The organism is Petrotoga sp. 9PWA.NaAc.5.4, from assembly GCF_002895485.1.
Classification (GTDB): Bacteria; Thermotogota; Thermotogae; order Petrotogales; family Petrotogaceae; genus AZRK01.
This window is the reverse complement of the sequence record NZ_AZRK01000002.1, coordinates 1-57,671: the sequence shown is the minus strand read 5'-3', so window position 1 is coordinate 57,671 and position 57,671 is coordinate 1. Positions and strand designations below refer to the sequence as shown.

Below are 57,671 nucleotides of genomic sequence, written 5' to 3'. Positions count from 1 at the left end.
CATTTCTAACTCTTTTGTTTCCATCTTTTTTAGTCTCAAAAATATCACCAGCTGAAAGCATGAAGGAGATTGAATAATGAACAACAGCAATTCTGTTTTGATAAGAACTTTTGAATTATGTAAAACGTACAATGATAAAAGAGTAAAGGTAGAGGCATTAAAAAATATAAACTTAACTATAGATAAAGGTGAATTCATAGCAATTTTAGGTCCATCAGGTTCAGGAAAAACGACTCTTCTAAATTGTTTATCAGCTATAGATAACCCAACAAAAGGGGAAATTTACTTTAATAGCATTCCTTTTCACAATCTAACAGAAGAAGATAGGGCGTCTTTTAGAGCTACCAATATGGGGTTTGTTTTTCAATTTTTTAATCTTGTACCTGTTTTTACCGTTTTAGAAAATGTTGAAATACCTCTAATGATCTTGGGATATAAAAGTAAAGAGTCAAAAATTAAAGCTTATGAAGCTTTAAAAGAAGTTCGACTTGAAAATAAAGCTGACCGTTTTCCCTACGAACTTTCTGGGGGAGAACAACAAAGAGTTGCTATAGCAAGAGCTATAATACACTCTCCACAAGTTATTTGGGCAGATGAACCAACTGGGAATCTTGATTCAGAAAATGGTGAAATAATTATAAACTTATTGGAAAGTATTAGAAAAGAAAAAGGTACAACACTTGTAGTCGTTACTCATGATATAAATATTGCTAAGAGAGCTGATAGAATTATCAATATAAAAGATGGTACTATTATATAATATTCGTGTAATTAGTAAAAATTAGAATGGGGTTGTAGCGCAGCGGGAGCGCGTTGCCTTCGCAAGGCAAAGGCCGTGGGTTCAAATCCCATCAACTCCACCATAATAAAAAACACCCCAACTTTTACAATTGAGCTGGGGTGTTTTTAAATCATTTATTACTTATTGCTAATTTTAATTTTTTGTTATTCAGCTAATTCTCCACTTTCTCTTAAAAGACTTTCTAAAGCTTTTATAATAGCGTTATAAGTTTCATCAACATCGGCAAAATCATTTAAGAAATTAGCGAATACTGTACTGATCTGATTCCTTATTTCTTCCCATGCAGATGGTTTTGGATCAGCTATAGCTGTTTCTAATTCATTTAAAGCTATTACAGGTTTTACATCGTTAGCAGTGTATGCTTGCCATTGAGGAACATTGATTACATCTCTTCTTACTGGAATATACCCAGTATTTATAGACCAATACGCAACATTAACAGGATCTAATAAAAATTTTAAAAATCTCCATGAAGCTTCTTTCTGCTCTTGACTTATCCAGCTAAACATAATTAAATCTGTACCTGCTATTGGAGAATGAGGAACACCATCTACTGATGGAAGAGGTGCCCAAGCGACACTATGCTTACCTCGTGAAGACTGTTCGGCATAAGTTAAGCCAGCCACTGTTCCCATGTATGCTGCTATTTCACCAGAACCAAACGGTTGATCTAAATATGCATTTTGAAAAATAGCGTATCCTGAGTCTTTTAATGTTTTTATATACCTTAATACATCTTTTGTACCATTTTCATTCAAAACTATTTTATATTTTCCGTTTCCCACATATTCTAAGAAAGTAATATTATGGGCATATAAAAATATTTGTAAATCATCTATGAAAGTTCTTACTCCCAAACCATATTGATCTGTTTTACCATCTAAATCTAAATCCATAGTTAATATTTCACTAACTTCTAATAATTCTTCCATAGTTTTAGGTGGTTCTACTCCAAATAAATCGAATAACTCAGGATTATAATAATATGTATAGACAGATTTGTTAAACGGAATAGCATAAACAGTGTCTCCCCAGGAGGCTAATTCTTTTAAAACCGGATATATTTGGTTTTCCCAAGCATCTTTTATTTCTGGATCATTTTCAATATATTCGTTCAAAGGTTCGACTACACCAGAAAACAAATATTTTGCGGTCCAGTTTGCGTAAGCTTGAGAAATAGCCGGAAGATCTGTCATACTTCCTTGGCTATAAGCAGTTATGGTAGAAAGTAGCTTTTGATTCAAAGCGCTATAGTTACCAACATACACAGCAGTTACCTGTACATCAGGATTTTCTCTATTAAAAGTTTCTACCAAAGAATTCAGAGTTTGCCCGAGTTGACCGCCCATAGCATGCCAAAATTCTATCTTTACTTGAGAAAAACTGAAAGCAATTGTAAGAATCAAAGCAGATACAATTAAAAATTTCTTCACAAAAAACACCTCCTAAGATTTTTAATGCTTACTGTCTTGGAAAATTTAAAAAATTACATTTTATATATGTTTTAGATTTGAAATTTTTGTAAAATATTTGCCAACTTCTAATTCTTACTAATTCTTAATTTATTCACCATTTTCGGTACTTTTACCGAAGGAAGGGAGAGAGGGCTCCGCCCTGGACCTATTTTAAATTCAAAATTCTATTTTTAGAAACGTTTCGTTTATAAAGTTCTTATTTATATTCTTATCGGTACTTGTACCAAGAAAGGAAAGGGGCTGTGACCTGAACCCATTTTAAATTCAAATGCTTATTTTATGAAATATCTACACTCATACTTTTTAACATTTTAATCTTCTTTTAAATATCCTAATTTCTTTAGTATTTCTCTTATTTGTTTTTCTAATTTTTCAAAACCATTGTCGTGATAAATTATAAAATCATAAGGACCAAAATATTCGCCTTCTTGAGAATCGACTATACTTTTTGCTTTTTGATAAGGTATTTTTCTTGATCCAGTAAGTCTTTTTATTCGAATCTCCTTTGGAGCATCTACAAATATAACTTTATCACATAATATGTGCAATCCTATTTTGTATAACAAAGCTGCATCCAAAATTATTATATCACTTTTTTTTAAAGATTTATTTAGTATTTCTTTAGTCTTTTTAAATATTTCTGGATGAACTATTTTATTCAAGATTTCTAACTTTTCTTTGTCTTTAAAAACAATTTCTCCCAATTTTTTTCTCGATAAAATATTATTTTCATCGAATATTTCTTCTCCAAAAACTTCCCTTAATTCTTCTTGAACAAAAAAAAGGGTTAGGACTTGATGTCCAACCCTATCAACTTCGACTATTTGAACGTTTTTTAATAATAATTTTTTTATAAAATGAGCTACCGTACTTTTTCCAGAACCTGCTGGTCCAGTTATTCCTATAACCATATAATTATAACTGTACTTTCTTTTTGTTTTGTAATTTATCCTCTACCTCTTGTTTTAAATCTTCATACCCTTTTCTATTCATTAAAGCATATGTGACTTTTTTCCCCAATTCTACACCAGGTTGATCATACGGATTTATTTCTAATAACATTCCCATAACAGCTGTTTGAAATTCATATGCAAAAAGAAATTGTCCAATATTATATGGATTTATTTGAGGAAAAATTATCTTTAAATTAGGTCTGTTATTCTGAGTAAGAGCGTATTCTGTACCAGCTAATTCTGTATTCAAAAGAGTAGAAAGATTTTTTCCTCCTAAATAAGATAATTCAGGAAGATCTGAATGTATCTTTGGAATTACTATGTTCCTTTGAAAATTCTCTAATTGTAAAAAAGTTATAACTTTATCATAAGGCCCTTCATTATATAGTTGAACTTGAGAATGTTGATCTGTAGTACCTAACGCTTTTATAGGGGTTTGCCCAACATTCACTACTTCCCCTTTTAAATTATACTTTTTTCCTATACTTTCTGCCCACAGTTGTCTATACCAATCGGCTAATAAAAACAATTTATTTGAATAAGCCAACATGACAGACATATTATAGCCTTTCTGGTAATAAATATAGTGAACCAATGCATTTAATGCTGCTGGATTTTCCCATACATTAGGATTTACAACTCGTTGATGCATGTCTTTTGCGCCATTGTATAAATCTATAATATCAATACCACTTGCTAAAGCGGATAACAGACCTACCGGAGTGAGTACACTAAACCTTCCACCTATTTGCGGAGGAATGTCTAAGCTTCTTATACCTTCTTCATCTGCTATTTTTCTTAGTATTCCTTTTTCTGGATCAGTTGTAAACAAGAAATGATCTTTTGGATCTAAACCATAACTTTCTATTATTCCCCTTGCGACTAAATAGTTAGCCATAGCTTCGGCAGTAGTTCCAGACTTTGAAATAACGTTGAATAATGTTGTTCGTGGGTCAATCTGATCTAAATTTGCAGCGATAAAATCTGGATCAACATTATCTAATATAAAAATTTTTGGTGTTTTTCGTATTTCTTTTGGAAGTACATTGTAATTTAAAGGGTTGAGTGATGTTTGCAAAGCTTGATTTCCTAAAGCAGAGCCACCTATACCTAAAACTACCACGCTCTCAAAACTTTGTACCCATGTTTTTAAATCTAAAACTCTATCAATATAAACTCTTGTAAAAGGTAAACTTAAAAATCCCGGTTTGCTTTCAACAATGTGTTCCACAATTTCTTTTATTTTATCAACATTTTCATTGATTTCTTCTTCTGTTAAACCTGTTTCCAAATTTGGTTGAAAAACATTGGAAAAATCAAATTTTAATCCTTTCATGATCTGCCTCCTTTATCTTTATATTATATAATATGCTGTCTTTAGAAATTCCAAAATCCTTATTATATGTATATTTTAGCGTTGATTTTTTTATAAAATACCTTCCCACTTCTAGTCCTTACTAATTCCTATTTTTCTTTACCTTTTTCGGTACTTGTAACCAAGGAAGGGGGGAGGGCTCTGCCCTGAACCCATTTTAAATTCAAATGCTCATTTTCTGAAAATTATCATTTCTAAAGTTCCTGTCTAACTAAGAATTTTTTTAACTTCTTCGCTACATGTAGCTAAAGAAGGGAGAGGGCTCTGCCCTGAACCCATTTTAAATTCAAATGCTCATTTTCTGAAAATTATCATTTCTAAAGTACCTACTTTATAATATTACTCTCTTTACGAATTCTAAAATTACTATTTTATCAATATTCTAATGTTTAATTTTTTATAAAATAGCTTCTAAATCGTTTCATCTTTTATTTTAAAAAATTAGCTAATAAGTTTTTAATGTTTATTATTGAAATTAATATACAATTACACTTGCGACTTTTAAATCATCAAGATTTTCACGAGGATTTAGATAACCTAATTCAGCAAGACATGCAACACCAACAACAATTCCTCCCGCATCTTCAACTAATTTTTTTATAGCTTTAGTAGTACCTCCCGTCGCTAAAACATCATCAACTATTACCACTTTTTCGCCTTTTTCTATAGCATCGATGTGCATTTCTAAAATTGAACTACCATATTCTAATTCATAGGAAATAGAATAAGTTTTATATGGAAGTTTTCCGGGTTTTCTTATAGGTACAAGTTCTTTTTCTAATTTATATGCCAAAGGAGAAGCAAATATAAACCCTCTGGACTCAGGAGAAACTATACATGAAAAATCCCAGTTATTTATCAATTCTGCGATACTATCTAAAGCATATTTGAAGACACGAGGTTTTTTCAAAAGAGGGGTAATATCCTTAAATATAACTCCTTTTTCAGGAAAATCTGGTATATCTCTTATTATTTTTTTTATTTCGTTTACATTCATTTTTATCCTCCTAATTTTATATATATTAGTCACTTTAGAAATTCTAAAACGAACAATTTAACGTATGTTTAATCCTTTATATTGTTGACATTTACCTCCTTACGATATAATCTCTTTGACAACATTAATTCACTAAATCGTAAGGAGGTTTTACAAATGTCTTACTACTCTAATGCTTCTCAACTTTATTTCGATTTCGTTTATGATCATTATCTTAATGAACATTCTGATTTTAAATATCTTCTTGATTTAATCAATGTTATCGAGTGGTCTGTTGTTCCTAATTTTATCCATAAGCGCGGTAGACTAGGTTATTCTAATCAGTCTATTCTTAAAGCTTTGTTCGTACAAAAGGTTAAAGGGTTTAACACTCGAGAATTGATTTATTTCCTTAGAACTAATCCTCAATTCGCCCAAGCTATTGGATTTGATCCTATCAATAACTTTGTCCCTTCTGAGGCTACTTTCTCTGTCTTTAAAAAGAAATTTAATTCTTTTTATTTGTTTGAGATTATTGCTCGGTCTATTCAAATGGGTATTGATGAGGGCATTTTCGATCCTAATAATCTGTGTATCGATTCTTATCCTATTTCTTTTCATTCTTTCTTTAACAACAAAAAGAGTCACGGTAAATTCAAGAATCAAAAAGAGTATTATTCTCATCCTATCCAAGCTAACTTTGGCGTTAAACCTGTTTCTAACTCTAAACCTGTTTACGATAAACACGGTAATCAAAAGCAATCTATTTCTTATTTCGGTTTTAAAGCTCATACACTTTCTTTTTTTAATGTCCCTATTTTTACCTTTGTTTCTCCTGCTAGTCATCACGATAAGAATTATGCTTTCCCTTTGTTGCATAAGACCATCGATCTTTTGAATCTTCATGGTTTTAATTTGTTGGCTGATGCTGCTTATGATTCTCATGATGTTTACGATTTTGTACATTTAGAGACTGATTCTACCGCTTTTATTCCTCTTAGAATTTCTTCTAAGAAACCTTTAGTAGGTGATTGCGGTAATTCTCTTTCTCTTCATTCTCATTACTTTGAATCTAAAAGGAATATCTTTAGAGATAAGTATGTTTGTGATGATCCTTCCAATTGCCCTTTAAACAAACATAATTGTTATGCTTACAAAAACTTTTCTAAAGATGATTTTCGTAGTTCTTTGAACAGAGATTCTTCTTCTTTTAAAAAGGTTTACAACAAACGTACCCTCATTGAATCTATATTTTCTAAGTTGGCTGATATGACTAATTCTACTTCTTTGAGATTTATCAATGCTGTTGAAGTTGAGTGTAATCTTTCTAATCTTTATCTTATTGCTTCAGCTTTCTTAGCTCATAATATGGGTAGAGATGATTTGCTTGGTTCACCTAAAACATTAATGTATGAAACTGCTTGCTTGTAATTGATACTCTCACTTAATTTAATTCTTTCAAATATACAGTTATTCATTAACTGTATCGTTTTTATTCCTGTTTTTCTGTCAAAATTCTCTACTTCTTTTAATTTTTACTTTTTCTTCATCTTTTTTGTAATTTTCAAAGAACTTTTTTGATTCTAACCATTTATTTTAATACTTTTTTCTTTTTATTTACTTCTTTTACACTTTTTTATCCTAAATTTTTTGTCATTTCTAAAGTGGGTATTATATATATACCTATTTTAGAAATTCCAAAATCCTTATTATATATATGTTTTAGCGTTAATTTTTTTACAAAATACCTACCTACTTCTAACCCTTACTAATTCCTAATTTCTTTACCTTATTATATAAATGTTTTAATATTTAGTTTTTTCAAAAATACCTTCGTAACTCTAATTCTCACAAAATACGAATTTTTTTACTTCTTCGATATTTTTACCTAAAGAGAGGTAGAAGGCTTCGCCACAAACCCTTTTAAAATTCAAAACTGCGTTTTTAGAAAATTCTAATTTCTAAAGTCGCTATTTATAACTTATATGCCAATTCCATGCATCTGATATAATTTTTTCCAAATCCTGATATTTAGGTAACCAATTTAATGTTTTTTTAGCTTTTTCCGATGAAGCTACCAGCACTGCTGGATCTCCAGGCCTCCTAAAAGTTATTTCATAATTTATCTTTTTAGACGTAACTCTTTCCACAGCTTTTATAACCTCTAAAACAGTAAACCCACTTCCATTGCCAAGGTTAAAAACATTTGATTTATCGTTCTCTTTCATCCATTGCATAGCTTTAATATGTGCATCTATTAAATCCATAACATGGATATAGTCTCTTACCGGAGTCCCATCCTTTGTTGGATAATCATTTCCATAAACAAACAATTTTTCTCTTTTACCCAAAGCTGTCTCAAGTATAATTGGAATTAGATGAGTTTCTGGATCATGCGCTTCACCAATACTTCCATCATAATAAGCTCCAGCTGCATTAAAATATCTTAAGGCAACATATCTAATTTTATTTAATCTTGAAAACCACTCTAACGTTTCTTCTATCATAAGCTTTGTCTGTCCATAAACATTTGTAGGTTCCTTTGGTTGATCTTCTGTAATAGGTATTGTTTTAGGATCCCCATAAACTGCTGCCGTAGAAGAAAATACTATATATTTTACCTGATTATTCAGCATACTATTTATTAAATTTAAAGTACCACATACATTATTTTTAAAATATTTTGTCGGTTCTTGCATCGACTCACCAACTAATGAATACGCAGCAAAATGATATACTTCTTCGATATTATATCTCTCAAAAACTTGATCAATATCTTCTTGATTTCTTAAATCTCCATTCACAATATGTGCACCTTTTACTGCCCATTGATGACCTTTTTCAAAATTATCGAACACAACTACTTCTTTGTTTTGTTCCTGCAATACTTTTACTAAATGGGACCCTATATATCCTGCTCCTCCCGTAACAAGTATCACTTTATCACCTCGATTTAAGCATTGGCTCTAATGTTTAATATTTCTCCATCTTCAACTATTTCATCTTTTCCAGCTAATTTCCATAATCCATGTTCTTTTACTTTTTCCTCACTTCCATAATTGATTAAATCTTCATATTTCATAACTTCCGCTCTTATAAAATTTTTTTCAAAATCTGAATGTATTTTTCCCGCCGCTTCTTTCATAGTAGTACCTTTTTTTATTGTCCAAGCACGAACTTCATCTTTTCCAACAGTAAAAAAAGATATTAATCCTACATGATTATATACAATTTTTGCCAATCTTTCAATACCAGGTTCATCTATTGATAATTCTTCCATAAACATTTTTTTCTCTTGCGGATCTTCAAATTCATTTATCTCAACTTCGATCTTTCCGTCAATTTCTATATAAGCAAAATTCTGATTTTGACATTCCTCCAAAACTTTTTCTTTGAATGGATATCTTTTGTTACCAAATTGCTCATCATCAACATTAACGCAAACAATTATTGGTTTTAATGTAAATAATGCCATCGAGCCAATCAATTTTTTGTCTTCTTCATTTAATTCTATCTTTGAAACAAATATCTCATTTTCAAGGTTTTCCCTTATTTTTTTAAGTATTTCTTCTTCTTTTTCTTCCAAAGAAGAAATTTTTGTTTTCTTTTTTTGATTTTCTAATCTCTCTAATCTATTTTCAATTACTTGTAAATCTCTAATCATAAGCTCCGTTTCTAAGATTTTTAGTTGTTTTATAGCATCTTCTGCACCTTGTGGCCAAGGCACAGAATCATTATTAAAAGCCCTTATAACTAAAAGAAGTGCATCAACATTTTGTATCATTTGAAGTATACGGGTTTTTTCTTTAGAATCTCCCGTGTGATCATAACTCGGAATATCTATAAATTCTAATGTAGCATATATTGTTCTCTCAGGATTATACATCTTAGAAAGCGTTTCTAACCTTTTATCTTTTATTTGGGCCGTCCTTTTTATTGCTTCTCTTTTAAAACCATCTTCTATTTTAGTATTTGTTAGAAGTGAAAATATGGTTGTTTTTCCAGTTAAAGGAAGACCAAACAAACCTATTTCCATATAATTTCACCTCTCTTTTTCTTGCTTGATATATGTTTATCCATAGAAAATTATAAAACTTAGATTTAAATATTTTAAATTTTTTTGAATATTTACATTTCAAAAAGATTCGTCAATTAGCAAAATAATCAAATAAAATGCGGCAGAAGCTTAATTAATACTTCTGCCGAAAATTTTACATTTCTTCAGATATTATAACACAAAGAAAATAAAAGACAAAAAAATTCCTTAAATAACTTTAACTCCTATTTTTCTTCCTTTTTAACTATGTTCCAATAAGTATCTAATTCTTTTAAATCCATTCTTTCAAACTCTTTTCCTTCTTTTTTTATCTTTTTTTCCATTTGATTAAATCTTCTTATAAACTTTTCTGTGGCTTTTCTTAAAGAAACTTCAGGATCTATATTTAAAAACCTGCCTAAATTAACCAAAGCAAATAACAAATCTCCAAATTCTTCTTCCACTTCTGATTGATTTTTTGCTTCTTTTAACTCCCCAATTTCTTCTCTTACTTTATCTATCACATCAATAATTTCAACCCAGTCAAATCCAACGGCAGCTGCATTTTCTTGTACTCTCCTTGCTAAGGATAATGCTGGTAAGGCTTTATTTAATTTACCAATTCTGCTATAAGTTTCCTCACCTTTTTCCTCGGCTTTAATCTTTTCCCATTGGGCATAAGAATATCCTTCACTGTTCCCAAAAACATGTGGATGCCTTCTTATAAGCTTTTTTATTAAATAATCTATTACTTCTTCCGTTGTAAATTCTTTGTTTTCTTCAGCTATTATAGTATGAAAAATAACTTGAAGTAAAATATCTCCTAATTCTTCCTTTATCTTAATATTATCCTTTTCATCTATCGCTTCTACTAATTCGTAAGCCTCCTCAATCACGTAAGGTTTTAAACTCTCGTGCGTTTGTGCTTTATCCCAATCACAGCCATTTTCTCCTCTTAAAGTTCTCATTACATTTAATAATTCTTCGAATTTTTCATTTGATTTCATTATATTCCTCCTAAACTCACTTTAGAACGCTGTCTTCAAAAATTCTAAAACACAGATTCTATAAATGCTTTGAATTTTAGTTTTTAAAAAATACTTTTTTAACCCTAAATCCACTTTAAATTCAAAAAACTTATTTTCAGAAATCTCCTTTTCTAAAGTCCCTATCTCTTTAAAATATTCCCTTTAGAAATTCTAAAACTTAGCTTTTATTAATATTATTTTAGAAACAAGTTTTATGCACGTTCTATGATTTTATTTTTAATTTTGTCTCTTAAACGAAACTCCAATTTATTAATTCTTTTAATCTTTGTTCAATAAGTCGTTTTCTTTTCTATTTTTCCTTTTATCTAAATAATTTAATAACCATAAACCAAAAATAACCAGAATTATTATGGGTAATAAAAACTTGAAAAAATTTTCCAAGATTACCTTACTTCTTAAAGACTTTAACATACTTTCTATCTCGTCATTAATATAGTTTCTACTTTCTGCGGCATTAAGAAAGTATCTTGCCAAATCAGCATTTTCTTTTTTATCTAATTCGTAATAAGCTGTTCCTATTTTTGCCATTAATCTTCCGTTTTCTCTGTCATTATTTAAAGCTTTTCTATAATATTCGATTTTTTCCGAATAATCTTCTTCTATGTCTCCTAAAAACTCGTATATTTGAGTTAAAATTGAAGTGTTTTTTGTTAATGAAATGGCATATTTAGCAATTTCCTTAGACTTTTGGTTCTGACCAAGATTATAGAAAATTTTCGAAAAATAGAGATAAGTTTCTGGATTATTACCTTTTATTTCTATATAATCGTTGTATATTTTTTCTATTTCAGAAGTTTCCCCAATGTGATAAATTATTTCAACTAAGGCTTCTATAATATTTTTATCTTTTGGGTGCACATAATGCATTTTTAATAATTCTTCATATGCAGTTTGAAAATCTATATATATGTTAGATTTTGTTAAAACCTGTGCCTTATAATAAACAGTTAAAGGTGTTTTTTCTCCTATTAAACGTTCTATTTTATCAACATATTCAAAAATAATATTAGCTGCTTTTGGATCTTTCGTATTTATCCAATATTGAAAATTGTAAAATAGATACATGGAATTTATTATTATGGAATCTTGATAATTTATAAGCGCTTGCTCAAATAATTGAATCGGTTTCAAATAAACATAAGGTTCTATTTGATATAAAATTTCAACAGTAATTTTATCGTCAGGAGCTAATTCTATTTGTGATATATCAAAATTATTAATAGAAGCTGAAGATCCTGTCTCCCATCTTTTTAATAATTTACCAAGTAATTGTAAATGTTGATCATCCGATTCTTGTAATTGCTGAAAATCCGTATAATAAACAAAATTGTCAAAATATGTTGAAACACCTATAAAAACAATAAGAAAAAACAATGATAATAAAAACATTTTTTTCATATTTTATTTTCTCCTTCCTATTAACTTTTTATTCACCTTAGAAATTAACGTATTTAAAATTGATCGTTCTCTTAACTTAATAATTAGTAATTATCGCAAGAAAAATTTGTATACTGCATATAATTTTAATTAACTCACTCAAAATGAATACTTTTCTCTTTAATTATAGCACAATAACGTCTATTAAAGAATTTAATTAAGATGAACATTAGATTTTATAACTATATTTTTGATACATCATTTGAAACTTGCTATATTATTTTTTTTATGATATAATTTTCACAGAAGAATGACCTTTGGTCATTTTTTATTTTACTGGGAGGCGCTATGTCACACAAAAATCAAGCGAAAATAAATAAAAAGACATTAATAATGGATGTAGCTGAAAAACTATTTGTAGAAAAAGGCTATGCAAACACTACTATGACTGAAATAGCCAAAAAAGTTCAAATAGCTAAAGGCACATTATATTTATATTTTTCAAGTAAAAAGGATTTATACTTTACATCAGTTGAAAGAGCCTTGAAAACTTTACAGGATATTATTATTAAAAATTTCGATAATTGTAAAAACGGTTTTGAAAAAGTTGTATCCATGGGAAAAACATATGTATATTTCAGCTTAGAATATCTAAACTATTATAAGCTTATCTTAAATTATGAAACATTGGAATTTAATTTTGACGAATCGGATTCTCACGTGAAAAAAGCCTATGAAAAAAGTGAAGATATTTTTAAATTGTTAGTATCTTCAATAGAAGAAGGGATAAAAGATGGATCCATAGATAAATATTTAGATCCTGTTAAAATTTCAATGGTTCTATGGGGAGAAATTACAGGATTAGTTCAACAAATTAACTTAAGAGGAAGTTTATATAAAAAATGGACAAATTTAACGCCAAAAGAAATTTATGATTATTATATCGAAGTTACTCAAAAAATGTTGTCATCATAATCAGCATAACAAAGGAACGTCATGAGTTAGAATAATTTTCTAAAAAAAGAGTTTGAAATAGTTAATCAAAATTAGATAGTTACTTTATAAAAAATTTAGAATCTAAAGATTGATAAAACTTAGGTTGTAGAATTTTAAAGGAATTGAATACAACAAATTATAGGAGGTAAAATAATGCCAAGAGTCGCTGTAACTGGGATAGGAACTGTAAATTCTATAGCAAAAGACATCGAAGAATTTTCAACAGGGCTAAAAGAAATGAAAAACGGTATAGATTTTATTACCCAATTTGACACCACAGATCATAAAGTGAAAATTGCTGCAGAAATTAAAGATTTTGATCCTGAAAAGTATTTAGACAAAAGAACAGCTAAAAGATACGACAGATTTTTACAACTTGCGATAGCCGCTTCCGATGAAGCTATAAAAGATGCGAAATTAAAGGATGAAGATGATTGGAAAGAAAATACTGCTGTAATAATAGGATCAGGTATAGGTGGATTCAAAACTTTGTACCATGAATTTCACGTTATGAATGAGAAAGGTCCTAAATACGTCAGTCCTTTTTTAATTCCCATGATGATAGCAGATATGGCCAGCGGAGTTGTAGCCATACATTATGGGTTAAAGGGACCCAACTTTTCAACTGTGAGTGCGTGTGCATCTGCTGTTCATTCTATAATTTCTTCTGCTATGATGATTAAAAACGGCGAAATAGAAGTTGCTGTAACTGGTGGATCAGAGGCTGTAATAGATCCAATGCCTATAGCTGCTTTTGCTAATATGATGGCATTATCTCAAAGGAATGATGATCCCAAAAAGGCTTCTAGACCTTTCGATAAAGAAAGAGACGGTTTTGTTATGGGCGAAGGGGCAGGCATTTTAATTTTAGAATCAGAAGAGCATGCAAAGACTCGAGGCGCAAGAATATATGGTTATTTAGACGGATATGGAATGACTGGAGATGCTTATCACATAAGTCAATCGGAACCAAATGGCGAAGGTGCTGCAAGGGCTATGAAGAGAGCGCTGGAAATGGCTAATTTGGATCCTTCTCAAATAGATTTAGTTAATTGCCATGCAACAAGTACCCCAGTAGGAGATAATTCAGAAATAAGAGCTCTTCGAAGTATCTTTGGCAAAGAAGTTGTTCGTCCATATATTCAATCAACGAAGGCACTAATAGGTCACACCTTAGGGGCTGCCGGGGCTATTGAGTTAATAGCTGCTATTTTAGAAAGTCGCGATAATTTTGTTCACGGTATGCCAAACCTTGAGGAACCTGACGAAGAAATGAAAGATTTGAATATATCCAAAAAAACGACAACAGCAGAAATAAAAACTGTGCTTAAAAATTCTTTTGGATTTGGTGGACATAATGCATCTATAATTTTCGTTAAAGCTTAAAGGAGGCTAAAATATGCCTAAAATTGGTATAGTTACTGATAATACAAGTGATATAGATCCTAAAAAATTAGAAGAAATGGGTATAGGGTGTGTTTCTTTGTATGTCAGATTAAATGAAAAATTTGTAAAAGCTGTGGACTTAGATGTTGATGAATTCTATGAAAATCTCAGCAAGATTGATTATATTCCATCAACTTCTCAGCCATCTGTTGAGGATTTTGAAGTAGTCTATAAAAATATGCTTGAAAAATATGATGAATTAATTTCTGTTCATATATCATCTAAATTGAGTGGAACGTACAACTCCGCATTGACTGCAGCTAAAAATATAGATGAGAAAAGAATTCACATTGTAGAAAGTTTTGAAGCAACTTGGGGATTAGGTTTCTTAGTGTTAGAATTGAAAAAATTGATAGATTCAGGAAATTATACAGTAGATGAATTAAAAAGTTTTGTTGAGCATTTTCATGAAAAAATAAATGTTTTTTTTACCGTAGGAGACTTAAACTATTTATACAAAGGTGGACGAATAGGAAGAGCTTCTGCATTTTTAGGTAGCATGCTTAATATAAAGCCACTTTTACAACTCAGTGAAGGTGAAATTATTCCAATAAAGAGAGTACGAGGATACACTAAAATCATAAAAGAAATTGCCACTTCTGCCATGGAAGATAAAGGTAACGGCGAACTGAAAAATATCGCTGTTTTGCATACAGGAAACCTTAAGGTTGGAGGAGATTTGTTAGAAGAAGTTGTTAAATTAGGTGTACCTCGTGAAAAGATCATTTTTGAACCTATGGACATAATTATAGGCATGCATTTAGGACCTTCTTCAGGTGGGATTATTACAACATGGGAGTGACTTATATATGAATATAGACGAAATAATGAGCATACTACCTCATAGATATCCGTTTTTACTTGTAGATGGTGTAATTGAAGTAACTGAAAATACTATAAAGGCATACAAAAATGTTAGTATAAATGAACCTTTTTTTCAAGGGCATTTCCCAAATTATCCTATTATGCCGGGTGTTTTAATTGTTGAGGGAATGGCACAAACTGCTGGAATATTACTTTTGAAAGATTTGAAAGATAATGTTATCCCTCTTTTTACAGGAATAGATAAGGCAAGATTTAAAAAAGAAGTTCGGCCAGGAGATAAAATTATATACGTTTTGAATGTTTTGCAAAAGAAAGCCGGAATGTTTAAGTTACAAGGTCAAGCTTTGGTAGAAGATAAAATATGTGTCTTAGCCGAAATAATGGTTGGAATCAAAAAAAGTTAGCCTATGGACTTTAGAAATGATAATTTTCAGAAAATGAGATTTTGAATTTAAAATGGGTCCGGGGCGGAGCCCTTCCCCTCTTTTTCGCTACACGTAGCGAAGAAGTTAAAGAAATTCATAGTTAGTAAGTATTAGAGTTATGGAAGTATTTTTGAAGAACTTTAAAACTAAAAGATTGGCAAAACTTAAGTTTTGAGATTTCTAAAGTAAGTAAAGTTAGCCTTATAGGAGGTATTTTGGTGAAATTAACAAACAATAAAATTGTTCAATTATTAAATATAAAATATCCTATTTTAGAAGGTGGCATGGCATGGGTTGGTACCGCAAAGTTAGCGGCAGCTGTTTCTAATGCAGGAGGATTGGGTACTATAGGTTCTGGAAATATGGATGCTTCTTTATTAAAAAAACAGATTGATACAATAAAACAATTAACGGATAAACCGTATGCCGTTAATGTGATCATGCTTAATCCTCATATTGATGAAGTAATAGATTTAATAATAAATGAAAAGGTACCTGTAGCAATCTTAGGAGCTGGAAATTCAAGTAAGTATATACCTAAATTGAAAGATAATGGTATAACAACATTAGCTGTTGTATCATCCGAAAATCTTGCTTTGAGATTAGAAAACGCTGGTGCTGATGCTATTATAGGCGAAGGAATGGAATGCGGTGGACACATCGGAGATGTTACAACAATGGTGTTAGTTAGAAAACTTGCCAGTATACTTTCTGTTCCAGTTATAGCTGCCGGGGGAATTGCTGATGGTCCAGGAGCTTTAGCTGCCTTTGTTTTAGGGGCTGAAGCTATACAAATGGGAACGAGATTCATAGCAACTTATGAATGTGAAGCTCATGAAACTTATAAAAGAAAAATATTAGAAGCTGGAATAAGAGATACAATTATAACAGGGCAAAAAATGGGGCATCCAGCTAGAATAATTAAAACACCTTTCGGAAAAAAGATTGCAAAACTGGAATCCTCTTCTCCTGAAGAAGCTGAAGAAGCATTGGTTGGAAGTCTAATGAAGGCTTTTGTATATGGAGACGAAGAACACGGCTCTTTTATGGCTGGACAATCCGTTGGCTTGATAAACGAAATAAAAAGTGTAAAAGAAGTTATAGATGACATAATGTCATATCTTGAAAAAAATCAAATTGTTGAAAGCGAAACTCGTTAAATTTGAAATAGTATTAGAGACTTTAGAAATGAAGCGTTTCGTAAAATAATCTTTTGAATTTATAGCGAGTTTTAAAATTTCCAAAGTGAGTAAATAGTATTCCTTGGAGGTGATATTGATTGAAATGCTTTGTATTTACAGGACAAGGATCACAGTATTTAGGTATGGGAAAAGATATCTTAGAAAAAAGGCCTGAATATAATATATATTTTGAAAAGGTAAAAGACAAAATAGGAGTCGATATTAAAAGTATTATATTTGGAAATGATGAAAAAGAATTAACTTTAACTCAAAATGCTCAAATAGCCATTCTCGTTGTGAGTTATATAAAATATTTATATGCCCTTGAGCAAGGTTTAAAACCTGATGTCGTAGCTGGTCATTCATTAGGAGAGTGGACAGCTATATTGGCAGCTAATGTTATAAGTTTTGAGGATGCTGTCGAAGCGGTATATTATCGTGGACTTTACATGAGTGAAGCATACGAACCTGGAAAAGGTGGAATGGCTGCTGTCATAGGAATGGACGCTCATGAAATTGAAAAAGTTTTAGAAAATTATCCAAATGTCCAAATTGCAAATTATAATTCTCCTTCTCAAATTGTGATAAGTGGTGAAATGGAAGAATTAACTATTTCCATGGAAAAACTTAAAGAAAATGGCGCAAAAAGAGTAATTCCTCTAAACGTTAGCGGCCCTTTTCATTCCAAATTTTTGAAAGCGGCTGAAGAAAGATTAAGACAAAAGATAAGCCATATAAAATTTATGAAACCGATTGTTCCCGTTGTTCAGAATGTCACTGCTAAATTTGAAACTGATCCAGAAATAATAAAAGAAAACATTATAAGACAAATAACTTCACCTGTTAGATGGATCGATTGTGTTGAAGAGTGCATAAAAAATGGAGTAGATGAATTCATAGAAATTGGTCCAACTAATGTTTTAACCAAATTTATAAAGCAAATAAATAAAGAAGTTAAACTGGTTAATATTTAAAAATAAGTATTTGATTTTATAACAGGTCCAGGGCAGAGCCCTCCCCCTCTCTTTCGCTACACGTAGCGAAGAAGTTAAAGAAATTCATAGTTAGTAAGTATTAGAGTTATGGAGATATTTTTGAAAAAATTTAAAACTAAAAGATTGGCAAAACTTAACTAAAGTGAGTATATTTAAAAAGAAAGTGAGGTTTATCCTTTGAAACTAAAAGATAAAATTGCTATTGTAACAGGTGGTTCCACTGGAATAGGAAAAGAAATTTCCCGCTTTTTTATAAAAGAAGGAGCTAAAGTAATTGCAATTTCTGTTGATGAATCCCCTCAAATAAATGAAAATGAAAAAACAGATTTTCCAGAAGGCAGCTTTGTTTATTATCATGCCGATATTACTGATTCATTAAAAATAAATGAGATAATTAATGAAATAGTTGATAAATATCAAAGAATAGATATTTTAGTAAATAATGCGGGAATGGCTAAAGATAATTTCCTTGTTATAATGAAAGAAGAAGATTTTGACAAAGTTATAGAGGTTAACTTAAAAGGTACTTTTGTAGTAACAAAAGCCGTGGCAAGAGCTATGAGAAAACAAAAATATGGAAATATTATAAGCATGGCAAGTGTTGTTGGAATAGAAGGAAATATAGGCCAAACCAATTATTCTGCCGCAAAAGCTGGAATAATTGGAATGACAAAATCTTGGGCAAAAGAGTTAACAATGAAAGGTGAAAATATTAGAGTCAACGCAATCGCTCCTGGTTTTGTAAGAACGGGAATGACAAAAAGTTTAAAAGAAGAAATTATTAATTATGTCGTTGATAATACATGCCTGAAAAGACTTGGGGAACCAGAAGACATAGCAAAATTAGCGGTTTTCCTAGCAAGTGACGACTCATCTTTCATAACAGGTCAAGTAATAAGAATAGATGGGGGATTAAGAATATAAATTTATTTTTAAAAAAACCGGATGCAATCTTTGGCATCCGGTTTTTATTTACAAGCAATTTTTTATCTTAAAATAAATGATAAACTTTAAATATAGAAACTGTTATTAAAGAAGTAACTGCCATTATTTTTATTAAAATATCAAGCGAAGGACCAACTGTGTCTTTTAAAGGATCTCCCACTGTATCTCCTACGACAGTTGCCTTATGGGCATCTGTCCCTTTAGCTTCGCCCTCAACGCCGCCTGATTCGATTCTTTTCTTAGCATTATCCCAAGCACCGCCAGAATTTGCAGTAAAAATTGCCAGCATAACACCGCTTAGAGTCGTACCTATTAAAAGACCTCCAACAAAATTAGGACCTAATATAAAACCAGAAATGATAGGAGTCAAAGTTGCGATTAAAGCCGGCATTTTGATTTGGCTCAATGCTCCCTCACTGCTTATTCTAATACATCTTTCGTAATCAGGGTCGACTTTTCCTTCCATCAATCCTGGAATTTCTCTGAATTGCCTTCTAACTTCATCAACCATCTTATTAGCAGCGTTAACTACAGCGTTAATCAAATAAGCACTAAAAAAGTAAGGTAACGCAGCTCCAAAAATTGCTCCTGCTATAGTTCGTGAATCCATCATATTCAAAAGTAAAATATTTTCTAAATGACCAATTCCTTCATCAGCAGGTCCTGCCTGTGAAAACACAAAAGAAGCAAATAAAGCAAGTGCAGCTAAGGCTGCAGAACCTATGGCAAATCCTTTTCCTATCGCAGCTGTTGTATTTCCTACAGCATCTAATTTGTCTGTTATTTCTCTAACTTCTGGTGGCAGTTTCGCCATTTCACTTATTCCACCAGCATTATCAGCAATAGGTCCATAAGAATCAACAGAAACGGTTGTTGCGACAAAAGAAAGCATCCCTAAAGCAGCCATAGCTACGCCGTATAATCCAGCAATTTCAAACGATATCAAGATACCTAACATCAATAGGAAAACAGGAAGAAGTACACTTCCCATTCCGAGAGCCAAGCCCTTTGTTATTACTATAGCTGGACCACCTTTTGCAAATTCACTGAGTTCTTTTGTAGGATGGTATTCGTCGTTCGTATAGTATTCAGCAACAAATCCCATTAATATTCCATCAACTATTCCTATTACAGCTGCTAACCAAGGCGAAAATGCTCCCAACCTAAATCCAACATTTTGAAATTCTAAAGATGATATACTGCTAAGATAAAAAAGTGACAGAAAAAATGTAATTATTATCGTTAAAAATGCAGATGTCATAAGTGAAGTATTCAAATCCTTATGAGGATTTTTTGTGGGTTTTCTTACAATAATATATAAAATACCGATCATAGATGCGATTAACCCAATGGAAATAAACAATATTGGAAAATACGTTAATTTTATAGTAGAATCATATGTTAAATTTTCAACCCCCAACAAAAAGGAAGTATATAAAATCAACACTATAGCAGATATTACTGCTCCAACATAACTTTCTAATAAATCTGCTCCAAGACCTGCGACATCTCCTACATTATCTCCAACATTGTCTGCAATAGTTGCAGGATTTCTTGGATCGTCTTCAGGAAGAGCCAATTCTGTTTTACCTACCAAGTCTGCCCCCATATCCGCAGCTTTTGTATAAACTCCTCCACCAACCCTATCAAACATAGCTATTATTGAACAACCAAGAGCATACCCAGAAACTGTCATTGTAAAAGGTATATAATTAATCCCCAACCAATTAACCTTTATAATAATATTTTCTGGTGAAAGTTGTCCTAACCAATTTCCAAAAATTATATAAACCAAAAATAATCCTAAAAGAGCTAACCCTGAAACACAAAGCCCCATAACACTACCGCCTTGAAAAGCTACTTTCAAAGTTTTACCGATATCTTTCTCCGTCCGGGCTTTATTACTAACTCTAACGTTAGCATAGGTCGCTATTTTCATACCTATGTATCCCGCTAATGCGCTCATAAAAGCTCCCATAACAAATGCAATACCAACATACCATTCAATCACAATAGCTAAAACTAAAGCGATAACAAAACCATAAATCGATAAAACCCTTAACTCATGATTGACAAAGGCATTAGCACCAACTCTAATTGCTTGCGCAATATGCTGCATTCTTTCGGTACCTTCGTCTAAAGCTACAACTTGCTTAAAATTTATACGTGCGAATATTAAAGCAAAAACTGGAATTAATGCAAAAACCCATAGAGCTCCCACTATTTCACCTCCACAACACCGTTTTTTTGTAAGTTTTATACAGAGATAAACTGCTTTAAGATAACTATTTAACACAATACCCCATTCTATTATATCATTTATTTGATAAACATTCATCATTGATTTTAAACGATTATGATAAATTATAAACGATTAATACCTATTATTCTAAAATAACACAGTTTTTCTAAGTGTTTTATATTACTTTTAATTTGATAAAATAGTATAAATTAATTTATTTTTCTAAAAGAAGATTTTGAATTTAAATGAGTTCAAGCGGTTAAACTTTTGAGAAACTAAAATAACCCAAAAGGAGGAATACAATTTGTTCTCAAACATAACAATTAAAGAATTTTTAGAAAAACTTTCTTCAAAAGAACCAACACCAGGGGGAGGAAGTGTAGCTGCGCTTGCTGGAGCATTAGCATCAAGTTTAGGATGTATGGTATCAAATCTAACTATCGGAAAGAAAAAGTATATGGACGTAGAAGAAGAAATAAAAAAAGTCTATAGTTTGTTAGAAGAATACCAAAACAAATTTTTAGAGGAAATGGAAGAAGACGCCAAAGCTTTCAACAAAGTAATCGAAGCACTTAAATTGCCTAAAAACACGGAAGAAGAGAAAAAAATACGTGAAGAAAAAATTCAAGAAGCTACTAAAGAAGCTACCTTAACTCCTTTAAAAATAGCACAAGATGCTTTGGAAGTTATGGAATTAACGGAAATAATAGTAAAAAAAGGATATAAAATGGCTTTAAGTGATGCAGCAATTGCTGGTATAATGGCAAAAACCGCTGTAATCAGTGGAATTTATAATGTAAAAATAAACTTGCCACTATTAAAAGATCAAGAATTTGTCAAAGAATTGAAAAGAAAAATTGAAAATATGGAAACCGAAGCAAATTTTTTGGAACTCAGAATTATTTCGGAAGTTACTTTATAATTTTTCTCAATTTTTTTTATTTATTTGCATTTAAAGTTAAATAAAGATAATTATTCTTGTTTAGCGTGCTCTTTCTTATATTATCAAATTTTGAAAAATCATTTAAATTTCGTATAATAAGGAAAAGAAGCGGTCTTTTAAAACTATATGAGAAAAAAATCATAGACAATTTAGAAATGAGAATTTTTTAAAATGAGATTTTGAATTTAAAATGGGTCCAGGGCGGAGCCCTCCCCCATTTATTCGGCACAAGTACCAAAGGGTTCGTAATTTTATGTTTTTAAAGGTAGTATATGAGAAAAAAATCACTTAAGGAGGGATAAAAATATGGAAGATAAAAAGAAGCTTAAAGAAGAATTAATTAAAAAGAAAAAGCTATTAGAAGCAGAAAAAATATCTATCGAAAAATATATGGGACCCTATGAACATGACGAATCGTTAGAAAATGAATGGGGAAGAATTAATAAGGAGCTAGAAGAAATAGAATCCAAATTAAATGAAATAGAAAACGAATTAGAAACATAAAAGCCAGCATTCAAACGCTGGCTTTTATGTGTAAGATTTTACAACTTCTTCTAAAATTTTATCATCTACTAATCCTTTTATTGTTTTTTGTCTTTTTACTCTTTCTCTTATATATGACGAAGATATCTCTAATATAGGACTTTCTAATTTTTTGAAGTTTAAGTTAGAATTTTTAAAGCCAGAATGATCACAATACCTTGGATAAACTATTAACTCTACTTTTTTGATAATATCTTTCCATCGATACCATTTCATAAAGTTTCTTAACGAGTCTTCTCCTATTAGTAGATTTATGTTTTTGTATGTTTTGGATAAATATTCCACAGTTTTTATAGTGTAAGAAGGAGAAGATAATTTTGCTTCTAAGTCACTTACATCAAAGTAACTTTCGTAAAAAACTTTTTGACACCATGAAAATCTAACATCAAACTTTTCTATGAACTCTTCTTTTTTATGCGGAGGAGAAAAAGCTGGTATAACAAAAAATTTTTCAGGTTGAAATTCATCATAAGCAAACTCAGCAATTATTCTATGAGCTATGTGTGGGGGGTTGAAACTTCCACCAAAAATAATTATCATATCATTTCTCCTTACTTAATCCGGAATATATTCAAACGCAAAATCCCCTATATATACAGTATCTCCTTCTTTTACACCTGATTCCATAAGTATCTTAGTTAATCCATTTTTCTCTAACGTGTCTAAAATTAATAATCGTGAATCTTTTTGGTTTATATCATATCTTGCAAGTAATTTCTCAACACTTTCACCCGCAACTTCAAAAACTTCTTCCCCCAATTTTACAATATTTATTCTAAAATGCGAATCAGGTTCAAACTTCACAGGAGTTATTTTTAACTTGGGTTTTTCAAACTTCTTTAGCTTTCTTTCAAGGTTTTTTTGTAAAGCAATTTTTTCCTGCTTCATTAAATCCCATACTCTTTCTATAAAAATATTGATATTTTCTCCAGTATAAGCAGAAATAGGAAAAATTTCTTTACCCGTTCTACTTTTAAAGTCAGAAAGTTTCCTTTCTAATTCTTCTTTTTCAACTGTATCCATTTTGTTTGCCACAATTAGTTCTTTCTTTTGTGAAAGAACATAAGAAAAACTTTCCAATTCTTTTCTTATTGCATAATAATCCTCAACAGGATCTTCTCTTTCTAACCCCGAGATATCTATTATATGTACAATTGCCAAACATCTTTCAACGTGTCTCAAAAATTTGTCTCCTAAACCTTTCCCAAGATGTGCGCCTTCTATTAATCCTGGTATATCCGCTACAACAAAAGAAGTGTTATCTTTTAGCTTTACAACACCAAGATTTGGAGTTATTGTTGTGAAAGGATAATCCGCTATTTCTACCTTTGCTTCAGATATTTTCGATATAAGTGTAGATTTTCCAACATTTGGATATCCTATCAAACCAACATCAGCTACAATTTTCAAAACTAATTTTAAAGTTTTCGATTCACCTTTTATACCTTTTTCTGCAATTTGTGGAACTTGTAATGTAGATGTGGCAAATTTTGCATTTCCGCGGCCACCTTTGCCACCTACTGCAACTACAACATATTGTTCTGGATGTTTCATATCTGCAATCAAAGCGTTATTTTCTTGATCGTAAACACATGTACCAACTGGTACTTCTATTATTAAATTTTTACCGGATTTTCCGAATCTCTTTTTGTTTTTTCCATTTTCTCCATTTGCAGCTTTGAATATCTTTTTATACTTAAAATCTATTAAAGTATTTTTATTTAAAGTTGATTTTATTATAATAGAGCCTCCATCTCCTCCATCTCCTCCATCAGGCCCACCTTTTTCTACATACTTTTCTCTTCTAAAACTTATTGCTCCGTCTCCTCCTTTTCCTGCCTGCACTTTAATAATCGCTTCATCTAAAAAATCTCCAATCAAAAACTACACCTCCATCTATTTGTTAAAAATTCTTTTTATAGAACTTTTATCGAGACCAAATTCTTCTACTTCAACATTTCCCAATGGCTCAACGTGAATTATTACATCTTTTATATATGGATTCATATTTTTCAATTCATTTTCTATTTTATATGCTAAATTATTAGCTTCTTTGACTGTCATTTCACCATTTACTTCTATATGCATCTCTATAAAATACACATATCCAGATTTTCTTACCCTTATTTTATGAGGATTATGTGCATCTTCAAACTTTTCAACCACTTCTAAAATATTAGAATATATTTCTCCTAACTCTCTTGAACTACCCATGAACTCATCAGATGTTTCTATAAACATTTCAATTCCTACTTTAAAAATAAAAATGGATACGATTATAGCAACAACTGGATCTACCCATTTAATGTCTAAAAATATATAACATAATATACCAATCAAAACAGACAAAGAAGTTAAGATGTCATTTCTCATATTTAACGCATCAGCAACTAACGAAGAACTCCTTATTTTATTGCCAATTACATACTTATATCTATACAGTGCAAACTTAGTGATGATAGAAATCAAGGAAATCCAAAAAACCAAAAACGGGCTTTCGATAAATGCTTCTCCCTTAACAAGGCTTTCAATAGCTCCTATTAAAACTTGGACACCAGCATAAATGATTATTAAAGACATTACTTTAGTAACTATAGTTTCAGCACGTTCATGACCAAAAGGATGGCTTTCATCTGCCGGCTTACTAGAAATTTTAGAAGCTATCAAAGTTAAAAACGATGTCATAATATCAGTAGCTGTATCTATTCCATCAGCCAAAATAGCTATACTTCCCGTAAAGAAAGCTATTAATAACTTTAAAAAAGCCAATAAACCATTTATAAATACTCCTATCCATGAGGCTTTAACTGCGGCTTTTTCTCTTTCTGAATTATTAAAAATTTGCTCTTTTTTTGAATTTTCAATCACTATAAAATCTCCTTAACTTACAAAACATTACCTTCGACTCATTATAAATTCAAAACACCGTTACTCTAAAGTCTTCATTTTTAAAGTTTTTATTTTATTAATACAGACATATATTATACCATAAAAAACCTTGTTGTGGTATAATAGAGTAGTGTAGAGATTAGAGACTTTAGAAATGAAAATTTTCAGAAAATAAGCTGAGGGGAATTTCTATTACATTTACCCCTTCGTAGAAGAGGAATGGCGGAGCTTCCCTCGGTACAAGTATCGAAAAACTAAAGAAATTAAGAATTAGTGAGGATTAGAAGGGGAGATGTTTTGTAAAAAAACCAACGTTAAGACATACATATAATAAGGATTTTGTAATTTCTAAAGTGAGTAGTGCAGAGATTAAAAGGAGAGTGAATAATATTAAAAGTTTAAATATAAACGGATTAATACCAAAAATACCTCTTATTCAAGGTGGAATGTCGGTTGGAATTTCACTGGATAATCTCGCATCAGCAGTAGCAAATGAAGGGGCGATAGGAATAATAGGAACAGCAGGGATAGGATTATTGGATGATAATCACGTGAAAAACGTTAAAGAAGCTAATATGGAAGGTTTAAAGAAAGTTATTAGAAAAGCTCGGGAAAAAACTAAAGGCATAATTGGTGTCAATATAATGACTGTTTTGACAGATTATAAAGAACTCGTAACTACTGCTATAAAAGAAGAAATTGACCTGATCATTTCAGGAGCAGGGTTACCGTTAAATTTGCCTTCTTTTCTTGAAGAAACCTCAAAAACTAAATTAGTTCCAATTGTATCATCTCTAAAAGCAGCTCAAATCATATTTAAAAAATGGTGGAATAACTACAAATATATTCCGGATGCATTTGTTTTGGAAGGACCAAAAGCCGGGGGACATCTTGGATACAAAAAAGAAAATTTAAATAAAAAAGAATATCAATTAGAGGCAACACTTCCTCAACTAGTAGATTTCACCGAAGAAATAAAGAAAAATTATGGTAAAGAAGTACCTGTAATAGCCGCTGGAGGTATAGATACTCCAGAAAAAGTGAGACAAATGTTTTCACTTGGAGCAAGCGGCATTCAAGTAGGCACACCATTTATTGCTACAAAAGAATGCGATGCAGATATAAAGTTTAAAGAAGCTTTAATTAATGCTAAAGAAGAAGATATAGTAATTATTGAAAGTCCCGTTGGTTTACCAGGAAGAGCTATCAAAAACAAATTTATAGAAGAAGTAGAAGCAGGGATAAGAAAACCATTTATATGTAATTTCCATTGTATTAAAACGTGTAATGTTTTTGATGCTCCTTATTGTATAGCTCAAGCTCTTTTAAACGCTGCAAAAGGTAATTTAGACGAAGGATTTGTCTTTACTGGCCAATACGGATATAAAATAAATAAAATTTCTACCGTAAAAGATGTAATTAACTATTTATTTCAAGAAATATAAACGATATTTTAAATCAACTTATAGAAGCACTGTCTCCTGATATATAACCGGTAGACCAAGCCCATTGCAAATTATAGCCACCGCTTTCTCCTGCTACATCCATAATTTCACCGGCAAAATACATGCCGGGAACAATCTTGGATTCTAAAGTGGTGGCATTAATTTCTTTTGTATTTATACCACCTAAAGTTACCTGAGATTTTTCCCAATTTTCGGTTCCAACAATCTCAAATTCCCAATTTTTTAAGTGATATGTGATAGTTTCATAATCATTAATCTTCAAAGACTTTATAGGAATATCTAAATCATCGTATCCCAACCGTTGAAAAAAGAATGGGATTAATCTTTCATCTATCATACTCGTTAAAAGTAATCTTAGCGGTTTTTCAGGTCTGGTTTCCATTTTTTTTAACAAAATATCTAACAATTCTTTAAGAGAAAAATTTAAAAAAGGATCAATTTTTATGAAGATTTGCCTTTTTTCCTCAAAATAATTGTGAACATAATTACTTATTTCTAATACAGAAATTCCACTCAAGGCATTGTTTTTAAAGAGAACTTCTCCAAAATAGCGGGGTGAAATTTCTTGTTGAGTTTCATCTGTTAAAACTGCTGAGCCTGTAAGTTTAGCACCAAATGTTTCGTTAGACAAGTTTTCTTTTATTTTTAATGGAACTAAACCCGGTACTGGTTTTATGATGCTATGCCCTAAACTTTCAAGAATATTCAGCATATTTCCATGTGAACCATATTGCGGAGAAGAAAGTCCTCCTGTTGCTACGATAACTCTGTCAGATTCAAAAGTTTTGTTAATACTTTTTAATAAAAACTTATCGGTTTCCTTTATGATATTTTTTATTTCATAATTAAGTATAGTTTCAACATTATTCTTTTTTAGTTCGTATAAAAAAAGAGTAACTATATCCTTCACCTTTTCTGTATAAGGAAAAAGTTTAGAATCAATTTGTTTGGACATAACTCCTAATTCTTCAAAAACACTTAAAGTTTGAACTATCCCAAACCTTTGAATAATTTTTCTAACAAAAGAAATATCATTACTGAAATAATGACTTTCGTCGTAATTAAAATTAGAAAAGTTCCCTCTTCCATTACTACTTGCTAAAAGTTTTTTTGCGAGTTTACCTTCTTTTTCAATGAGTCTAACTTCTGCCCCATTCCATGAAGATATGGTTGCAGCCATCAAACCCGAAGCCCCACCACCTATTACAGTAACTTTCATAAAAGATCCCTCTTTTCAGTTTAAATGTTGATGTCTTTTAACTTAATTTGCATAGAAAGAACTGTTTCTAACACTTTTTCGAGAGAATTAATACTTTTTATTAGTTCGTTGATAGTTTCTTTTGATTTTTCAAGATTATTAGTACTTTCAATTAAATCTTCTTTTTCTTTTAATAAATCACTAACCATCCTTTTCATAAAGTCTAAGTTAGCATCTAAAACCTCAAGAGCAGATCCTATAGACTTTGTTATAGTACTGAAAATCTTTTTCAAGCTATTAATAATTGTTTTAACTTCTTCAACTTCCAACTCTATGCTAGATATTTTGGAAGATATTTTACTTGAAGCACTGTTAGTTTCAGTTGAAAGTTTTTTAATTTCTTCAGCTACTACTGCAAAACCTCTTCCAATTTCACCGGCTCTGGCTGCTTCTATTGAGGCATTTATCGATAATATGTTTGTTTGCTTAGCAACGTTCTTAATTATATCGGTAAGGTCGTCTATTTCTTTAAAACTCCCCAAAACATTACTAACAGTATTTAAAGAATTAGCAATATTAATTTCCAATTCATTAAAATCATTACCAATATTACTAAATTTGGAAATTATTTCATTGTTTCTATTAGAAATATTTTCAACTTCTTTATTACTTTCATTGACAGTTTTATCAATAATATCAGAAGTTTCTTTAATGCTTCCAATTAACTCTAAAACATTACTTCCTATATCTGTTGTCATGTTTTTTGTTTGCTTAAATCTTTCACCTAAGACTTCATCAAGCTTTTCTATGAAGGAAATTAAAAGATTCTCATGATAAACACTTTGTGCTAACAATTTTATAGTATCTTTATATTTTTCGATTTCATCCATTATTTTTCATTCCCGTATATACTATCTATTAAATCTATCCCACATTTTATATTCTCAAACCATTTCAAAAATTCGTTGAATTGTTGTTTTTTGTATATAGCTCCATGTTGAGGAACCATTTGATCTATATCATACTTTTTTATAATACTTGCCAATTTCTTACAAGCTATATTAGAAGACATGTATCTTTTGTGAAATTCTTCTATATATTTTATATGTTCATTGAAGTTTTCTACATATATTTTTTCTTGATTTTTTGGAAATACAGATACACCTATATCTCCAGAAAAAAGTATTTTAGACAATGGATCATATAAAATAAGATTACCAGTTGAATGTAGAAAATGCGCCGGAATAATTATTAGTTCTTCTCCATCTTTGAACTTTATTTTGCCGCCTTTGTCTTCTATCGGCACTATTTTATCATTTTTGAAAACACCAAAGTGAGGTAAAAATCTTTCCCATAACTTAGATATATAAAATTTTGCATCTACAACTGTATCCCAAAGAGTTATACCAGAAGATACGTCCGGATCTTGGTGAGTATAGAAAATATGTTTGATTTTTCCTAAATCTATAAATTCTACAACACTTGCAAGAACTCTTGGAAAAACATGAACTCCTCCTGGATCTAACAGCACGCCTTCTTCTTTATGAATTATCAAATATTGGTTTGTAGGTATACTTTCAATACTTTTTCTTTCAGAGCCCAAAAAAATGAATTTATGTTCACCGTTGTCAAATAATGTGATTACATTATTATTCAAAATTAATTCCTCCTTTTGCAAAATTATTTCTCACTTTAAATTCAAAATTGATCTATTCAACACATTGTATCAAAAAAAGAAAATATGGCACCACTTATATATCTAATTATGCTAAAAGGGTCTCTTTTTCACTCATAATTGACAGTTAATAAAAATTCTGCTATAATTAAATTTGTAATTTAAAAGCCCCTGTAGTTCAACGGATAGAACGGTGGATTCCTAATCCGCAAATGAAGGTTCGACTCCTTCCAGGGGCACTTTTTTATAATCTTTGAGATGGATAATAATGGATTTCTCCACTATTTGTTACTGAGATTACATCTATTTGAACTTCTTCAAAGTTAATATTTTTATGAGTGTTAATAAAAAAGTTCCCCACTTTCATTATCTTATTCAATTTTTTAGCATTTACTCTATAGGCAGGATCGCCAAAAGTATTTATTCCACCTTTAACCTCAATAAAATGAAGAATTCCATCTTTTTTAGCAATTATATCAATTTCACCATATTTGCATAAAAAGTTTCTAACTATAATATAAAAACCTTTGCTTAACAAATAAGAAGCTGCCAAATCTTCATATTTTCCTCCTTTTTGATTCATCAAAAACACAATCTTTTTATTTGCTATATATGTATGCCGGGGACTCTTAATAAACCATTCTTAATTTCAGGAAAATTTTTTGTAATGAGATCTTTATCTTCAAATTTATCAACTTCGTCTTTTCTAAGTATAAACTCAGAAATTTCAATCGGAGAAATCATTTCATCAACTTCTTCGACATTTATATTATTAAGAATTTCCATATACTTCAGCAAATCATTTAAATCATTTTTTATTCTTTCCTCTTCTTTTTCATTCAATGAAATATTAGACAACTTTTCCAGTTTTTTTATAAGTTCGTCGTTTATTTGCATATTTTCTCACCTCATTCAACATTTAAAACTAATTTAAATTTTCCTTTTTCCAACTTCATTTCTTTTATTTTCATAATTTTAATCAAAGGCTTTTCCGGAACATTAACTTCAATTTCTTTTTCATCTATTTTTATAAAATCCGGAATATCTTCACTTTTTAACATTCTTGAAGGTAAATTATGTTCAAAAACAAAACGACCAGCAATATTTTTCGGATAAGATTTTATTTTCAAGTAATAATTAAACATTAATATCTGCAATATAACTTTATTTTCATCAAATACAACTTTAGATATATGAGTAAAAATTTTCTTTAAAAATGAAAATTTACTATTTTCCAAAAGTTTAGCAATTAACTCCATTGCCATTTCTTGATCTACTTCAAAAATTGCCTCTTTCAACTTCATCTACCTACTTCCTAAGTTCGAGATCAATTTCAAATTTTCCATCTTTAAGAATAAATTGGGAAATTTTTATAGATCTTAATAATGAATCAAGGATAGGATTTATTTTAATCTTTTTAAAATCCACAGAAATTTCATAATCTTTTGAATAAATGGCTTCACTGTACTCTGAAAGTATATAAAAAACTCCTTCTAATATCTTTCTAACCCCTTCATCTCCACTTAAAGCAAGAATCAATTTACCGTCTTCCAAATCTTGAGGTCTTTCTAAAATTTTGATAAGAGATTCGAGCTTAGATTCTCTACCTAAAAGTCGCACTTCCATTTGAAATTTTATTCCGTTTTCTCTTAATTGAACATTTAGATTCTTTAACCCCTGTATTTGTGTGTTTTCCTCTATCATCTTATCCATCAAAGAATTTATAAATTCTTCATCAATGGATATTTTTAATTTCCCCAACTTAGATCTTCCCTTCTTTTATATTTTTTAAAAGCTGATCATTCAAATTTAATTATAACATAAATAAATTGATTAATTTTTAGTTTTTTTAGTTATATGGTAAAATAAAATTGTACTAAGGACTCTATAAAATTTTTGTTTTCAAGATACAGATACTTTAAAAATAAAAAGGAGTAGGAGAGATGGAATTACCTGATTTTTTTATCAATGGAGCATTTGAAAATTTTTATTATTTACTCACGAACTCTATTTTTATTCTTTTACCAATTTCAATCTTTTTGTTGCTATTTCCAAAAATTTCTTCAAAAGTCAACATTTTTCTGTTAGGGATATATATGTCCTATTCTATTTTTATACCATATTTATTAAAGCTTCCTTTTTTTGCTAATTTTATTAATTCCGTAGGTGATTATAATTTTATCGTATTTTTAATCCTTAGCATACTGTTAGCTTTTGTATTCTACTATCTTGTAAAAGTTGCAATTGCTTTGGGAGGATTTTTACTTGGTGGTTTAATTGGATATTTTATTGGAAGTCTCATCATTTCTTCACAGGCAGAATGGATAAATAATTTACCGTTTCCAGCTACTTATATTCCTTGGATAATTTTTGCAGTAATAGGTATAATAATAACAATAGCTTTTGCAAAAAATTATAATGTTATAATTTCTTCTCTTTCTGTAATATTTGGAGCTTTTATTCTATCTTTTTATACTATATACCTTTTAGAAAAATATACTTCTGTCGTTATTGGTGACAATTCTTTATTAGAAGGATGGAGTTTTTTAAGCCAGCCAGAATTTCTTAGTATATTTATAGTTCTAATAATATATATTACCATAGGTTTTTATCTAGCTTTTCGGACAAATAAAAGTACACAAAAATCTTAACACTTTTAATTTTTGAAAAAATATGAATTAAGATAGTATCTTTTTTGGAGGAATTTAAATTTAATGATAATCTTTGATACCGATAAATTTTATACCCTGATAAGACAAATAGAAAAATTAAAAGAAAGCATAGAAGATCAAGTTGAAAAAAGATTTCAAGAATTTAAAAATATTGGCGAAAAAGGTGACAAATTAGATTTATATAGCGAGCTTTGTTTTTGTATATTGACGGCAAACTGGAAAGCAAAAGGCGGTATTAAAGCTCAGCAAGTTATTTCTAAATCGGGATTTGCAACGTTTAGTGAAGAAGAATTAATTAAAAAATTAAAAGAAATTGGTCATAGATTTCCTAACACTCGTGCAAAATATATTATTCAAAATAGATGGATAATTAAAGATTTAAAAAGTCTATTAAAGCAAGATGTTTATCAAACAAGAAAATTTCTTGTCAAAAACGTAAAAGGAATTGGATGGAAAGAAGCGAGTCATTTCCTTAGGAATGTTGGTTTTGAAAATATAGCCATAATTGATAAACATATCTTAAGAATAATGAAATCTTATAATTTGATCGAAGATCTCCCTAAAAGTGGGTGGAATGAGAAAAAATATATAAGTATGGAAAATATACTTAAAGAATTATCTAAAATTTCTCATATTTCTCTAGGAAAATTAGATCTTTATCTTTGGTATATAGAAACAGGTAGCATCGACAAGTGAAAAATTTTAACATTTTTACACTATATAATTCATAAAAATTCGCTAAAATCTACAGGAAAGCGAATTTTTTGTACATAATAAAAAAATATTTCATATGCAATACTGATTATATAATACGATAACATATATTGAAAGGAGGGAAAAAATTGCCATTATATAAATATCGATGTTCAAATTGTGGATATGAATTTACAATACTTCATTCTATGAATGAAAAACCTGACATAACATGTGAATTATGTGGTGGAAAAGCAGAAAAAATGATAGGTAAAGTTGGAATATCTTTTAAAGGTAGTGGTTTTTATTTAACGGATTCCAAAAAAGGAAATTCTAATTCTCCTTTAAAGGATAATAAAAATGAAACTTCTAATGAAAAAGTTACCAATTAAGCTTTAAGTTATAACGTTGTTTAATCATTAAGGTTGACATTTTTAATTCTTTATTGTATAATTGGTTTCGGTATTTAGGGCCATTAGCTCAGTTGGTAGAGCGGCTGACTCTTAATCAGTAGGTCGTGGGTTCGAATCCCGCATGGCCCACCAACAAAAATATTATTAATTAAGTGGAAGTCACCCATATTTGAACTTCCCACCTCCGGAGTAAATAATATCCGATAGGGGTACCCAAAATTATTTAAACAGTTTATTAAACAAAATACAAATTAGAAATGGGTGACGTAATGTTACCCATTTTATTTTTGTAAATTTTAAAGGAAGGTGATTCTATATAAGCGATAAAGTCGCTAAAAATGAAGAGATCAAGGCAAGAAAGGTTCTTTTGATTGATCAAAATGGTAACAAAGTAGGTGAAGTTAGCACTAAAGAAGCCTTAAAAATGGCACAGCAAGTAGGCCTTGATTTAGTTCTTGTTTCTCCTGATTCAAAACCACCAGTTGCAAGAATGATGGACTACGGAAAATATTTATATGAAAAAGAGAAAAAAGAGAAATTAGCAAAGAAAAAACAGAAAAAACAAGTAGTCAAAGAAATGAAGTTTAGATTAAGAATAGACGATCATGATTTTAATACGAAATTAAAAAAGATCCGTGATTTCTTGGAAGATGGTCAAAAAGTCAGAGTTGTGGTAATGTTTTTGGGAAGAGATATTATGTTTAAAGATAAAGGAAAAGAACTTTTAGAGAAGGTTATAGCTCAAACAACTGATATTGCAAAAGTTTCGAGAGAGATAAAACTTATAGGAAAAGACATGGACGTTATTTTAGAACCTATTAATGAAAAAATAAAAAATTAATTAGTAAAGAAATGGACAAATTTATTCTGACTTTAAAAATGTGAATTTTCTAAAAATAAGGTTTTTAATTTATTATGGGTTTATGACATCTTAGAATTTTAAAATCAGTAAAAACCTATGTTAAGGAGGATATTAAATGGCAAAAATAAAAATAAAAACTAAAAGTTCTGCAAAAAAGAGATTTAAAGTGACAAAGACAGGTAAAATCTTTAGACATAGAAGTCATGTAGGACACAATACCGGTTTTAAAAGTAGTAAACATATGAATAGATTGACTAAAGAGGTAGAAGTTCCAAAAGAATTAAAAGAACATGCAAAAAAAGCTCTTGGTTTAAAGGGATAGAAATTTATCTTAAATTAAATCTTAAATAATGAGGTGAGCAAAACATGAGAATAAAGAGATCTGTGAATGCCCGAAAAAAAAGAAAGAAATTTTTAAAAGCAGCTAAAGGTTATAGAGGAACTTTAAGCAGACGTTATAAGCTAGCAAGACAACAATTTTATAAATCTGGTAAATATTCTTTTGCAGGTAGAAAAGAGAAAAAAAGTAACTACAGAAAATTATGGATAACTAGAATCAACGCTGCAGCAAGAGCTCAAGGATTGAAATACAATGAGTTTATTCATGGATTAAAATTGGCGAATGTTAATATAAATAGAAAAATGCTTTCAGAACTCGCAATTTATGATTCAGATACATTCAATCAATATGTAGATATTGCGAAAAAAGCGCTTACAACAAATACTCAATCTTAATAATTATAAAAAAGGACGGTTACCCGTCCTTTCTTTATTTTCCACCTACACTTAAATCTTTTATCAACATCGTTGAGCCTGAAACAGGACCAAAGTATTTAAAATCCGTTCCGATAGCTTCTAAATTATTCAACAACTCTGATAAAGTCCCTGCCAGCGTCATCCCTCTAAAACTACCTACAAATTCTCCATTTTCTATAACTCTTCCACTTATTTGAACTGAAAATCTGCCTGAACTTGGATCAGTGGTATGCATACCCATTATATTTGTTACATACAAAGCTTTTGAAACATTCAATATTTCTTTTTTTGTCTCATTAGCAATAAAGTGTAAATTAATTGTTCCTATCGAAGGATTAGGAGAATTAACGGAAGAAAAAGCGTTACCAGTTGGTTTAGCACCAAACTTATTTGCCGAATATATATTATGTAAATAAGTTTTTAAGATGCCCTTTTCAATAACATTAAATCTCGATGTATTTGTTCCTTCGTTATCGAAAGAAGTTATTATAGGAGCAGAACCATTCATTGGATCATGAATAAGAGTAACTTTTTTATTTGCAACTTCTTGATTCAACTTTTCTCTCAAAAAAGATTTCCCTTTATAGACATTTTCACCTGATAAAGGAGTAACTAAGGTTCCTATGAAGTTCGCAGAAGCGAAAGGACTCATAATTATATCATATCTACCAGATTTTAAAACTTCGGCATTAAGTCCAGAAATAGCAAATTCTACCGAGTTTTTTACAATTCTATCTATATCAATGAGTCTCACGCTTTGTGCAACTTCAAAGTCAAAACCGAAAGAAGATTTTTCTCCCTCTATAGCTGCTAAACTAACAGAACTTGAGGCATTTGTAAACAATGCATTTTTATACAAGCCATTAGTATTGACAAAATATATTCTTGTAAGTGATGTTTCATACTCTGCACCACGTACAAACTTAATCCTTTCGTCCGCATTTTTGGCTTTCTTTTCTAAATTTTCAGCAAGTTTCATAACTTCATTCAAATTCATATCTTTTGTGTCCATATCAAAGGCCCAATCAATATATGTAAATTCTTTATCATCTGAAATATCGTTCGCTTCATCTTCTTGTGTATATTTAACCATATCAATCGCTTTTTCTAATGCTTGCATTATACCTTCTTGAGTCAATATATTTGTTGAAGAAGTAGATGTTTTTCCGTCTTTTGTTATAACTTTAATTCCTACATTACCTATTTCGCCTTCACTTAATTGTTCTAATTTTCCATTGCTGAAAGAAGCTATTTTGTTTTCAACTGAAAATACGTTTATTTGACCTTTTAATCCCTTATTCACTAAATTAATTATGGCTTTATCAAGTATCTGTTTTATAGTCATTATTTACTTCCTCCTTTTACAATTCCACCAACAATAAGTTTTGGAATTCTTATTGTAGGCTGAGCATCTGACACAGGCGCCCCTTGCCCATCCTTCCCGCACGTTCCAACTCCATAACCCAAATCGTTACCTACCATATCAATACTTTCAAGAACTTTTAAACCATTACCTACTAAACTTGCTCCCCTAATGGAGTTTTTCAATTCTCCATTTTCTATAATATAACCTTCGTCAACACCAAATTGAAAATCTCCACTTATAACATCAACCTGACCTCCACCCATCTTTCTTACAAAAATACCATACTTTACAGATTTTATAATATCTTCAGGATTATCCTTACCTGGCAAAATCATTGTATTTCTCATTCTAACAATCGGCAATACCATATAAGACTCTCTTCTCCCATTTCCTGTAGATTCAACATTAAATTTCTTTGCAGTTATTTTAGAATGCATATAGCCTTTTAAAATACCATTTTCTATTAATACAGTCCTTTTTGTTGGAGTACCTTCGTCATCGTAATTAAGTGTCCCTCTTTTATTTTTATCAGTTCCATCATCAACCACATTAATTTTTTCTGAAGCAATCTTTTTACCTACTTTATCTCTGTAAACAGAACCAGATAAAACTAAATCTGCTTCCATTCCATGGCCACAGGCTTCATGAATCATTGTTCCGCCTGCCTCAGAAGAAAGAACCACCGTAAACTCACCTGCCGGAGCATCTTCTCCTTCTATCTGTGAAACTACCTGTCTCACAACATCTTTCGTTAATTTTTCAATCATTTCATCCGTAAAAAATTCGAATCCCATGTTAGCTGCATCAGAAGAGTATCCTCTGTACAAATTCCCATTGTTATCTTCTGCGTATACAATCACCGAATAAACAGGGTAATTTCTTATATCTTCAACTATTTTCCCTTCAGAATTTATGACTTTAACTTTTCTACTACTGTCAGAATAAGAAACAGTAATTTGTTTTATTCTTTTATCAGCATTTTTTAATAAATTAACACCTTTAAGAACTTTCTCGATTTTTTCATCGATTGATACCGTATCAAATGGTATTTTAAAAGGAGAAAAATCTATTTTTTCTTTTTCTTCAAGATTTTCAACCTTTATGATACTTTCACTGTTAAACCTTTCAGAAGCTATCTTTTTTAAAGTATCAGCCAAACTTTTAAGATTTTCAAATGTTGGGTCGTTCGTATGTGCAAACACAGTTTCATCTTCTGATACAACTCTTATACTTGCACCTTTTCTACTCGAAAAATTAACTTTTTCTATTTTCCCATTGTCATATAAAATATTTGTTCCAAAAACATCTTCATAAAAGATTTCTGAATATTCTCCACCTGAAGATAAAGAATTATTCAATATTTCTAAATACTGTTGCTTGCTTAAATTCACTATTTTTCCCTCCAATCTTCTTTTCAAGATAGTTAACTTTCCTTATTATACTTATTATACTACAATTACTATATAAATCTAAATTATATAGCTAAATTCCATTCCAATTCAGTCTTATTAAGGCTCCTTGTTCATCAGGCCAAGATTTCGCCGATATCTTCCTTCCAGATTCCATCTCACAATGGACATACTTGCCTTTGACTAATTGTTGTCACTATCAAACCCATAGCGGACTTTCACCATCAAGCTATCACACATGTAGAGTTCACTCTAAAAATAAGACGTCCGAGTTGGACGTCTTTTTCTTTCAAACTTAGAACCAATTGTGCTTTCATAAAAGGACCTGCTATCTGCCCATCTCCTGGTTTTATTTTAGAATTTCTTTTAGTTCGTCTAATGTGATTTCAAAGAATTTCTCCATTAGTTTATTTATCTTTTCTTCGCTTGCTTTTCTTATTTTTTCTTCCAACTCTTTAGTCAAATCTTTGCCATATTTTACTTTTAGAAGATTTATTAATGTTTCCTTTTCTCCTTCAAGTTTGCCCTTCTCAATACCTTTTTCAATACCTTTTTTAATACCTTCTTCTCTCAACTTTTCAGCTATTGACATTATCAATTCACCCCTTTCAACTGATTCTTCTTTTGCTACTTTTTCCATTTCTTCTATCTCAATGTCATCTTTTGTATCCAACAAATATTTTAAACATATCTCAAATACTTCATCAGCTTTTTCTTTGTCTTGCATTTTGTTCGTTAGTTCTACCATTAGCTTAAATGCTTTGTAAAATCGTTCTTTGTCTTTTTCAAATGCACTTCTCATCACTTCTATTACTAATCTTGTGTATGCTTCTCCTGCTATTTTTGCTTTCGATTTCGGCGAAAAGTCGTATATTTCATATTCATAGCTCGGTATGTATCTTTTCATTCCTTCGGGTATGTCTTTGACTCCTTCAATTAGGTTTATTAAATTCGTTTCTATGTTCCATATCGTTTCTCCATGGTATACTACTATCGGTATTATTATTGGTATCTTGTTTTTCGTTTTGTCGTATTTTTCTTCCCATATTTTGAGCATGTATTTTAATAATTGGAATATGACTTTCTTGTCTTTATAACTCTTGTGCTCAAATAATATGTATATATATCCTTCATTGTTGTTTATTTTGGTTTTCCATAATAAATCTGATTGCACATTTTGGAACTCTTCATCAACATAACTTCCATTTTCTTTTTCTATATGTTCTAAGTCTATCGCTTGTGCTACATTTTTTGGTAGATAGTTTTTTAAGAAGTCTTTTGCTATTTCTATGTCTCCAAAGTTCCTTTTGAAAAAAGCATCGTGTGGATTGTTTATTTCATTCATTAATTGTCCTCTCTTTTAGTTATTTTGAGATTAATAAATAACAATTTTCTTGTTAGTTAAATTATATCATAGAAATAAAAAATCTTCTTTGATTTATAAATCTAAAAAATGGGCTCCTTGTTCATCAGGCCAGGATTTCGCCGATATCTTCCTTACAGATTCCATCTCACAATGGACATACTTGCCTTTGGCTAATTGTTGCCACTGTCAAACCCATAGCAAACTTTCACCATCAAGCTATCACACATGTAGAGCTCACCCAAATAAAAAGGCTTTGAAGAAATCAAAGCCTTTTGTTTTTCAAATACGATGTTTCCTATATTGTTTTAATATCAAATGTTTTAGCAACTGTTTCTAAGACATTTGGAGAAAGAAAAGCAGGTAATGTTGGACCTAACCTTATTCCCTTTACTCCCATATAAAGTAGAGCAAGTAAAACTGCTACAGCTTTTTGTTCGTACCATGCGATGTTATATTCAATCGGAAGTTCATTAATATCGTTTAATCCAAAAGCTTCTTTTAATTTTAGAGCTGTTAATACTAACGAGTAAGAATCATTGCATTGTCCAGCATCTATAACTCTTGGTATTCCATCTATATCTCCTAAATCAAGCATGTTGTATCTGTACTTAGCACATCCTGCTGTAAGAATAACAGTATCTTGTGGAAGTTCTTTTGCAAAATTCGTATAGTAATTTCTTTCTTTGTTTCTTCCGTCACAACCACCCATAACATAGAACTTTGATATTTTTCCAGTTTTCACAGCTTCAACAATTTTGTCTGCTACTTTAACAGTTTGTTCATGCGCAAACCCTATAGTAATCTTTTTTCCTTCCCTTTTTTTAATTGGACCAATTTCTAATGCCTTTTTTATTACTGGTGAAAAATCTTTATGTCCATCATCTTTTCTATTTGGAATATGAGTTACTTCTGGCCAACCAACAAGTCCTGTTGTAAATATTATGTCTTTGTAAGATTCTCTTGGTTTTTGGATACAATTAGTTGTCATGACTATAGCTCCACCGAATTCCTCAAATTCTTGTTGTTGCTTCCACCAAGAGCCCCCGTAATTTCCAACCAAATGATCATATTTTTTTAGTTCTGGATAAGCATTCGCAGGAAGCATCTCACCATGAGTATATACTTTTATTCCTGTACCTTTTGTTTGTTCTAAAATTTCATAAAGGTCCAAAAGATCGTGTCCACTTACTAATATTGCTGGTGCTTCATATGTTCCTGTGTAAACTTCTGTTATTTCTGGATTTCCAAAACGGGAAGTATTTGCTTCATCTAATAAGGCCATAGCATTAACAGCATATTTACCGGTTTCTAAAACCAAATTTGTTAATTCTTCAGCTGTTATATCATCACGCAAACTTTGGGCTAAAGCCTTTTCAATGAAAGCGAGAATATCTTCGTTAGAATTTTTTAATACATACGCATGATCAGTATAAGCTGCAACACCTTTTAATCCAAATAATAGAAAACTCTTTAAAGATCTTATATCTTCGTTTTCTTCTGATAAAATACCAATTTCTTCTGCTTTTTCAAGGTATTCATCTTTTGTTTTCTCTTGAGGAGTCCATATTGCCGCACCAGGTACTTCTTCGTTAAATATTTTCCCATATTTCCTTTTATAAGCTTCTTTAAATTTGTTTTCTATTATATTTCTTTTTTCAAGAGCTTCATTTATATATTCCACAATTCTTTCTTCATCAAAATTGACATTTGTTATAGTTACAAATAATCCTTCTGCTACGTAAAGATCCACATCAAGATCTTCTGTGTTTAATTCTCGAGCCTTAGTTGCCCAATACGATACTCCTTTTAATATATAAATCAATAAATCCTGTAAATTAGAAGTTTCTAATGTTTTTCCACAAATACCAGAAAATACACATCCTTCGTTGTTCAAAGCTTCTTGACACTGATAGCAAAACATTTCCATTGTTGTTTAAGCCTCCTTTGTAAAATTAAATAATACTTACTTTAGAAATTCTAAAATCCTTATTATATATATGTTTTAACACCGATTTTTTTACAAAATACCTTCCTACTTTTAGTCTTTACTAATTCCTAATTTCTTCACCTTTTTTAGTACTTGTATCAAAGAAAGGGAAGAGGGCTGTGTCCTGGACCCATTTTAAATTCAAAAGCTTATTTTTTGAAAATTATCATTTCTAAGGTACCTAAAAATTAAATAATTTATATTTTTAAGTCTTTATCATAGTTAAAATCATTTTAAATTCATTTTTTGCAGTTAATCGATGAGGGTGGTTTGCTGGCATTATGATTGCTTCTCCTTCTTTAACATTATAGAATTTTCCATCTATAATAATTTCTGCCTCGCCATCTAAAACATGAACTAATGCATCATAAGGTGCTGTGTGTTCACTCAATCCTTGTTCTTTAGTAAAAGCAAACAATGTTACTGTTCCCGTTGGCTTATCAATAATAGTTCTACTGACAACATTCCCCTGTTGATAACCAACTAAATCTTTGAGAATAGAAACGTTATTTAATAAAACTTTGTCGATTTCTTTATTAGGCATATATTTATCCCCTTTTGTATTTCTAGTTTAATTCAAGTATAATAAATATGAATGCTTTTTTCAGTAACATATGTTACACATATTCATTAGGAATTTTAGGGAGGCAAGAAATATGGACAGAGTCATCGATAAAATAAGTAAAATAAATATTTTTTCAAATTTTACTAAAGGTGAATTACTTAAAATATTTGATAATATACCTTATTCGGTAAAAGAATATTCAAAAGGAACTTTAATAAGAAATTCTGGAGAAAGGGTAGAAGAGTTTATGATATTGGTCAATGGTGAAGTGATTACAGAAATGATCGATTTTAATGGAAAATCTTTAGAAATTGAAAGAGTAAAAGCACCTGATATCTTAGCCTCTGCTTTACTTTTTGCAAAAGAAAATTACTTACCCGTAGATGTAATAGCAGCCACCAATGTAATTTTAATTTATATTGAAAAGAAATATTTGATTAAATCTTTCAAAGAAAACTCTGATTTTTTATTGTCTTTTTTAGAAGACGTTGGAGAAAAATTCAATTATGTAACGGAAAAATTACGAATAACTTCTTTTCATACTATAAGGGAAAAAATCACAATGTATCTTTTAAATTTATATAATAAACAAAATAAACCTAAAGAGATTACAATTCCTCTCACAATGGATGAACTTGCCAGTTTGTTTGGCGTAGCTAGACCTTCTTTATCAAGAGTTATTTCAGAAATGCAAAAGGAAGGTTTATTTGAAAAGAAAGGAGATAAAGTGATTTTAAATAATTTAAAGAAACCAATATGATATAATAAAGAATTAGAAAGCACAGGTATTTTAAAAAATGAAACTTTCTGAAAATAATCTTTTGAATTTAAAATGGGTTCAGGGCACAACCCTCTCCCCCTTTCTTGGCTACAAGTACCTAAAAAAGTTAAAAGAGTTAAATGTGGACTTTAGAAATTATAATTTTTTAGAAATAAGCATTTGAATTTAAAATGGGTCCAAGGCACAGCCCTCTCCCCTTCCTTGGCTACAAGTACCAAAAAAGTTAAAAAAATTCCGAGTTAGTAAGGATTAGAATTAGGAAAAATTTTAGAATTTCTAAAGTGAGTAAAATAAAAAGTATTGAAGGAGGTTAAATAGATGGAGATCTTTTTAGACACAGCGAATATTGAAGAAATTAGAAAAGGAGTAGATTGGGGAATAGTAGATGGAGTTACAACAAATCCTACCTTAGTTTCAAAAGAAAACGCAATTTTCGAAGAAAGAATAAAAGAAATTTGTGAAGTAGTTCAAGGACCTGTAAGTGCTGAAGTTGTATCTACTAAATATGAAGGAATGGTAAAAGAAGCCGAAGCATTAGCAAAATTAAGTGAATTTGTTGTTGTAAAAATACCTCTGATTCCTGATGGAATAAAGGCAATCAAAACACTATCAAAAAAAGGAATACAAACAAATGCGACTCTCGTTTTTAGCCCTTTACAAGCATTACTTGCAGCGAAAGCAGGAGCAACATACGTTAGTCCATTTATCGGAAGAATGGATGATATAGGCAACACTGGCATGACAATAGTTGGGGAAATAATGGAAATTTTTGACAATTATGGATACAACACTAAAGTAATAGTTGCAAGTGTAAGGCATCCTCAACACGTTTTAGAAGCAGGGTTGATCGGAGCACATGTAGTAACAATGCCGTTTGATGTATTGGAAAAGATGTTCAAACATCCTATGACAGATATAGGACTTGAAAGATTTTTACAAGATTGGAAAAAATATCAAGATTACATGGCTAATAAAAAATAAAATTAAAGCTCGCAACTCAACGCGGGCTTTTTTGTTTTATTATTTTCTAAAGTATTAAAAACAAGGTAACAACTAAATATCCTACTAAAGAAAAAATAATTGGAATCATTATTTTTTTAATTACTGAGAAAATAGTGACACCAAAGTATTTTGAAGTAAGTAAAAGGCATAAATGAACGGGGGAAATCAAAACACCTACCACGGAAAAGAAATAAGTTGTAATTGCAACAGGCATTAAAGGAATAATGCCTGCTTCAACAAAAGACAAAGCAATAGGCATAGTTACGGCAAATCCTGCCTGAGTTATTCCGGTAATCAAGCCAATAACTATTGGAGATAATATTATAATCCACCAAGGGCTTACACCGAAGGCTGTTAGGTTATCAACGAAATCGTTAGACAAATTAGAAGCAGATATAAAATTTTTGTACCAAAACACAAACAAAAGTAAAGCGATCGTTTCCCATCTTATATTTAGAAAATCTTTATAATTTTTATGATAAACACAATAAAGTGTAGATACTAATAGCACTACAAACCAGCCAGGAATAGAAATAATGACTCCTACTATGATTATCAAAATAGGGAAGACTGATTTAATAGCTTGCTTCCACAACGTTTTGTCGCTCTTCCATCTTATCTTTCCATTTTTGAAATAAATCCATCCTCCAATTATTGCAAACAATCCTATTGGTAATTGAATTATCAATAATTTTGTTAACGTTATTCCAGTCAAAGCACTTTCTAACAATAAAGCAGGATATAATATCCAAAAAAACTCCATACTACGTCTGAACCAATAATTCATAGCAGTAACTTCTATTCTATTTAAATTATTTTCATCTGCAATATCTTTAACCATAGGTGCAGTAAACATGGCTCCACCAGGCGTTGGTAGTAAGCCTAATAACATAGGCATTAATCCAATTGCTTGCTTAGGAGTAAACAAGTATTTTATACTATTTGCAAAACTTTGAGAATTTCCGCTTGCTTTCATTGTATCTGATAGTAAATAAATTCCGTATATTACGATAATTATTTCATAAAAATCTTTTTGAGTTAAAGTTTGCAAAAAACTTTTTCCAATATATTCTAAATTCAAAGAAACTAAGGCAGTAACTATGGTAGCTATTAATATAGCCCAATGCACTTTTTTAATCAATTTTATAGATATTACCATACTAATTAATCCAGAAAAAATAGCTACAACAGCCACTTTAACACCTCTAAAATATAGTTATAATAAAAGTTAGTCTTCCTTACTTATCGTTTAGTATTTATTATATCATTATTAACCTTAAATAAAATTATACTCTATCTAAGTTCATATGAAAATTATTTTTTAAATATTCTTTATTATTTCCGATTATTAACGATTAAAGTCATTTAATTTGAAATTTCTAATTTAATCTATTATTTTCTATATTTTGCATTTTGGAAAACTTATGCTATAATCGAATAAAAAAGTATGCAATCGATTTTATTTAAATTAATATAATTTAGTAAAAATCATAAATTTTTTTATGAAATCGAATACAAGGAGAAATAAAATTGAAGAACAATGAATTTAAAGTTCGATATGATGAAATAGCAAAATTAGCGGGTGTTTCCAAAAGTACCGTCTCTAGGGTTTTTAATCATCCTGAAAAAGTTTCGGAGGCTACTAAACAAATTATTTATGATGTTGTTAACAAACTTAACTTTCGTCCTAATGTAGTTGCAAGAAGTTTGAGACTAAAAAAAACAAATACAATTGGAATGGTAATCCCAGATATTACCAACTCTTTTTTTTCTGAGCTAGTAAAAGGAGTTCAAATAAAAGCTCATAAAAATAATTATACGATTTTTATAGGTAATTCTCTTGAAAATGACGATATGGAAAATGAAATTATTCAAGGATTTTTAAGTCGTAAAGTTGATGGATTAATAATAGTTACTACTTCAACATTTCCAAAATATTTAAATGAGTTAAATATCCCCACAATTTTTGTTGATAGATTGATTAGTGATGATTCATTTCCTCAAATTACTAGTGATAATGAAAAAGGAGGTTATATAGGGTTAAAATATTTAATTTCAAAAAGAAGAAAAAATATATTAGTTGTTCATGGCCCACTAAAATTCACTAATATTCCAAAAAGATTAGAAGGTTGTAAAAAAGCTTGTGAAGAATATAATAGACTAAATCCTCATGAAAAAGTAACTATGGATACCTATGAGCTTTCAAAAGTTTCGATTAATGCAGGTGAATATGCAGGTACTCTCATTTTAAAAAACATTGATAAATATGACGCAATATTTGCTTTAAGTGATCTTCTTGCTTTAGGAATTCTTAAAAAAATTAAAAAATATATAAAAATAGGCCAGGAAATATCGCTGTTAGGATATGATGATATTAAAGAAGACAGGTTTGTTGATCCAGAATTAAGCACTATTCGTCAAGATAAATTTGGAATGGGAAAAATTGCTTTTGACTTCGTTTTTAGTATGTTAAAAGGGGAAAAATTAATAAAAAATAAAATTTTTTTATCGGTCAAAGTGGTAGAAAGAATGAGCTCTTAAAATAAGTGGAGGTGGTAATATGTGCGTTGTGTAGTTTTTAGATTTTAAGAAGTAAGTTAAATTGTATGTCTTGGAATTTCTAAACTGAGTATTACTATTATACGAGGAGGAATGTAAAATGAAAAAAACTGTTTTAATGATAGTGTTACTAACGATTAGTTTTTCCCTATTTGCATGGAATGCTTTAGAAGGAACCGAAACTGTTGTAGCAGAAAAACCATACAAAATTGCTGCTCTGTTGAAAACTTTACAAAATCCATTTTGGGTTAGTATGAGAGATGGCCTTATGGAAGAAGCTGAAAGGCAAGGGATTACGCTTGATGTTTATGCTGCTCAAACTGAGAGTGACATTGCTGGTCAATTAGCTATTATGGAATCTATCGTTCAAAAAGATTATGATGCAATACTTTTTGCTCCTATAACTCCTACTAACCTTATTCCAGCTATCGTTAAAGCAAATAAAAAGGGTATTGTAGTTGCTAATTTAGATGCAGCAATAGATACCAAAAAACTAAATGAAGCAGGTGGAAATATTGTTGGCTTTGTTTCGACTAATAATTATAACGTGGGAAAAATGGCTGCGGAATACATAGCAAATTTAATAAAAGACGGTGAAGTAGCTGTAATAGAGGGAATATCAGGAGAAGTATCCAGCGAAAACAGAAAAAATGGGTTTTTAGATGGTATAAAAAATTATCCGAATATTAAAGTTGTTTCTGTACAACCGGCTAATTGGGATAGGCTAAAAGCTTTAGATGTTGCAACAAATATGCTAACAGCCTTTCCCAATTTAAAAGCTATATATGCATGCAATGATACTATGGCTTTAGGAGCTTCCCAAGCTGTGATTAATTCAGGAAAAAGCGGAAAAATTCATGTTGTTGGAACTGATGGAATCCCAGAAGCAGTAGAAGCAGTTAAAAATGGAAGAATAAGTGCAACTATAGCTCAAGATCCTGCAGGGATTGGCATTGCTACGTTGAGAACAGCTATATTTACTCTAAATGCTATGGATGGAGAAGTTCCAGCGCAATTAATTACAAAATAATTTTTTATTCTTTCAATGGGAGGTTTCAATCTCCCATTGAATAAGATAAAAATAAAATATTATTTATTATACTAAGATATCTCTTTAGAGAAGAAAATTTTGAAAATCTATGATTTATATTGATTCTGAGATGAAGTGTACTTTTTTTCATGACTACAAGTATCAAATACATTACAAAAAAACACAGTTAATCAAAATTAGACACCTACTTTAGAAACGAATAAAACAGAGACTAACTTGAAGTTAAAAAAGTAAAATAGAGGATAAAAATGACTAAAATTCGAGTTAAGAAGTATTTTAAAAAAAATTTAAAACTAAAATATTAATAAAACCTCGATTTAAAATTTTTAAAGATAAAGATAGTGACAATAATGATTTAGGAGGACTTTTATGGGAAATAATATAATTTTGAAAGCAGTTAATATTACAAAAATATTCCCAGGTGTAACGGCCTTAAATAATGTTAATTTTGATATTAGAGAAGGTGAAATTCATTCGTTGGTTGGAGAAAATGGTTCCGGCAAGTCTACCCTTATAAAAATAATTAGCGGTGTTTATCAACCTACTTCCGGAGAAATTTACATAAGTGGCCAAAAAGTTGATCATTTAAATCCTATAAAAGCTAAAGAATTAGGTATATCAGTTGTTCATCAAGAATTAAGCCTTATCAACACTCAATCTGTGGTAGAAAGTTTTTATTACCCGCAAATAACTTTAAGTAATGGATTTTTGAATTGGAAAAAGATGAAACGTGATATTTCACAGTTTTTAAAAGATTTAAATATTGAAATTAATATTGAAGAAAAAGTTGGCCGTTTACCAATAGGGAAAAAGCAATTATTAGAAATTGCAAGGGCTGTCTATTACAATTCTAAAGTTATTTTGTTAGACGAACCGACTTCTTCTTTAAGTGAAAATGAAATATGGAAACTTTTCGAAATAATATCAAAACTAAAAACTAAACAAGTCTCTATAGTTTACATATCTCATAAAATAAATGAAGTATTAGAAATTTCAGATAGAATTACTGTCTTAAAAGATGGTAGGATTACTAATCAAATGAAAAAGGAAGAAGCATCTGTTGAAAAAATCATCTCAAGTATGGTCGGAAAAACATTAAATTTTAAGTATTCTAACCCTGAAGAACTTCAAAAAATAAAAAATAGTAGACCTCACTTTAAAGATAAAAAAATTTTATTAAAATTCGAAAATATAAGTAATAAAAAAGATCTTAAAAACATTTCTTTAGAAGTTAGGAAAGGAGAGATTCATGGATTCTTTGGTGTAATAGGATCTGGAAGAACAGAGACAATAAAGTCTGTCTTAGGAATTAATGACTTAAAATCAGGAAAGATAATTTTTGAAGACAAGGAAGTGAGATTTAGATCTCCTTATTCTGCTTTAAAAAATGGAATAGCATATGCAACTGAAAACAGAAGAGAAGAAGGGCTAATATTCACTTTTGATTTTAAAAGTAATATCTCTTTAGTTAAATTCAATAAAGAAGATAGAAAATTTATTGATTTTAACTTAGAAAAAAGTTTAGCAAATGAAGCGATAAAAAAGTTTGAAATTAAAATACCTTCTGTATCATCTGGAGTTAGAGAATTAAGTGGAGGAAATCAACAAAAAGTTGTCATCAGTAAATATTTTTTATCTCATCCAAAATTATTAATTCTTGATGAGCCTACTAAAGGAATAGATGTAGGCGCAAAAGAAGAAATATATAGGTTTATTTTTGATTTAGCTAATTCGGGTATAACAGTTATTCTAATTTCTTCTGAATTGCCAGAAATTATGATGCTATGTGATAGAGTAACAATATTTAAATCTGGAAAAACTATTTCCACCTTTAATCTTAACGAAGTCACTGAGGAGGACATTTTAAAAAGTGCTACTGCATAAAATCTAACATGGAGGGAAAAAAATGGAAAGTTCAAAAAAAGAGCAAGAAACAAAAATCTTTGACTTTTCCAAATTTTGGGAAAAATTTGGAACTTTAAGCATTCTTTTATTTTTAATTATATTATTTTCATTAATGTCACCATTTTTTTTCACTTGGAGTAACTTAACACAAATAATAGTTCAATCGTCAATTTTTATGCTTATAGGTATGGGTGAGTTATTTGCAATATTAACTGCAGGAATAGATTTATCAGTAGGTTCAATTTTAGCTCTAACAGGTGTAGTTACAGCAAAGCTAATGGTAACAGGTATACCTATATGGCTATCTATAATTATTGGAATATTTGTTGGAGCTTTATTGGGTGCTATAAATGGTTTATTAGTTGCCCTTACTGGTTTACACCCTTTTATAATCACATTAGGAACAATGAATATTTATAGAGGATTAACGTTAGTTCTAACGGATGCTAGACCCATTTTTAATTATCCCTATGAATATAACTTGATTTTTTCGGGATCTTTTTATGGAATCCCAAATATTTTAATTATAGTAGCTGTAACAGCCCTTATATTTGCTGTATTTACAAAGTATACAACTTGGGCTCGAAATATTTATGCTTTAGGCGGAAATAAAGAAGCGGCTTGGTTAAGTGGAACGCGAATTAAGTTAACTACAATTTTAGCTTTTACGCTATCTGGTCTTTTAAGTGGAATAGCTGGATTAGCAATGATAGCAAGGGTTGGGGCTGCAGAACCTCTTTCGGGATCAGGATATGAATTATTTGCCATTGCTTCTACCGTTATAGGAGGTACAAGCTTTTTTGGAGGAGTGGGAAATGTAGTAGGAACTTTACTAGGAGCGTTAGTTATTGGAGTTATAAATAACGCTTTAAATATTTTTAATGTTCCTACATTTTATCAACAAATTCTTACAGGCTTAATAATTGTATCTACTGTTTATGCGAATAAAGTTTTAATAAGAAGAGGTGAATAATAATGTCTTTACTTTTTTCTGCTTCAGTTATGTGCATGGATTTTTCTAATTTGAGTAATCAACTAAAAGAGATAGAAGAAATAGGAATAAATCGCTTACATTATGACATTATGGATGGGAAATTTGTACCTAACATTACTTTAGGCTTTGATATGATCAAAGATATTACCAAGATAAGTACTTTGCCTATAGATGTTCATCTTATGATAGAAAATCCCTCAAAATTTATAAATATTCTTAAAAATTATCAAGTAGATTCAATTACATTTCACGTTGAAAATACTATTAATGAAGCTTTTAGAATTGTAGAACTAATTCATAATAATAATATTAAAGCTGGAATTGCTCTTTCTCCTTTAACTCCTATTACATTAATAGAACTTATTTTAGGAAGATTAGATTTTATAACCATTATGACTGTAGACCCCGGCTTTGCTGGCCAACAGTTTATTCCAGAAACTTTGAAAAAAATTGATTTTTTAAGAAATGTAAAAGAAAAGAATAATTATAGTTATTCCATAATGATTGATGGTTCTGTAAATCTTAAAACACTCCCAACAATAATGAAACATTTGCCTGATATCTTAATCTTAGGTAATTCTGGATTATTTGGTAATCCTGAAGGTTTAAAAGCCACTTTTTATAAAATAACTAATATACCAGAGGTGAAAAATAACTATGGAGCTAAATAATTTTTTTTCTTTTTTTGATTGGAAATATTTGCAATTAGAAGCCCCAACTGATATATACATAAAGAAAATGAGTGAAATAAAGGAACATTTTTTAGATCAAAAGACAGTTTCTTTTATTCTAAAGCAAAATAAAGACCCTATCTTATATAAAGTTGAAAAATTTGAACCTGAAAAAAAACCAGGTGATTTGGTTTTTAGCATGACAACAATTTTTCCAGGCACAATAGGAAAAGAATTTTATTTTACTCAAGGACATTATCATCAAAATAATTATGCCGAATATTATATTTGTATAAAGGGAGAAGGTTTATTATTACTTAAAGATAATGAAAAAGAAGAAATTTATAATTTTTATGCTGGTAGTATTGTTCATATTAAACCTAATTTCGCTCATAGAGTAGTAAATATTAAAAATGAAACTTTAAAATTTTTATCTGTTTATCCGATAGATGCCGGTTTTAACTACCAAAAAGTTTTACAAGAAGGTGGATTTTCAACAAAAGTCTTAAAAAAAGATAATAGTGACAAATATGAACTTATAGGAGGATCTATTAATGTCAGTAATTATCTTTGACATTGGTGGCACAAAAATTGCTTATGGTATCGTCACTGAAAAACATGAAGTTCAAAATTTTAATATCATAGCAACTAAAAATGTTTACTCAAATATTTTAAGTTTTGTAGTTAATGTTATCCGCGATTTATCTTTTGAAAACGCAGATTTAAAAGGCATTGCTATAGGTATACCCGGAACTATAGATTATCAAAGCAATAAAATAATATCTTGTCCAAATTTAAAAGTTCTTAATAACATAAATTTATCAGAATTAATTTATCAAAAAACAGGTTTCCCCACATTAGTAAGTAGAGATGTAAATTTTAGTATTTTAGCTGAACATGCCTTAGGGGCAGTTAAAGATATAAGGAATGTATTAGGAATATTTATAGGCACAGGATTAGGAGCAAGCTTACTAATCAACGGTAAAATTTTTTTAGGAAGTCACGGAGTTGCTTCTGAATTGGGACATATTTATTATCCTAAAGGTCAAAAAGAAATTTGTGAATGTGGAAATATAGACTGTGTAGAACTTTATGCCTCTGGAAAAAGTTTGGAAAAGCGAGCAAAAATGTTTAAAGAAAAATTTAATAAGAATCTTTCTCAGGATAATTATTTTACTTTTTTTGATGAGAATTGGAAAAAAGAAGTTGATTCATTTATAGAAGCTCTTAGTTTTAGTATTTCAACATTTGTTAATATTATAGATCCAGAAGTAGTATTAATTGGAGGTGGGGTATCTCAAGCAAACGGTTTTCCATGGAACGAGCTTTTAGAAAAAACTATGCAAAAAATAAGAAAACCTTTACCTTATGAAAGAATTAAGTTTAGAAAAGCTGAATTGACTTACCGAGAGAATCTTATTGGAGGATATGTTTATTTTAAAGACGAACTTTTTAATCAGATAGAAGGTAAATAATTAATTCATCTACTTTACTCCCATAACACCACCGTACGTACCGTTCGGTATACGGCGGTTCAATAGAGTTAATGGACTGATGAATATTGTAGGCTGATTGATGGCAGTCCTGATTTCTTAAGATATTTATTGGTAAGGGCCTTCGCAAGGATTGGGCTACCTGCAATTCGCCAGTAGCTCTTCCTTGTGTTGGCATATTCCCAAGCCTTTGGGTTCGGTATGCCAAGGGATACAAGGTTATCGTGTTTTGTTTTGATTCTTTTCCACTGTTTCCAAAAGCACATCCGTACCCTTCTTCTTACCCACATATCCAATGTTTTGGCAATTCTGCCCATATCCGCAATGCCAAAGTAATTTACCCATCCTACAATGATTTGTTTTAACTTTTCCATTTTCTGGCTTATACTCATAGCATTGCTTCTACCGGTTATTTGCTTGAGTTTCTGCTTGAATTTGGCAACGGATTTGGGGTGGACTCTTACTCCAATCCCATCTTACTTTTGGTAGAAAGAAAACCCAAGATATTTTCTTATTCAACCAACATACGATAGTTTAAAACCTCACCCCCTGTGCTATCAGATATTTTCGAATCTCTGTTTTGTCTCGGTAATACTCTTCTATCAATTTCAGGTACTCTTTGATCAAGGTTACTCCCTTTTCTAAACTCCTGGCCATCAAATGTGTCGGTATGTTGTACAGATACAGTATCAGCACCGATTCAAACGTTCCTACATAGTTATCCACCGCTTTCGGTGAGTGATGTGTTATCCTTGCTATCTCCTTCACCGAGTAACCTTCCAAATGTAACCTGACTATGATATCTTTGTGAGTCATGCTTCTTCCCGCATCTAATATCGTACCTGGTGTCGGTACCACTATGTTGTGTTCGTTTTGGAATGTTCGTATCAGTTCTGATATCCTTGTTGAACTTATTTGAAATATCCATTGCAGTTCCATCATCGTCAACAGTCCATTCTGTTTGTAAGCCTCAAAACATACCCGTATTATTCGCTTTTTTAAAAGGTTCAAAGCTTCGGGGACGTTTGTAGGTATCCTTTTCATCTCTTCCTGTGTTAATACGGTTATTACCACGGGGGCTAACCTTCTAAATCGTGTCGCAACCTCTTGGGATAGGTACGCCCTGACATGCGTTACCAGTAATACCATCTCACCACTTTTCAGACTTTCCGTTCTTGGACAACACAGGTTACGTAACAGAATCACATCTTCAACTAGATGTTTGGACACGTTTTTACCTAGCCCCGTTTCTTCACTCACCATTTTGATTAACCTTTGATTCACTCTTTCAGGTGCCGATATGTCAGGTGTCTCCATTCTTTCTTTCGGTTGTTTTGGATTGATTTTACGTATGAACTCGTCCCATCTTTTACTATCCGTTTCATCAAAATTGTTCGGTTGTTTTTTCAACCCTTCCGTGTACGTTGTTGGTCCGCTTCTCTTCGCATAACTCCATGGGTTAATTATCCTCATCATCTCTTCTTTACTTACCGCCACATCGATTTCTTCGGTCTTTTCCATGATTTCCTTCTCAATCAACCTTCTACAATCGTTGAAGGTTTCTCCTTCGTATATAGGTTCTAGATAACTGGGTTTGAAAAGAGGTAACGTGATTTGTTTTTTTCCTTTTTTAAGATACATCTCAAAAGGTTTAACCCTACTTATTCCTACCGCTTTTTCCGCCTTGGTTATCTCTTCGTTTATCCGTTTAACTAACATGGTGGCTATCCGTGATTCTTTTCCGAAATCGTATCTCCTTGCCAGATACTGTACCTGGTAATTTTCAACCGTTCTTTCTTCTAAAGGTCCATATATCTCTCGCCTGTTAACCATCTTAAAGACTTCCTTTTTTTTTATCCCCCTGGTTTCGGTAAAATATCTGTTCTAAATGGTGGTATCTAAAGGCGTATTCGGGAGCCGCATACCGATTTATCAATTCTATGTAACTGTCTATTAGTTTTTTTGATCGTTTCGTTATTTTCCTTATCATCGCTGGTGGCATCCCTTTTTTCGTCAGCATCCATACCGTTGCAAACTCTTTTATGTAATCTTCTATCGCTTCGTAGGAATGTCCCGTCTTGTTCACTATCTCTGTTTCTGTATACATTTGCATGTACAGACTTATTATTTCTTTTTTGTGTGCGATCCCTCGACCTATGTCACATTCGCTTCCCCTCAATGGAATCACTATCTTGGGATTGGATTTGACCATCCTTCTTAAAGATTCAACGTTTATCCCCATTAGATAAGATAAGTCTGCATACGTTAGGTATCCTCCGCTTTTTTTGGCTTGGATAGTGTACCTCAATATCCTTTCAAATTTTATTTCTCGTAACCTGTTCAAATCACGGTTGTTTTCCGTTTCTCCCATCTCTTCGTCGTTTATGTAATCTATCGTTACACCTATGAGTTTGCATTCTTTTAGTGCTTTACCTGCAGGTTCCCCTGCCGCTACCGCCCAGTAGATTACTTGGTTATCTTTCCTTTGGTTTTTCAACTTTTCTTTTATCTCTTCTACCAATTCAACTACCGCTCTTGTCTTTATCGGCGAGAAGTTGAAATCTTGTGTCAGTACTTTTTTTAAACTTTGAATATCATTGGGTTTTTCTTCGTAATCAGGATATTTGGAGACGAACCTTTTTATATCCTTTTTCGGTATCTCTTTTGCTACTTCAATCCATTGTTTTTTTTCTTCGTCATTTCTAAGCTGTCCCTTTTTAACTACCGTTGCAAATTCAGCGAGTATTTCTTTGAATTTTGTATCTGACATACCCACTTCTTTTCTTGCTTTTATTGTATCTTTTTTCGAGAAGTACCTCTTTAGTAACCACGTCGAACAGTACATCCCTTTTTTCTCCCTTTCTTTTGCACTTAACCCCCTTGTCGGAACGCACAATCCCATACTTCTCAACTTTTGGAGTCTCCCCCTCAGAGATGTTGGGGTTATGTTTAATATATAACTTATCTGTTTTGATGAGATTAGCGAGTCTTGTTTTTCACTTTCTTCTATCAGCCTTATTATCCTGTTCAACTGCATAGCACTTATTCCAAACTCTATCTCTACTTCTAAATCGTCTATATGAAACGGTGTGACTTTTATCCTTTTACCTTTTTTGGTTAGATAACCTCTTGCAAACGACTCTTTCGTTTCTGCACCTTTTATTATTATTTGGTTAGGATTGCGGATTTCTACATCTTGCGATACGTATTCAACCAGTATCTTCGATAATAACTCAGACTCTATCTCACTTAATCCTAAATTTCCCCTCAACTCTCCCCTTATTTGGTTCTCAAGCGTCTTATTCTCGGCACAACTAACCTGGTATTTGAGCTTTTGCCTGTACTCTTTACTTCCCCCCATAGTTAGCCCTCCTCAAATTTGGATAAATCGATTATACCATACACTCATCTATATCTCGATATGAGGTATCCTTTCCCTTGAAGAGGACCTCTGACTTCACATATCTCGTCTATCAATTCGCATAATCACCCCTCATAGAGATTGGAGAAAAATGAAAGAAATGGTAAAATAAAATAAGGGGTGAGAATATGAAAAAGAAAATGGGTTCAAAAGTACAAAAAATCTAATTATGATGATTCTGTGTTTAAAACCAAAAAAGGAAGAACTAAGTCTATGATTTCTGATTACTCAAAGATTCCTCCGATCATTTATGAATCAGCCGGAATAATTAGGTCTGATGATTCCAACAATTCTAATGATTCTGCTTATCTTAAAAGGAAACTCAATTATTATGAAAAGATACTTCTTGAAAAAGAATTACAGTTAAGAATAGTGCAAGATGAAGTAGAACTTTTAAAAAAAAATATGAACCACAAGTGAATTATACAGATATTGGTAAATTGATTCTTATTATTAAATACAAAAATTATGGTGTTTGCCTGAGTTATCTTCTGGATTATTTTCATATGAGTTCAAGCTCTTTTTACTTCAAAACAAGGTTGTTCTTTGTTGTTGAGACTATCAAGGCTAAACCAAAACAAAAAAGATTCGTAGGGTTCTCTTATACTATCAATGGTCAAATTGTTGAGGATGAACGTATTAAAAAGATTATAATTTCAATTTATTCTAATAATAATCCAAACGATCCAACTTTTTACTTTAAATCTCTTGGAGATAAGAAGTTATCTGTAGTCTTTAAGAACCAACTTGGAATAATTGTTAACCACAAAAAGATTTACAGATTAAGAAAAGAACTAGGCTTTGTTAGAGCTTACAGAAACCATTTCAAACATCCAAAGAAAAGGCCAAATAATCATGAAATAGATGCTCCCAATAGATTCTGGGAAGGAGACATTAAATTTATTCCTACAACGAAAGATGGCTTTGTTCCCATACTGGATATTATTGATGCTTTTGATAAGACGATAGTTTCTTCACAGATAGGACACTCAAGTAAATCAAAAGATTTTATCAAAGCTGTTTACAACGGTATTTCATACAGAAAAGCTGACCCTAAAAAACTCATAATAAGAACAGACAATGGCCCTCAATTCAAATCAAAAGCAACTAAATCATTTATGGATGAAATGGAAATAACTCATGAGTTTGGATACAAGAACAATCCTAATTCACAAGCATTCATTGAATCACACCATTCAAGCCTTGAAAGAGAGTTTGTTCAACTGAATTCTTTTGAAAATATTGAAGATGTTTTTCAAGCTTACAACGCATATATGTTCTTTTATCATAACTTAAGACCACATGGTTCTTTGAATTATATGACACCGAGTGAATTTAGTAGAATCTTTTCTGATGATAATAATTGTTTTAATTCCAAAACCATTTTTGTGAAAAAGTAAGATTTCTTTATTTATTCTCCAATAACAGGGGGTGAGGCCGATTCGTCTGCTCCTTCTATCTTTTCCCACTCTTTGATATTTTCTTTTATCTCTTTGTACCTCTTTTCTTCATACTTTCCTAGACTCCACAGTACCCTTTGCTTTACACTTCCTTTTTCCCGGTAACTTTCAACTATATTCATATACCTGTTGTTGCCTGATTTGTTAGTTCTAACGAACATCTCTTCTCTTTAAACCATCATATATATACAATCCTGACTTTGACAGTTACATGAATGTAATATTCTTAAAATAGGCATGAATATTTGAAAAGATTCGATTTTGCCTTTTCTTTTTTTATTGAAAGTGTCATCACATCGTGTGTTTTTCCTTTGTTTATCAGCGTTTTAATCTTTCCCTTGGCTTTGTTTCGCTCTAACTGTTTTACCTCCTTAGGGTTTCACTGCATCTTTAGCTTGGTCTCAAACTCTTGGGACGGTGTTATTATCTTTGG

General features: G+C 30.7%; 59 protein-coding genes and 3 tRNA genes (1 of these 62 running past the window's edge). 33 read left to right on the top strand and 29 right to left on the bottom strand.

Annotation, left to right across the window (positions count from 1 at the left end; translation table 11 throughout):
• From X924_RS01740 to X924_RS01730, 3 genes are all read left to right on the top strand, one after another.
• Positions 1–77, top strand: the 3' end of a protein-coding gene (locus tag X924_RS01740; protein WP_121957226.1) for an FtsX-like permease family protein. It extends 2,524 nt beyond the left edge of the window; only the last 77 of its 2,601 coding nucleotides appear in the window; its start codon lies beyond the left edge, outside the window; its stop codon occupies positions 75–77.
• Positions 77–760, top strand: a complete 684-nt coding sequence (locus tag X924_RS01735; protein ID WP_121957225.1) for an ABC transporter ATP-binding protein — start codon at positions 77–79, stop codon at positions 758–760. The genes X924_RS01740 and X924_RS01735 overlap by 1 nt, the downstream gene beginning before the upstream one ends.
• 28 nt (positions 761–788) lie before the next feature.
• Positions 789–863 (top strand) — tRNA-Ala (locus X924_RS01730).
• Positions 864–945: 82 nt separating this feature from the next.
• Here the strand turns inward: X924_RS01730 and X924_RS01725 are convergent.
• The 4 genes from X924_RS01725 to X924_RS01710 all read right to left on the bottom strand — a co-directional run bounded on the left by X924_RS01725 (position 946) and on the right by X924_RS01710 (position 5,602).
• Entirely contained in the window at positions 946–2,235 is a 1,290-nt protein-coding gene (locus tag X924_RS01725) for an ABC transporter substrate-binding protein (RefSeq protein ID WP_121957224.1), read from the bottom strand.
• 353 nt (positions 2,236–2,588) lie between these two features.
• Positions 2,589–3,188 carry a dephospho-CoA kinase gene (gene coaE / locus X924_RS01720; RefSeq protein ID WP_121957223.1) on the bottom strand — a complete coding sequence of 200 codons (600 nt, stop codon included), beginning with the start codon at positions 3,186–3,188 and terminating at the stop codon, positions 2,589–2,591.
• A 4-nt stretch (positions 3,189–3,192) separates the two neighbouring features.
• Positions 3,193–4,566: a glucose-6-phosphate isomerase gene (locus X924_RS01715; protein WP_121957222.1), complete on the bottom strand. Its 1,374-nt coding sequence runs from the start codon at positions 4,564–4,566 to the stop codon at positions 3,193–3,195.
• 514 nt (positions 4,567–5,080) lie between these two features.
• Positions 5,081–5,602 carry an adenine phosphoribosyltransferase gene (locus tag X924_RS01710; protein WP_121957221.1) on the bottom strand — a complete coding sequence of 174 codons (522 nt, stop codon included), beginning with the start codon at positions 5,600–5,602 and terminating at the stop codon, positions 5,081–5,083.
• A 156-nt stretch (positions 5,603–5,758) separates the two neighbouring features.
• On the opposite strand from X924_RS01710, the gene X924_RS01705 reads away from it, so the two are divergent.
• Positions 5,759–7,012, top strand: coding sequence for a transposase (locus tag X924_RS01705; RefSeq protein WP_121957220.1), 1,254 nt, complete (start codon positions 5,759–5,761; stop codon positions 7,010–7,012).
• Positions 7,013–7,551: 539 nt separating this feature from the next.
• Here X924_RS01705 and galE read toward each other — a convergent pair.
• The 4 genes from galE to X924_RS01685 form a co-directional block, all read right to left on the bottom strand.
• The gene (galE, locus tag X924_RS01700) at positions 7,552–8,520 is read right to left on the bottom strand and encodes a UDP-glucose 4-epimerase GalE (protein ID WP_121957219.1); all 969 of its coding nucleotides are present in this window, start codon (positions 8,518–8,520) and stop codon (positions 7,552–7,554) included.
• Positions 8,521–8,534: 14 nt separating this feature from the next.
• Positions 8,535–9,617, bottom strand: a complete 1,083-nt coding sequence (locus X924_RS01695; protein WP_121957218.1) for a DUF933 domain-containing protein — start codon at positions 9,615–9,617, stop codon at positions 8,535–8,537.
• A 245-nt stretch (positions 9,618–9,862) separates the two neighbouring features.
• Positions 9,863–10,627, bottom strand: a complete 765-nt coding sequence (gene mazG / locus X924_RS01690) for a nucleoside triphosphate pyrophosphohydrolase (RefSeq protein WP_369826012.1) — start codon at positions 10,625–10,627, stop codon at positions 9,863–9,865.
• 297 nt (positions 10,628–10,924) lie between these two features.
• Entirely contained in the window at positions 10,925–12,064 is a 1,140-nt protein-coding gene (locus tag X924_RS01685) for a lipopolysaccharide assembly protein LapB (protein ID WP_121957216.1), read from the bottom strand.
• Between the two features lie 327 nt (positions 12,065–12,391).
• On the opposite strand from X924_RS01685, the gene X924_RS01680 reads away from it, so the two are divergent.
• From X924_RS01680 to fabG, 7 genes are all read left to right on the top strand, one after another.
• Positions 12,392–13,018: a TetR/AcrR family transcriptional regulator gene (locus X924_RS01680; protein ID WP_121957215.1), complete on the top strand. Its 627-nt coding sequence runs from the start codon at positions 12,392–12,394 to the stop codon at positions 13,016–13,018.
• Positions 13,019–13,192: 174 nt separating this feature from the next.
• Positions 13,193–14,425, top strand: coding sequence for a beta-ketoacyl-ACP synthase II (gene fabF / locus X924_RS01675; RefSeq protein ID WP_121957214.1), 1,233 nt, complete (start codon positions 13,193–13,195; stop codon positions 14,423–14,425).
• Positions 14,426–14,438: 13 nt separating this feature from the next.
• Positions 14,439–15,287: a DegV family protein gene (locus tag X924_RS01670; protein WP_121957213.1), complete on the top strand. Its 849-nt coding sequence runs from the start codon at positions 14,439–14,441 to the stop codon at positions 15,285–15,287.
• A gap of 7 nt (positions 15,288–15,294) precedes the next feature.
• Positions 15,295–15,714, top strand: coding sequence for a 3-hydroxyacyl-ACP dehydratase FabZ (gene fabZ / locus X924_RS01665; RefSeq protein WP_121957212.1), 420 nt, complete (start codon positions 15,295–15,297; stop codon positions 15,712–15,714).
• A gap of 239 nt (positions 15,715–15,953) precedes the next feature.
• Positions 15,954–16,895 (top strand): nitronate monooxygenase, encoded by a 942-nt coding sequence (locus X924_RS01660; RefSeq protein WP_121957211.1) that lies wholly within the window; start codon positions 15,954–15,956, stop codon positions 16,893–16,895.
• A gap of 119 nt (positions 16,896–17,014) precedes the next feature.
• On the top strand, positions 17,015–17,890 hold the full coding sequence (gene fabD, locus X924_RS01655; RefSeq protein ID WP_121957210.1) for an ACP S-malonyltransferase: 876 nt from the start codon (positions 17,015–17,017) through the stop codon (positions 17,888–17,890).
• A gap of 198 nt (positions 17,891–18,088) precedes the next feature.
• On the top strand, positions 18,089–18,835 hold the full coding sequence (gene fabG, locus X924_RS01650; RefSeq protein ID WP_121957209.1) for a 3-oxoacyl-ACP reductase FabG: 747 nt from the start codon (positions 18,089–18,091) through the stop codon (positions 18,833–18,835).
• A gap of 67 nt (positions 18,836–18,902) precedes the next feature.
• Here fabG and X924_RS01645 read toward each other — a convergent pair whose 3' ends face one another.
• Positions 18,903–21,077, bottom strand: a complete 2,175-nt coding sequence (locus X924_RS01645) for a sodium-translocating pyrophosphatase (RefSeq protein WP_199172606.1) — start codon at positions 21,075–21,077, stop codon at positions 18,903–18,905.
• A 325-nt stretch (positions 21,078–21,402) separates the two neighbouring features.
• On the opposite strand from X924_RS01645, the gene X924_RS01640 reads away from it, so the two are divergent.
• Complete coding sequence (locus tag X924_RS01640) at positions 21,403–22,020, top strand: cyclodeaminase/cyclohydrolase family protein (protein ID WP_121957208.1); 618 nt, start codon at positions 21,403–21,405, stop codon at positions 22,018–22,020.
• Between the two features lie 327 nt (positions 22,021–22,347).
• Positions 22,348–22,545, top strand: a complete 198-nt coding sequence (locus tag X924_RS01635; RefSeq protein ID WP_121957207.1) for a hypothetical protein — start codon at positions 22,348–22,350, stop codon at positions 22,543–22,545.
• Between the two features lie 24 nt (positions 22,546–22,569).
• Here X924_RS01635 and nadD read toward each other — a convergent pair whose 3' ends face one another.
• From nadD to X924_RS01620, 3 genes are read right to left on the bottom strand one after another with little or no spacing between them, the layout of a single operon-like run.
• Complete coding sequence (gene nadD / locus X924_RS01630; protein WP_121957206.1) at positions 22,570–23,124, bottom strand: nicotinate (nicotinamide) nucleotide adenylyltransferase; 555 nt, start codon at positions 23,122–23,124, stop codon at positions 22,570–22,572.
• A gap of 15 nt (positions 23,125–23,139) precedes the next feature.
• A complete protein-coding gene (gene obgE / locus X924_RS01625) occupies positions 23,140–24,465 on the bottom strand; it encodes a GTPase ObgE (RefSeq protein ID WP_121957205.1) in 1,326 nt (441 codons plus the stop codon).
• A gap of 15 nt (positions 24,466–24,480) precedes the next feature.
• A complete protein-coding gene (locus tag X924_RS01620; protein WP_233186554.1) occupies positions 24,481–25,452 on the bottom strand; it encodes a cation diffusion facilitator family transporter in 972 nt (323 codons plus the stop codon).
• 410 nt (positions 25,453–25,862) lie between these two features.
• Between X924_RS01620 and X924_RS01615 the strand changes: the two genes are divergently transcribed.
• Positions 25,863–26,918, top strand: coding sequence for an NAD(P)H-dependent flavin oxidoreductase (locus X924_RS01615; protein ID WP_369826011.1), 1,056 nt, complete (start codon positions 25,863–25,865; stop codon positions 26,916–26,918).
• Positions 26,919–26,931: 13 nt separating this feature from the next.
• On the opposite strand, the gene X924_RS01610 is transcribed toward X924_RS01615, so the two are convergent.
• Genes X924_RS01610 through X924_RS01600 form a run of 3 tightly spaced genes read right to left on the bottom strand, consistent with a single transcriptional unit; the run spans position 26,932 to position 29,797 of the window.
• Positions 26,932–28,158, bottom strand: coding sequence for an aminoacetone oxidase family FAD-binding enzyme (locus X924_RS01610; RefSeq protein ID WP_121957203.1), 1,227 nt, complete (start codon positions 28,156–28,158; stop codon positions 26,932–26,934).
• A gap of 20 nt (positions 28,159–28,178) precedes the next feature.
• Positions 28,179–29,027 (bottom strand): methyl-accepting chemotaxis protein, encoded by an 849-nt coding sequence (locus X924_RS01605; protein ID WP_121957202.1) that lies wholly within the window; start codon positions 29,025–29,027, stop codon positions 28,179–28,181.
• Complete coding sequence (locus X924_RS01600) at positions 29,027–29,797, bottom strand: MBL fold metallo-hydrolase (protein WP_121957417.1); 771 nt, start codon at positions 29,795–29,797, stop codon at positions 29,027–29,029. The genes X924_RS01605 and X924_RS01600 overlap by 1 nt, the downstream gene beginning before the upstream one ends.
• 182 nt (positions 29,798–29,979) lie before the next feature.
• On the opposite strand from X924_RS01600, the gene X924_RS01595 reads away from it, so the two are divergent.
• Positions 29,980–30,051 (top strand) — tRNA-Arg (locus X924_RS01595).
• A gap of 5 nt (positions 30,052–30,056) precedes the next feature.
• Here X924_RS01595 and X924_RS01590 read toward each other — a convergent pair.
• The 4 genes from X924_RS01590 to X924_RS01575 are packed head-to-tail and all read right to left on the bottom strand — an operon-like array spanning position 30,057 to position 31,573.
• On the bottom strand, positions 30,057–30,395 hold the full coding sequence (locus X924_RS01590; RefSeq protein WP_121957416.1) for a YraN family protein: 339 nt from the start codon (positions 30,393–30,395) through the stop codon (positions 30,057–30,059).
• 23 nt (positions 30,396–30,418) lie between these two features.
• On the bottom strand, positions 30,419–30,709 hold the full coding sequence (gene gatC, locus X924_RS01585) for an Asp-tRNA(Asn)/Glu-tRNA(Gln) amidotransferase subunit GatC (protein ID WP_121957201.1): 291 nt from the start codon (positions 30,707–30,709) through the stop codon (positions 30,419–30,421).
• Positions 30,710–30,720: 11 nt separating this feature from the next.
• Positions 30,721–31,116: a hypothetical protein gene (locus X924_RS01580; RefSeq protein ID WP_121957200.1), complete on the bottom strand. Its 396-nt coding sequence runs from the start codon at positions 31,114–31,116 to the stop codon at positions 30,721–30,723.
• Positions 31,117–31,120: 4 nt separating this feature from the next.
• Entirely contained in the window at positions 31,121–31,573 is a 453-nt protein-coding gene (locus X924_RS01575) for a hypothetical protein (protein ID WP_121957199.1), read from the bottom strand.
• A 182-nt stretch (positions 31,574–31,755) separates the two neighbouring features.
• On the opposite strand from X924_RS01575, the gene X924_RS01570 reads away from it, so the two are divergent.
• From X924_RS01570 to rplT, 7 genes are all read left to right on the top strand, one after another.
• The gene (locus X924_RS01570; protein WP_121957198.1) at positions 31,756–32,463 is read left to right on the top strand and encodes a hypothetical protein; all 708 of its coding nucleotides are present in this window, start codon (positions 31,756–31,758) and stop codon (positions 32,461–32,463) included.
• Positions 32,464–32,526: 63 nt separating this feature from the next.
• Positions 32,527–33,180, top strand: coding sequence for an N-glycosylase/DNA lyase (locus tag X924_RS01565; RefSeq protein WP_121957197.1), 654 nt, complete (start codon positions 32,527–32,529; stop codon positions 33,178–33,180).
• A 146-nt stretch (positions 33,181–33,326) separates the two neighbouring features.
• Positions 33,327–33,569: an FmdB family zinc ribbon protein gene (locus tag X924_RS01560; RefSeq protein ID WP_121957196.1), complete on the top strand. Its 243-nt coding sequence runs from the start codon at positions 33,327–33,329 to the stop codon at positions 33,567–33,569.
• Between the two features lie 77 nt (positions 33,570–33,646).
• Positions 33,647–33,722 (top strand) — tRNA-Lys (locus tag X924_RS01555).
• 184 nt (positions 33,723–33,906) lie between these two features.
• Entirely contained in the window at positions 33,907–34,431 is a 525-nt protein-coding gene (gene infC, locus X924_RS01550) for a translation initiation factor IF-3 (RefSeq protein WP_121957195.1), read from the top strand.
• A gap of 136 nt (positions 34,432–34,567) precedes the next feature.
• A complete protein-coding gene (locus X924_RS01545) occupies positions 34,568–34,774 on the top strand; it encodes a 50S ribosomal protein L35 (protein WP_121957194.1) in 207 nt (68 codons plus the stop codon).
• Between the two features lie 44 nt (positions 34,775–34,818).
• Positions 34,819–35,187, top strand: coding sequence for a 50S ribosomal protein L20 (rplT, locus tag X924_RS01540; protein ID WP_121957193.1), 369 nt, complete (start codon positions 34,819–34,821; stop codon positions 35,185–35,187).
• A 34-nt stretch (positions 35,188–35,221) separates the two neighbouring features.
• On the opposite strand, the gene X924_RS01535 is transcribed toward rplT, so the two are convergent.
• From X924_RS01535 to X924_RS01515, 5 genes are all read right to left on the bottom strand, one after another.
• Positions 35,222–36,553, bottom strand: a complete 1,332-nt coding sequence (locus tag X924_RS01535; protein WP_121957192.1) for a TldD/PmbA family protein — start codon at positions 36,551–36,553, stop codon at positions 35,222–35,224.
• Positions 36,553–37,965: a TldD/PmbA family protein gene (locus X924_RS01530; RefSeq protein WP_158245274.1), complete on the bottom strand. Its 1,413-nt coding sequence runs from the start codon at positions 37,963–37,965 to the stop codon at positions 36,553–36,555. The genes X924_RS01535 and X924_RS01530 overlap by 1 nt, the downstream gene beginning before the upstream one ends.
• A 367-nt stretch (positions 37,966–38,332) precedes the next feature.
• Entirely contained in the window at positions 38,333–39,328 is a 996-nt protein-coding gene (locus X924_RS01525; protein WP_121957190.1) for an Rpn family recombination-promoting nuclease/putative transposase, read from the bottom strand.
• 316 nt (positions 39,329–39,644) lie between these two features.
• Positions 39,645–41,276, bottom strand: a complete 1,632-nt coding sequence (gene hcp, locus X924_RS01520) for a hydroxylamine reductase (protein WP_199172605.1) — start codon at positions 41,274–41,276, stop codon at positions 39,645–39,647.
• Between the two features lie 265 nt (positions 41,277–41,541).
• Positions 41,542–41,880, bottom strand: a complete 339-nt coding sequence (locus tag X924_RS01515) for a cupin domain-containing protein (protein WP_121957189.1) — start codon at positions 41,878–41,880, stop codon at positions 41,542–41,544.
• 112 nt (positions 41,881–41,992) lie between these two features.
• Between X924_RS01515 and X924_RS01510 the strand changes: the two genes are divergently transcribed.
• Entirely contained in the window at positions 41,993–42,661 is a 669-nt protein-coding gene (locus X924_RS01510; RefSeq protein ID WP_158245273.1) for a Crp/Fnr family transcriptional regulator, read from the top strand.
• Between the two features lie 339 nt (positions 42,662–43,000).
• A complete protein-coding gene (gene fsa / locus X924_RS01505) occupies positions 43,001–43,663 on the top strand; it encodes a fructose-6-phosphate aldolase (protein WP_121957187.1) in 663 nt (220 codons plus the stop codon).
• Between the two features lie 46 nt (positions 43,664–43,709).
• Here fsa and X924_RS01500 read toward each other — a convergent pair whose 3' ends face one another.
• Positions 43,710–44,879, bottom strand: coding sequence for a DUF401 family protein (locus X924_RS01500; RefSeq protein WP_121957186.1), 1,170 nt, complete (start codon positions 44,877–44,879; stop codon positions 43,710–43,712).
• Between the two features lie 335 nt (positions 44,880–45,214).
• On the opposite strand from X924_RS01500, the gene X924_RS01495 reads away from it, so the two are divergent.
• The 7 genes from X924_RS01495 (at position 45,215) to X924_RS01465 (ending at position 52,339) form a co-directional block, all read left to right on the top strand.
• Positions 45,215–46,225 (top strand): LacI family DNA-binding transcriptional regulator, encoded by a 1,011-nt coding sequence (locus tag X924_RS01495; RefSeq protein WP_121957185.1) that lies wholly within the window; start codon positions 45,215–45,217, stop codon positions 46,223–46,225.
• A 118-nt stretch (positions 46,226–46,343) separates the two neighbouring features.
• Positions 46,344–47,273 carry a substrate-binding domain-containing protein gene (locus tag X924_RS01490; protein WP_121957184.1) on the top strand — a complete coding sequence of 310 codons (930 nt, stop codon included), beginning with the start codon at positions 46,344–46,346 and terminating at the stop codon, positions 47,271–47,273.
• A 390-nt stretch (positions 47,274–47,663) separates the two neighbouring features.
• Complete coding sequence (locus X924_RS01485; RefSeq protein WP_121957183.1) at positions 47,664–49,178, top strand: sugar ABC transporter ATP-binding protein; 1,515 nt, start codon at positions 47,664–47,666, stop codon at positions 49,176–49,178.
• Positions 49,179–49,200: 22 nt separating this feature from the next.
• A complete protein-coding gene (locus tag X924_RS01480) occupies positions 49,201–50,172 on the top strand; it encodes an allose ABC transporter (protein WP_121957182.1) in 972 nt (323 codons plus the stop codon).
• A 2-nt stretch (positions 50,173–50,174) separates the two neighbouring features.
• Positions 50,175–50,864, top strand: coding sequence for a ribulose-phosphate 3-epimerase (locus X924_RS01475; protein WP_121957181.1), 690 nt, complete (start codon positions 50,175–50,177; stop codon positions 50,862–50,864).
• Positions 50,851–51,438, top strand: coding sequence for a glucose-6-phosphate isomerase family protein (locus X924_RS01470; RefSeq protein WP_121957180.1), 588 nt, complete (start codon positions 50,851–50,853; stop codon positions 51,436–51,438). Before X924_RS01475 ends, X924_RS01470 begins: the two co-directional genes overlap by 14 nt.
• Positions 51,419–52,339, top strand: coding sequence for an ROK family protein (locus X924_RS01465; RefSeq protein WP_121957179.1), 921 nt, complete (start codon positions 51,419–51,421; stop codon positions 52,337–52,339). Before X924_RS01470 ends, X924_RS01465 begins: the two co-directional genes overlap by 20 nt.
• Positions 52,340–52,407: 68 nt before the next feature.
• Here the strand turns inward: X924_RS01465 and X924_RS01460 are convergent, their stop codons facing one another.
• The 3 genes from X924_RS01460 to X924_RS01450 all read right to left on the bottom strand — a co-directional run bounded on the left by X924_RS01460 (position 52,408) and on the right by X924_RS01450 (position 55,718).
• Entirely contained in the window at positions 52,408–52,827 is a 420-nt protein-coding gene (locus X924_RS01460; protein WP_199172613.1) for a group II intron maturase-specific domain-containing protein, read from the bottom strand.
• A 64-nt stretch (positions 52,828–52,891) separates the two neighbouring features.
• A complete protein-coding gene (locus X924_RS01455; RefSeq protein ID WP_121957178.1) occupies positions 52,892–54,190 on the bottom strand; it encodes a DUF1670 domain-containing protein in 1,299 nt (432 codons plus the stop codon).
• A gap of 1 nt (position 54,191) precedes the next feature.
• Positions 54,192–55,718 carry a DUF1670 domain-containing protein gene (locus X924_RS01450; protein ID WP_121957177.1) on the bottom strand — a complete coding sequence of 509 codons (1,527 nt, stop codon included), beginning with the start codon at positions 55,716–55,718 and terminating at the stop codon, positions 54,192–54,194.
• A gap of 273 nt (positions 55,719–55,991) precedes the next feature.
• On the opposite strand from X924_RS01450, the gene X924_RS01445 reads away from it, so the two are divergent.
• Both X924_RS01445 and X924_RS01440 read left to right on the top strand, forming a co-directional pair.
• The gene (locus X924_RS01445; RefSeq protein WP_121957176.1) at positions 55,992–56,198 is read left to right on the top strand and encodes a hypothetical protein; all 207 of its coding nucleotides are present in this window, start codon (positions 55,992–55,994) and stop codon (positions 56,196–56,198) included.
• Positions 56,195–57,178 (top strand): IS3 family transposase, encoded by a 984-nt coding sequence (locus X924_RS01440; RefSeq protein ID WP_255397994.1) that lies wholly within the window; start codon positions 56,195–56,197, stop codon positions 57,176–57,178. Before X924_RS01445 ends, X924_RS01440 begins: the two co-directional genes overlap by 4 nt.
• Before the next feature lie 11 nt (positions 57,179–57,189).
• Here the strand turns inward: X924_RS01440 and X924_RS01435 are convergent, their stop codons facing one another.
• Positions 57,190–57,399 carry a hypothetical protein gene (locus X924_RS01435; RefSeq protein ID WP_121957174.1) on the bottom strand — a complete coding sequence of 70 codons (210 nt, stop codon included), beginning with the start codon at positions 57,397–57,399 and terminating at the stop codon, positions 57,190–57,192.
• Positions 57,400–57,671 lie beyond the last annotated feature (272 nt).

Excerpts from the sequence above, each read along its gene's own strand:
- X924_RS01670 (WP_121957213.1), top strand. The coding sequence starts at position 14,439 with ATGCCTAAAATTGGTATAGTTACTGATAATACAAGTGATATAGATCCT.
- X924_RS01590 (WP_121957416.1), bottom strand. The coding sequence starts at position 30,395 with ATGAATCAAAAAGGAGGAAAATATGAAGATTTGGCAGCTTCTTATTTG.
- X924_RS01515 (WP_121957189.1), bottom strand. The coding sequence starts at position 41,880 with ATGCCTAATAAAGAAATCGACAAAGTTTTATTAAATAACGTTTCTATT.
- X924_RS01710 (WP_121957221.1), bottom strand. The coding sequence starts at position 5,602 with ATGAATGTAAACGAAATAAAAAAAATAATAAGAGATATACCAGATTTT.
- X924_RS01445 (WP_121957176.1), top strand. The coding sequence starts at position 55,992 with ATGATTTCTGATTACTCAAAGATTCCTCCGATCATTTATGAATCAGCC.
- X924_RS01680 (WP_121957215.1), top strand. The coding sequence starts at position 12,392 with ATGTCACACAAAAATCAAGCGAAAATAAATAAAAAGACATTAATAATG.
- X924_RS01570 (WP_121957198.1), top strand. The coding sequence starts at position 31,756 with ATGGAATTACCTGATTTTTTTATCAATGGAGCATTTGAAAATTTTTAT.
- X924_RS01565 (WP_121957197.1), top strand. The coding sequence starts at position 32,527 with ATGATAATCTTTGATACCGATAAATTTTATACCCTGATAAGACAAATA.
- fabZ (WP_121957212.1), top strand. The coding sequence starts at position 15,295 with ATGAATATAGACGAAATAATGAGCATACTACCTCATAGATATCCGTTT.
- X924_RS01705 (WP_121957220.1), top strand. The coding sequence starts at position 5,759 with ATGTCTTACTACTCTAATGCTTCTCAACTTTATTTCGATTTCGTTTAT.
- X924_RS01455 (WP_121957178.1), bottom strand. The coding sequence starts at position 54,190 with ATGGTTAACAGGCGAGAGATATATGGACCTTTAGAAGAAAGAACGGTT.
- X924_RS01695 (WP_121957218.1), bottom strand. The coding sequence starts at position 9,617 with ATGGAAATAGGTTTGTTTGGTCTTCCTTTAACTGGAAAAACAACCATA.
- X924_RS01490 (WP_121957184.1), top strand. The coding sequence starts at position 46,344 with ATGAAAAAAACTGTTTTAATGATAGTGTTACTAACGATTAGTTTTTCC.
- X924_RS01525 (WP_121957190.1), bottom strand. The coding sequence starts at position 39,328 with ATGAATGAAATAAACAATCCACACGATGCTTTTTTCAAAAGGAACTTT.
- rplT (WP_121957193.1), top strand. The coding sequence starts at position 34,819 with ATGAGAATAAAGAGATCTGTGAATGCCCGAAAAAAAAGAAAGAAATTT.
- X924_RS01475 (WP_121957181.1), top strand. The coding sequence starts at position 50,175 with ATGTCTTTACTTTTTTCTGCTTCAGTTATGTGCATGGATTTTTCTAAT.
- X924_RS01480 (WP_121957182.1), top strand. The coding sequence starts at position 49,201 with ATGGAAAGTTCAAAAAAAGAGCAAGAAACAAAAATCTTTGACTTTTCC.
- X924_RS01435 (WP_121957174.1), bottom strand. The coding sequence starts at position 57,399 with ATGTTCGTTAGAACTAACAAATCAGGCAACAACAGGTATATGAATATA.
- X924_RS01450 (WP_121957177.1), bottom strand. The coding sequence starts at position 55,718 with ATGGGGGGAAGTAAAGAGTACAGGCAAAAGCTCAAATACCAGGTTAGT.
- fabF (WP_121957214.1), top strand. The coding sequence starts at position 13,193 with ATGCCAAGAGTCGCTGTAACTGGGATAGGAACTGTAAATTCTATAGCA.
- hcp (WP_199172605.1), bottom strand. The coding sequence starts at position 41,276 with ATGGAAATGTTTTGCTATCAGTGTCAAGAAGCTTTGAACAACGAAGGA.
- fsa (WP_121957187.1), top strand. The coding sequence starts at position 43,001 with ATGGAGATCTTTTTAGACACAGCGAATATTGAAGAAATTAGAAAAGGA.
- X924_RS01635 (WP_121957207.1), top strand. The coding sequence starts at position 22,348 with ATGGAAGATAAAAAGAAGCTTAAAGAAGAATTAATTAAAAAGAAAAAG.
- nadD (WP_121957206.1), bottom strand. The coding sequence starts at position 23,124 with ATGATAATTATTTTTGGTGGAAGTTTCAACCCCCCACACATAGCTCAT.
- X924_RS01715 (WP_121957222.1), bottom strand. The coding sequence starts at position 4,566 with ATGAAAGGATTAAAATTTGATTTTTCCAATGTTTTTCAACCAAATTTG.
- X924_RS01580 (WP_121957200.1), bottom strand. The coding sequence starts at position 31,116 with ATGAAGTTGAAAGAGGCAATTTTTGAAGTAGATCAAGAAATGGCAATG.
- coaE (WP_121957223.1), bottom strand. The coding sequence starts at position 3,188 with ATGGTTATAGGAATAACTGGACCAGCAGGTTCTGGAAAAAGTACGGTA.
- gatC (WP_121957201.1), bottom strand. The coding sequence starts at position 30,709 with ATGCAAATAAACGACGAACTTATAAAAAAACTGGAAAAGTTGTCTAAT.
- X924_RS01685 (WP_121957216.1), bottom strand. The coding sequence starts at position 12,064 with ATGAAAAAAATGTTTTTATTATCATTGTTTTTTCTTATTGTTTTTATA.
- X924_RS01470 (WP_121957180.1), top strand. The coding sequence starts at position 50,851 with ATGGAGCTAAATAATTTTTTTTCTTTTTTTGATTGGAAATATTTGCAA.
- X924_RS01485 (WP_121957183.1), top strand. The coding sequence starts at position 47,664 with ATGGGAAATAATATAATTTTGAAAGCAGTTAATATTACAAAAATATTC.
- X924_RS01535 (WP_121957192.1), bottom strand. The coding sequence starts at position 36,553 with ATGACTATAAAACAGATACTTGATAAAGCCATAATTAATTTAGTGAAT.
- X924_RS01465 (WP_121957179.1), top strand. The coding sequence starts at position 51,419 with ATGTCAGTAATTATCTTTGACATTGGTGGCACAAAAATTGCTTATGGT.
- X924_RS01735 (WP_121957225.1), top strand. The coding sequence starts at position 77 with ATGAACAACAGCAATTCTGTTTTGATAAGAACTTTTGAATTATGTAAA.
- X924_RS01610 (WP_121957203.1), bottom strand. The coding sequence starts at position 28,158 with ATGAAAGTTACTGTAATAGGTGGTGGGGCTTCGGGTTTGATGGCTGCA.
- X924_RS01510 (WP_158245273.1), top strand. The coding sequence starts at position 41,993 with ATGGACAGAGTCATCGATAAAATAAGTAAAATAAATATTTTTTCAAAT.
- X924_RS01605 (WP_121957202.1), bottom strand. The coding sequence starts at position 29,027 with ATGGATGAAATCGAAAAATATAAAGATACTATAAAATTGTTAGCACAA.
- X924_RS01545 (WP_121957194.1), top strand. The coding sequence starts at position 34,568 with ATGGCAAAAATAAAAATAAAAACTAAAAGTTCTGCAAAAAAGAGATTT.